61 protein-coding genes and 2 tRNA genes (1 of these 63 cut by a window edge) are annotated in these 54,247 nt (G+C 64.3%); 18 read left to right on the top strand and 45 right to left on the bottom strand.

Features of this window, described 5'->3' with window-relative positions:
• Together BM252_RS23790 and BM252_RS23795 are read left to right on the top strand one after the other, a co-directional pair.
• On the top strand, positions 1 to 192 hold a 192-nt coding region (locus BM252_RS23790), incomplete at its 5' end, for an ATP-binding protein (RefSeq protein ID WP_174900656.1).
• A 257-nt stretch (positions 193 to 449) separates the two neighbouring features.
• On the top strand, positions 450 to 782 hold the full coding sequence (locus BM252_RS23795) for a helix-turn-helix domain-containing protein (RefSeq protein WP_174900657.1): 333 nt from the start codon (positions 450 to 452) through the stop codon (positions 780 to 782).
• A gap of 247 nt (positions 783 to 1,029) precedes the next feature.
• Here the strand turns inward: BM252_RS23795 and BM252_RS23800 are convergent, their stop codons facing one another.
• On the bottom strand, positions 1,030 to 3,285 hold the full coding sequence (locus BM252_RS23800; RefSeq protein WP_093390167.1) for a carboxy terminal-processing peptidase: 2,256 nt from the start codon (positions 3,283 to 3,285) through the stop codon (positions 1,030 to 1,032).
• Positions 3,286 to 3,639: 354 nt separating this feature from the next.
• On the opposite strand from BM252_RS23800, the gene BM252_RS23805 reads away from it, so the two are divergent.
• Positions 3,640 to 5,520 (top strand): methyl-accepting chemotaxis protein, encoded by a 1,881-nt coding sequence (locus tag BM252_RS23805; protein WP_093390168.1) that lies wholly within the window; start codon positions 3,640 to 3,642, stop codon positions 5,518 to 5,520.
• On the opposite strand, the gene BM252_RS23810 is transcribed toward BM252_RS23805, so the two are convergent.
• Entirely contained in the window at positions 5,517 to 6,356 is an 840-nt protein-coding gene (locus tag BM252_RS23810) for an EcsC family protein (protein ID WP_093390169.1), read from the bottom strand. The two genes, BM252_RS23805 and BM252_RS23810, sit on opposite strands and share 4 nt — an antisense overlap.
• 262 nt (positions 6,357 to 6,618) lie before the next feature.
• Between BM252_RS23810 and BM252_RS23815 the strand changes: the two genes are divergently transcribed.
• From BM252_RS23815 to BM252_RS23825, 3 genes are read left to right on the top strand one after another with little or no spacing between them, the layout of a single operon-like run.
• Positions 6,619 to 7,737, top strand: a complete 1,119-nt coding sequence (locus tag BM252_RS23815) for a substrate-binding domain-containing protein (RefSeq protein WP_093390170.1) — start codon at positions 6,619 to 6,621, stop codon at positions 7,735 to 7,737.
• Positions 7,725 to 9,476: an ATP-binding protein gene (locus BM252_RS32045; protein WP_093390171.1), complete on the top strand. Its 1,752-nt coding sequence runs from the start codon at positions 7,725 to 7,727 to the stop codon at positions 9,474 to 9,476. Before BM252_RS23815 ends, BM252_RS32045 begins: the two co-directional genes overlap by 13 nt.
• Complete coding sequence (locus BM252_RS23825) at positions 9,473 to 10,321, top strand: substrate-binding periplasmic protein (RefSeq protein WP_093390172.1); 849 nt, start codon at positions 9,473 to 9,475, stop codon at positions 10,319 to 10,321. Before BM252_RS32045 ends, BM252_RS23825 begins: the two co-directional genes overlap by 4 nt.
• A gap of 86 nt (positions 10,322 to 10,407) precedes the next feature.
• Here the strand turns inward: BM252_RS23825 and BM252_RS23830 are convergent, their stop codons facing one another.
• Entirely contained in the window at positions 10,408 to 11,028 is a 621-nt protein-coding gene (locus tag BM252_RS23830) for a LysE family translocator (protein WP_093390173.1), read from the bottom strand.
• The gene (locus BM252_RS23835; protein WP_093390174.1) at positions 11,025 to 11,972 is read right to left on the bottom strand and encodes an NAD-dependent epimerase/dehydratase family protein; all 948 of its coding nucleotides are present in this window, start codon (positions 11,970 to 11,972) and stop codon (positions 11,025 to 11,027) included. Before BM252_RS23835 ends, BM252_RS23830 begins: the two co-directional genes overlap by 4 nt.
• Before the next feature lie 96 nt (positions 11,973 to 12,068).
• Between BM252_RS23835 and BM252_RS23840 the strand changes: the two genes are divergently transcribed.
• On the top strand, positions 12,069 to 13,025 hold the full coding sequence (locus BM252_RS23840; protein WP_093390175.1) for a LysR substrate-binding domain-containing protein: 957 nt from the start codon (positions 12,069 to 12,071) through the stop codon (positions 13,023 to 13,025).
• Positions 13,026 to 13,051: 26 nt separating this feature from the next.
• On the opposite strand, the gene BM252_RS23845 is transcribed toward BM252_RS23840, so the two are convergent.
• The 4 genes from BM252_RS23845 to BM252_RS23865 all read right to left on the bottom strand — a co-directional run bounded on the left by BM252_RS23845 (position 13,052) and on the right by BM252_RS23865 (position 16,630).
• Positions 13,052 to 13,543, bottom strand: a complete 492-nt coding sequence (locus tag BM252_RS23845) for a HipA domain-containing protein (RefSeq protein ID WP_425442367.1) — start codon at positions 13,541 to 13,543, stop codon at positions 13,052 to 13,054.
• Positions 13,544 to 14,136: 593 nt separating this feature from the next.
• Complete coding sequence (locus BM252_RS23855) at positions 14,137 to 14,547, bottom strand: hypothetical protein (RefSeq protein ID WP_245774414.1); 411 nt, start codon at positions 14,545 to 14,547, stop codon at positions 14,137 to 14,139.
• A gap of 14 nt (positions 14,548 to 14,561) precedes the next feature.
• The gene (locus BM252_RS23860) at positions 14,562 to 15,926 is read right to left on the bottom strand and encodes an EndoU domain-containing protein (RefSeq protein WP_093390177.1); all 1,365 of its coding nucleotides are present in this window, start codon (positions 15,924 to 15,926) and stop codon (positions 14,562 to 14,564) included.
• A gap of 149 nt (positions 15,927 to 16,075) precedes the next feature.
• Entirely contained in the window at positions 16,076 to 16,630 is a 555-nt protein-coding gene (locus BM252_RS23865) for a thymidine kinase (protein ID WP_093390178.1), read from the bottom strand.
• 257 nt (positions 16,631 to 16,887) lie between these two features.
• Here BM252_RS23865 and BM252_RS23870 point away from each other — a divergent pair, with 257 nt between their 5' ends.
• Both BM252_RS23870 and BM252_RS23875 read left to right on the top strand, forming a co-directional pair.
• Entirely contained in the window at positions 16,888 to 18,264 is a 1,377-nt protein-coding gene (locus BM252_RS23870) for a pyridoxal-phosphate dependent enzyme (protein WP_093390179.1), read from the top strand.
• Positions 18,261 to 19,448, top strand: coding sequence for a trans-sulfuration enzyme family protein (locus BM252_RS23875; protein WP_217429955.1), 1,188 nt, complete (start codon positions 18,261 to 18,263; stop codon positions 19,446 to 19,448). The genes BM252_RS23870 and BM252_RS23875 overlap by 4 nt, the downstream gene beginning before the upstream one ends.
• A gap of 130 nt (positions 19,449 to 19,578) precedes the next feature.
• Here BM252_RS23875 and BM252_RS23880 read toward each other — a convergent pair whose 3' ends face one another.
• Both BM252_RS23880 and BM252_RS23885 read right to left on the bottom strand, forming a co-directional pair.
• The gene (locus BM252_RS23880) at positions 19,579 to 21,852 is read right to left on the bottom strand and encodes an acylase (RefSeq protein WP_245774416.1); all 2,274 of its coding nucleotides are present in this window, start codon (positions 21,850 to 21,852) and stop codon (positions 19,579 to 19,581) included.
• Between the two features lie 13 nt (positions 21,853 to 21,865).
• Positions 21,866 to 22,684, bottom strand: a complete 819-nt coding sequence (locus BM252_RS23885; protein WP_093390181.1) for a hypothetical protein — start codon at positions 22,682 to 22,684, stop codon at positions 21,866 to 21,868.
• 169 nt (positions 22,685 to 22,853) lie between these two features.
• Here BM252_RS23885 and BM252_RS23890 point away from each other — a divergent pair, with 169 nt between their 5' ends.
• The 4 genes from BM252_RS23890 (at position 22,854) to BM252_RS23905 (ending at position 24,681) form a co-directional block, all read left to right on the top strand.
• Positions 22,854 to 23,180 (top strand): hypothetical protein, encoded by a 327-nt coding sequence (locus tag BM252_RS23890; protein WP_093390182.1) that lies wholly within the window; start codon positions 22,854 to 22,856, stop codon positions 23,178 to 23,180.
• 109 nt (positions 23,181 to 23,289) lie between these two features.
• Positions 23,290 to 23,703: a CCDC90 family protein gene (locus tag BM252_RS23895; RefSeq protein WP_093390183.1), complete on the top strand. Its 414-nt coding sequence runs from the start codon at positions 23,290 to 23,292 to the stop codon at positions 23,701 to 23,703.
• 165 nt (positions 23,704 to 23,868) lie between these two features.
• Positions 23,869 to 24,288 (top strand): hypothetical protein, encoded by a 420-nt coding sequence (locus BM252_RS23900; RefSeq protein WP_139236706.1) that lies wholly within the window; start codon positions 23,869 to 23,871, stop codon positions 24,286 to 24,288.
• A gap of 171 nt (positions 24,289 to 24,459) precedes the next feature.
• On the top strand, positions 24,460 to 24,681 hold the full coding sequence (locus tag BM252_RS23905) for a hypothetical protein (RefSeq protein ID WP_093390185.1): 222 nt from the start codon (positions 24,460 to 24,462) through the stop codon (positions 24,679 to 24,681).
• Positions 24,682 to 24,685: 4 nt separating this feature from the next.
• Here BM252_RS23905 and BM252_RS23910 read toward each other — a convergent pair whose 3' ends face one another.
• Positions 24,686 to 24,940 carry a hypothetical protein gene (locus BM252_RS23910; protein ID WP_093390186.1) on the bottom strand — a complete coding sequence of 85 codons (255 nt, stop codon included), beginning with the start codon at positions 24,938 to 24,940 and terminating at the stop codon, positions 24,686 to 24,688.
• A 136-nt stretch (positions 24,941 to 25,076) separates the two neighbouring features.
• Between BM252_RS23910 and BM252_RS23915 the strand changes: the two genes are divergently transcribed.
• The 3 genes from BM252_RS23915 to BM252_RS31460 all read left to right on the top strand — a co-directional run bounded on the left by BM252_RS23915 (position 25,077) and on the right by BM252_RS31460 (position 27,210).
• Positions 25,077 to 25,163, top strand: a tRNA-Leu gene (locus BM252_RS23915).
• A gap of 154 nt (positions 25,164 to 25,317) precedes the next feature.
• On the top strand, positions 25,318 to 26,364 hold the full coding sequence (locus BM252_RS23920) for a tyrosine-type recombinase/integrase (RefSeq protein WP_093390187.1): 1,047 nt from the start codon (positions 25,318 to 25,320) through the stop codon (positions 26,362 to 26,364).
• A gap of 411 nt (positions 26,365 to 26,775) precedes the next feature.
• Positions 26,776 to 27,210 (top strand): hypothetical protein, encoded by a 435-nt coding sequence (locus BM252_RS31460; RefSeq protein ID WP_217429956.1) that lies wholly within the window; start codon positions 26,776 to 26,778, stop codon positions 27,208 to 27,210.
• Here BM252_RS31460 and BM252_RS23930 read toward each other — a convergent pair.
• From BM252_RS23930 to BM252_RS24075, 34 genes are all read right to left on the bottom strand, one after another.
• Positions 27,207 to 27,461, bottom strand: a complete 255-nt coding sequence (locus BM252_RS23930) for a hypothetical protein (protein WP_245774417.1) — start codon at positions 27,459 to 27,461, stop codon at positions 27,207 to 27,209. The two genes, BM252_RS31460 and BM252_RS23930, sit on opposite strands and share 4 nt — an antisense overlap.
• 74 nt (positions 27,462 to 27,535) lie before the next feature.
• Complete coding sequence (locus BM252_RS23935) at positions 27,536 to 27,934, bottom strand: hypothetical protein (protein ID WP_093390189.1); 399 nt, start codon at positions 27,932 to 27,934, stop codon at positions 27,536 to 27,538.
• Positions 27,931 to 28,410, bottom strand: coding sequence for a lysozyme (locus tag BM252_RS23940; RefSeq protein ID WP_174900658.1), 480 nt, complete (start codon positions 28,408 to 28,410; stop codon positions 27,931 to 27,933). The genes BM252_RS23935 and BM252_RS23940 overlap by 4 nt, the downstream gene beginning before the upstream one ends.
• Positions 28,391 to 28,615: a DUF7940 domain-containing protein gene (locus BM252_RS31205; protein WP_174900659.1), complete on the bottom strand. Its 225-nt coding sequence runs from the start codon at positions 28,613 to 28,615 to the stop codon at positions 28,391 to 28,393. Before BM252_RS31205 ends, BM252_RS23940 begins: the two co-directional genes overlap by 20 nt.
• A 2-nt stretch (positions 28,616 to 28,617) precedes the next feature.
• The gene (locus BM252_RS23945) at positions 28,618 to 28,875 is read right to left on the bottom strand and encodes a hypothetical protein (protein ID WP_093390191.1); all 258 of its coding nucleotides are present in this window, start codon (positions 28,873 to 28,875) and stop codon (positions 28,618 to 28,620) included.
• 13 nt (positions 28,876 to 28,888) lie between these two features.
• Positions 28,889 to 29,296 (bottom strand): hypothetical protein, encoded by a 408-nt coding sequence (locus BM252_RS23950; RefSeq protein WP_093390192.1) that lies wholly within the window; start codon positions 29,294 to 29,296, stop codon positions 28,889 to 28,891.
• Positions 29,293 to 31,305: a hypothetical protein gene (locus tag BM252_RS23955; protein WP_093390193.1), complete on the bottom strand. Its 2,013-nt coding sequence runs from the start codon at positions 31,303 to 31,305 to the stop codon at positions 29,293 to 29,295. The genes BM252_RS23950 and BM252_RS23955 overlap by 4 nt, the downstream gene beginning before the upstream one ends.
• Entirely contained in the window at positions 31,302 to 32,360 is a 1,059-nt protein-coding gene (locus BM252_RS23960) for a hypothetical protein (protein ID WP_139236707.1), read from the bottom strand. The genes BM252_RS23955 and BM252_RS23960 overlap by 4 nt, the downstream gene beginning before the upstream one ends.
• Complete coding sequence (locus tag BM252_RS23965) at positions 32,357 to 37,936, bottom strand: phage tail length tape measure family protein (RefSeq protein WP_093390195.1); 5,580 nt, start codon at positions 37,934 to 37,936, stop codon at positions 32,357 to 32,359. Before BM252_RS23965 ends, BM252_RS23960 begins: the two co-directional genes overlap by 4 nt.
• Before the next feature lie 33 nt (positions 37,937 to 37,969).
• A complete protein-coding gene (locus BM252_RS23970) occupies positions 37,970 to 38,236 on the bottom strand; it encodes a DUF1799 domain-containing protein (protein WP_245774418.1) in 267 nt (88 codons plus the stop codon).
• Between the two features lie 47 nt (positions 38,237 to 38,283).
• The gene (locus BM252_RS23975; RefSeq protein ID WP_093390196.1) at positions 38,284 to 38,601 is read right to left on the bottom strand and encodes a phage tail assembly chaperone; all 318 of its coding nucleotides are present in this window, start codon (positions 38,599 to 38,601) and stop codon (positions 38,284 to 38,286) included.
• A 110-nt stretch (positions 38,602 to 38,711) separates the two neighbouring features.
• Positions 38,712 to 39,353, bottom strand: coding sequence for a phage tail protein (locus BM252_RS23980; RefSeq protein ID WP_093390197.1), 642 nt, complete (start codon positions 39,351 to 39,353; stop codon positions 38,712 to 38,714).
• Between the two features lie 134 nt (positions 39,354 to 39,487).
• A complete protein-coding gene (locus tag BM252_RS23985; RefSeq protein ID WP_139236708.1) occupies positions 39,488 to 39,922 on the bottom strand; it encodes a hypothetical protein in 435 nt (144 codons plus the stop codon).
• A gap of 4 nt (positions 39,923 to 39,926) precedes the next feature.
• Positions 39,927 to 40,277 carry a DUF3168 domain-containing protein gene (locus BM252_RS23990; RefSeq protein WP_093390199.1) on the bottom strand — a complete coding sequence of 117 codons (351 nt, stop codon included), beginning with the start codon at positions 40,275 to 40,277 and terminating at the stop codon, positions 39,927 to 39,929.
• The gene (locus BM252_RS23995) at positions 40,274 to 40,735 is read right to left on the bottom strand and encodes an HK97-gp10 family putative phage morphogenesis protein (protein WP_093390200.1); all 462 of its coding nucleotides are present in this window, start codon (positions 40,733 to 40,735) and stop codon (positions 40,274 to 40,276) included. The genes BM252_RS23990 and BM252_RS23995 overlap by 4 nt, the downstream gene beginning before the upstream one ends.
• On the bottom strand, positions 40,732 to 41,055 hold the full coding sequence (locus BM252_RS24000) for a phage head closure protein (protein WP_174900660.1): 324 nt from the start codon (positions 41,053 to 41,055) through the stop codon (positions 40,732 to 40,734). Before BM252_RS24000 ends, BM252_RS23995 begins: the two co-directional genes overlap by 4 nt.
• 8 nt (positions 41,056 to 41,063) lie before the next feature.
• Entirely contained in the window at positions 41,064 to 41,675 is a 612-nt protein-coding gene (locus tag BM252_RS24005) for a head-tail connector protein (RefSeq protein ID WP_139236709.1), read from the bottom strand.
• Positions 41,672 to 41,785, bottom strand: coding sequence for a DnaT-like ssDNA-binding protein (locus BM252_RS32150; RefSeq protein WP_342742543.1), 114 nt, complete (start codon positions 41,783 to 41,785; stop codon positions 41,672 to 41,674). Before BM252_RS32150 ends, BM252_RS24005 begins: the two co-directional genes overlap by 4 nt.
• Positions 41,782 to 42,471, bottom strand: coding sequence for an NUMOD3 domain-containing DNA-binding protein (locus BM252_RS24010; protein WP_139236710.1), 690 nt, complete (start codon positions 42,469 to 42,471; stop codon positions 41,782 to 41,784). The genes BM252_RS32150 and BM252_RS24010 overlap by 4 nt, the downstream gene beginning before the upstream one ends.
• Positions 42,472 to 42,583: 112 nt before the next feature.
• Complete coding sequence (locus tag BM252_RS32255; RefSeq protein ID WP_425442364.1) at positions 42,584 to 43,375, bottom strand: HNH endonuclease signature motif containing protein; 792 nt, start codon at positions 43,373 to 43,375, stop codon at positions 42,584 to 42,586.
• The gene (locus BM252_RS24020; protein ID WP_139236711.1) at positions 43,365 to 43,622 is read right to left on the bottom strand and encodes a hypothetical protein; all 258 of its coding nucleotides are present in this window, start codon (positions 43,620 to 43,622) and stop codon (positions 43,365 to 43,367) included. The genes BM252_RS32255 and BM252_RS24020 overlap by 11 nt, the downstream gene beginning before the upstream one ends.
• Entirely contained in the window at positions 43,619 to 45,589 is a 1,971-nt protein-coding gene (locus tag BM252_RS24025; protein ID WP_093390205.1) for an SGNH/GDSL hydrolase family protein, read from the bottom strand. The genes BM252_RS24020 and BM252_RS24025 overlap by 4 nt, the downstream gene beginning before the upstream one ends.
• A 1-nt stretch (position 45,590) precedes the next feature.
• Positions 45,591 to 45,776, bottom strand: coding sequence for a hypothetical protein (locus BM252_RS24030; RefSeq protein WP_093390206.1), 186 nt, complete (start codon positions 45,774 to 45,776; stop codon positions 45,591 to 45,593).
• Between the two features lie 63 nt (positions 45,777 to 45,839).
• Positions 45,840 to 47,060: a phage major capsid protein gene (locus BM252_RS24035; protein WP_093390207.1), complete on the bottom strand. Its 1,221-nt coding sequence runs from the start codon at positions 47,058 to 47,060 to the stop codon at positions 45,840 to 45,842.
• A gap of 66 nt (positions 47,061 to 47,126) precedes the next feature.
• Positions 47,127 to 47,822, bottom strand: coding sequence for a head maturation protease, ClpP-related (locus BM252_RS24040; protein WP_093390208.1), 696 nt, complete (start codon positions 47,820 to 47,822; stop codon positions 47,127 to 47,129).
• The gene (locus BM252_RS24045; protein WP_093390209.1) at positions 47,791 to 49,074 is read right to left on the bottom strand and encodes a phage portal protein; all 1,284 of its coding nucleotides are present in this window, start codon (positions 49,072 to 49,074) and stop codon (positions 47,791 to 47,793) included. Before BM252_RS24045 ends, BM252_RS24040 begins: the two co-directional genes overlap by 32 nt.
• Positions 49,075 to 49,077: 3 nt before the next feature.
• Entirely contained in the window at positions 49,078 to 50,781 is a 1,704-nt protein-coding gene (locus BM252_RS24050) for a terminase large subunit (protein WP_093390210.1), read from the bottom strand.
• Positions 50,774 to 51,259, bottom strand: a complete 486-nt coding sequence (locus tag BM252_RS24055; RefSeq protein ID WP_093390211.1) for a phage terminase small subunit P27 family — start codon at positions 51,257 to 51,259, stop codon at positions 50,774 to 50,776. The genes BM252_RS24050 and BM252_RS24055 overlap by 8 nt, the downstream gene beginning before the upstream one ends.
• A 162-nt stretch (positions 51,260 to 51,421) precedes the next feature.
• The gene (locus tag BM252_RS24060) at positions 51,422 to 51,808 is read right to left on the bottom strand and encodes an HNH endonuclease signature motif containing protein (protein ID WP_245774419.1); all 387 of its coding nucleotides are present in this window, start codon (positions 51,806 to 51,808) and stop codon (positions 51,422 to 51,424) included.
• Positions 51,809 to 51,855: 47 nt separating this feature from the next.
• The gene (locus BM252_RS30425; protein WP_139236712.1) at positions 51,856 to 52,035 is read right to left on the bottom strand and encodes a hypothetical protein; all 180 of its coding nucleotides are present in this window, start codon (positions 52,033 to 52,035) and stop codon (positions 51,856 to 51,858) included.
• Between the two features lie 134 nt (positions 52,036 to 52,169).
• Positions 52,170 to 52,544, bottom strand: coding sequence for a hypothetical protein (locus BM252_RS24065; RefSeq protein ID WP_093390213.1), 375 nt, complete (start codon positions 52,542 to 52,544; stop codon positions 52,170 to 52,172).
• Positions 52,545 to 52,555: 11 nt separating this feature from the next.
• A complete protein-coding gene (locus BM252_RS24070; RefSeq protein WP_093390214.1) occupies positions 52,556 to 52,750 on the bottom strand; it encodes a hypothetical protein in 195 nt (64 codons plus the stop codon).
• Positions 52,751 to 52,752: 2 nt separating this feature from the next.
• Positions 52,753 to 52,893, bottom strand: coding sequence for a hypothetical protein (locus tag BM252_RS31210; RefSeq protein ID WP_174900661.1), 141 nt, complete (start codon positions 52,891 to 52,893; stop codon positions 52,753 to 52,755).
• Positions 52,894 to 53,098: 205 nt separating this feature from the next.
• A tRNA-Gly gene (locus BM252_RS24075) sits at positions 53,099 to 53,172 on the bottom strand.
• 45 nt (positions 53,173 to 53,217) lie between these two features.
• Here BM252_RS24075 and BM252_RS30430 point away from each other — a divergent pair.
• Together BM252_RS30430 and BM252_RS24080 are read left to right on the top strand one after the other, a co-directional pair.
• A complete protein-coding gene (locus tag BM252_RS30430; RefSeq protein ID WP_139236713.1) occupies positions 53,218 to 53,406 on the top strand; it encodes a hypothetical protein in 189 nt (62 codons plus the stop codon).
• 240 nt (positions 53,407 to 53,646) lie between these two features.
• A protein-coding gene (locus BM252_RS24080; protein ID WP_139236714.1) for a hypothetical protein crosses the window boundary here: on the top strand, positions 53,647 to 54,247 show its 5' portion. 35 nt of this gene lie beyond the right edge of the window; 601 of the gene's 636 nt are visible here — the first part of the coding sequence; it begins with the start codon at positions 53,647 to 53,649; the stop codon falls past the right edge of the window.

Here is a 54,247-nt window from a genome sequence, read left to right on the forward strand (position 1 = left end):
CGCCACGGCAGCCGCTCCACCATCGTCACCAGCCAGCTTCCGATTGAGCATTGGCATGCCGCCATCGGCGACGCCACTCTGGCCGACGCCATCCTGGACCGCTTGGTCCACAACGCCCACCAGCTCAACTTGAAAGGCGATTCACTGCGGAAAAAGCGGGCTAATTTGACTAGTTCGCCCCGTCCGGAGTAAAACCACATCTCAACCCCGCGCCGTTGCGCCCAAGGTGTCCAGTTTGGCTTGGAACAGGTGTCCAGTTTGGTTTGGAACGGGTGTCCAGTTTGCGCTGGAACGACTGTCCAGTTTGCGGCGGAACAGGTGTCCAGTTTGCGTGGAATACGCACCCAAGGAGGAGGAAGCTGCAAAAGTAGTGGGTAAGGGCTTGCAGGCGGCCACTCTTGCAAAGCTTGAAACATTGAAGATTAACGGCGTTTTAACGGAGATTTGCCATGAGCAAGAAAACAAGTGCAGATAGTCGTGTTCTACGCGAACTGCTGGAGACAGCGGCAGACCTAAGCGCATATGGTCTTGTATCTAAGGCAGACATGGCGCGCATGAATGCACTCTGCGTAGCTCCGCCCGAGTATTCCCCGCAACGTGTAGTAGCAATTCGAACAGGTGTTGCGAGGATGAGTCAGCAAGTGTTCGCGTCGATACTCAATGTGAGCGTTTCCACTGTTCAGAAGTGGGAGTCACCCTCAGCGGGAAAGCACCCCAGTGGAGCCGCCGCAAAGCTGTTGTATATTGTCGAAACCAAGGGAATTGAAGCAATTATTGCCTAGTGCTGGGCGCACAAAAAAAAAGCCCGCTACGGGAGCGGGCTAAATCTATTTCCTTGGAGGGGAATAGAGGAGACGAGTTGATGATGCCGTATGGAAGTATATTCATCCAATTTATCTTTGTGATGACAGAAATCAACGTTGTGAATGACTTAGCGATTGCAAGCCGCCGGCGAAAAAAAACCCGCGCGGCGCACGGGTTCCTTGCGGCGGGCCGGCCGGCGGATCGCTCCGCCGGCCAACACCACTATCACTTGCCGACGTCGACCGCGTAGGGCAGCACGCGCGAGGCGAGCCGGGTGTCGGTTTTCAGCAGGCCGACCTCGTCGGCCAGGATGTGCACCGCCTCGTTGAGCAGCACGTCCTTGGCGTTCTTGGCGGCCTTTTCCGCGTCCAGCTCGGCGGCCAGGCCGCGCTCGTCGGCCTGCAGGCCGTCGTCGGTGCGCGCCGCGCCCTTCACCGCCGCCACCCGCGCCGCCACCTTGCCGCTGGCCGGCTTGGCGCTGAGGGCGTGGTTCAGGGCCTCCTTCGGATCGGCGATCTTCACCGGATCGTCGCCGCTCGGCACCGCGTTGGCCAGCAGGCGCGCCTCGCGCAGCTTGGAGCGGGCCTCCTGGGTGTCGCGCTCCTTGCGGCGCACCGTCTCGTTGAGCGAGATCAGGTTCTCCTTGCGGATCTTCTTGGCCAGGGCGATATCCTCCTGCAGGTACTGGAAGTCCTTGTCCTTGGCCACGCGCGCCTCGTGGCGCTTGTCGAGCATCGGCACGATCTCCTTGAGCTCGCCGGCGGTGATGTAGACGGCCGGTTTGATCGAGGTCCACGGCAGCGCGTTGTCGTAGCTGGACTCGCCGAAGCTGTCGCCGTCGGCCATGGCCGGCAGCTTGATGTCGGGCGTGACGCCGCGCAACTGGGTGGTGCCGCCGTTGATGCGGAAGAACTGGGCGACGGTCATCTTCAACTCGCCCAGGCGCGGCGCCTTGTCGCCTTGGGCGAAACGGTCGAGGTTGACCAGGGTTTGCACGGTGCCCTTGCCGAAGCTGGCCTCGCCGATGATCAGGCCGCGGCCGTAGTCCTGGATCGCGGCGGCGAAGATCTCCGAGGCGGAGGCCGAGCCACGGTTGATCAGCACGCCGACCGGGCCGTCCCAGGCCAGGCCGGCGTTGTTGTCGCTTTCGATCTCGACCTTGCCTTCGGCGTTGCGCTGCTGCACCACCGGCCCCTTGTCGATGAACAGGCCGGTCAGCTCGACGGCCTCGCTGAGCGAGCCGCCGCCGTTGTTGCGCAGGTCGATCAGCACGTTGTCGACCTTTTCCTTCTTCAGCTCGCCGAGCAGGCGGGCCACGTCGCGCGTGGCGCTCTTGAAATCGCGCTCGCCCTTGCGGCGCGCCTCGAAGTCCTGGTAGAAGGTGGGCAGCGAGATCACCCCGACGCGGCGCTTGGCCGTGCCGTCGCGCACCTCGAGGATGGATTTCTTGGCCGACTGCTCCTCCATGCTGATCTTTTTGCGCACCAGCGCGATCACGGTGTGCTTGCCGTCGACGCCGGCCTCGGCCGGCAACACGTCGAGCCGCACGGTGGAGTCCTTGGCGCCGCGGATCTGCGCGACGACGTCGTCGATGCGCCAACCGAGCACCTCGGTCAGCGCGCCGGACTCGCCCTGGCCGACGCCGACGATGCGGTCGCCCACCTTGATCTTGCCCGACAGGCCGGCCGGGCTGCCCGGCACCACCTCGCGCACCACGGTGTACTCGTCGCGCGTCTGCAGCACGCAGCCGATGCCCTCGAGCGAGAGGCGCATGGCGATGTCGAAGTTCTCCGAGGCGCGCGGCCCCAGGTAGTTGGTGTGCGGCTCGATCGACATGGTGTAGGCGTTCATGAAGATCTGGAACACGTCTTCATTGTTGAGCTTGCGCGAACGGCCCATGTAGTTGTCGTAGCGCTTGTCGAGGGTGTCGCGGATCGCCTTGTCGTCCTTGCCGGCCAGCTTCAGGCGCAGCCAGTCGTTCTTGATGCGCTTGCGCCACAGCTCGCGCATCTCGGCCTCGTTCTTCGGCCACTCGGCCTTTTCGCGGTCGTACTGGTAGCTCTCGTCGGCGGCGAAGTCGAACTTGGTCTTGAGCAGTTCGCGGGCGTAGCCGAAGCGCTCGTTGAAGCGCTGCTGGTACAGGTTGTAGATGGCGAAGGGAACGCTGAGGTTCTCGTTGTTGATGGCGTCGTCCAGGCGCGAGCGGGCCGCGCCGAACTGGTCGACGTCGGCCTGGACGAAGAACAGCTTCTCGCCGTCGAGCGATTTGAAGTAGCGGTCGAAGATCTTCTCCGACATGGCGTCGTCCAGCGGCACCGCCTTGTAGTGGTAGCGCGACAAGAAGCGCGAGGCCCAGATCGCCGCCTGGGTTTGCTGCGCCAACGGTTTCAAGGGGGTGTCTGCCACTTTTTCCGGCAGCGCCGCGCCGGCCTGCACTGACAGGGACAGCGCCAGCGTGACCAGCAACATTTGCTTCTTCATCGGCTTACTCCGAACGTGAATTGTCGATTTGCCGGCGGCGGCCGACCGTTCGGGTCGGCCGCCGCCAGCGTATTGGGGGTGAAACGGCTGCGCTTTATTCTACAGGATAGCAGCAGCGGCGCAGCCCGGGAAGACACAGTTTCCCTGTGAAAGCTTAAGACCGGCTGAAGCGCGCGGCGGCGCGGCGCGGGGCGGCAAGATTGTCGACAAGTCATTGTATTCATTAATATTTCCTTTCAACAAAATATATTCCCATACGGAAATATTATATGATCGCCGTCTTGATTCATTCACCGCCCCCGAAACGCCCTTGCGCGTAACACGTGGGCCGCCGCCCAGCGCACCACCGCGCGCATGCTCGAACAGCGCGCCGAGGCCAACGTGGCCAGCGCCCTGGCCGGCGTCAACAACACGCTGGAGGTGTTCAACCACACCATGGTGAGCGACGCCGGCAGCTTCGCCCGCCTGTTCGCCGGCCAGTTCGACGGCCCCTTCACGCTCGACGCCGAGCATCCGGTCGACGTCGCCGGCAAGCCGGCGCCGGCGCTCAACAGCGGCGGGCGCACCCTCAACATGGACTTCAGCATCGCCGACCGCTTCACCGCCCAGACCGGCGCCGTGGCCACCGTGTTCGCCGCCAGCGGCGACGAATTCGTCCGCGTCAGCACCTCCCTGAAGAAGGAGAACGGCGAGCGCGCCGTCGGCACCCAGCTCGACCATACCCACCCCAGCTACGCCCCGCTGCGCGGCGGCGCCCGCTACGTCGGCCTGGCCACGCTGTTCGGCAAGCCCTTCATCACCCAGTACGACCCGATCAAGGACGACGCCGGCCGCGTCATCGGCGTGCTGTTCATCGGTCTCGACATCAGCCAGAACCTGGCCATGTTGAAGGACCAGATCAAGCAGATCAAGATCGGCCAGAGCCGCTACGTCTACGTGCTCGACGCCGCGCCCGGCAAGGACTACGGCAAGCTGCTGGTGCATCCCAACCAGGAGGGCGCCAAGCTGCTGGCCACGCGCGGCAGCGACGGGCGCGCCTTCATCGCCGACATGCTGGCGGCCAAGAACGGCAGCATGCGCTACCAATGGAACGAGCGCGACTGCTGCGCCGCGCGCGAGAAGCTGGTGGTCTACAGCCACTTCAAGCCGTGGAACTGGGTCGTCGCCGGCGGCAGCTACACCGACGAGATCACCCACGACGCGGCGACGCTGCGCAACCGCGCCAGCCTGTTCGGCCTGCTCGCACTGCTGCTGTTCGCCGCCGCCCTGTTCCTGCTGGTGCGGCGCAACGTGTCGCGCCCGCTGGCGCGCGCCGAGGCCGCCGCCGGCCGCATCGCCGCCGGCGACCTGACGGTGGCGCTGCGGGTCGACAGCGGCGACGAGATCGGCCGCCTGCTGCTGGCCATGAACGGCATCAGCGGCAAGCTGGCCGGCGTGGTCGGCCAGGTGCGCCACGGCGCCGAGCAGATCGCCAGCGCCTCGGCCGAGATCAGCGACGGCAACGCCGACCTGTCGGCGCGCACCGAGCAGCAGGCCGCCAGCCTGGAGGAGACCGCCGCTTCGATGCAGGAGCTCAGCTCGACGGTGCGGCAGAACGCCGACCACGCCCGCCAGGCCAGCCAACTGGCGCAGGCCGCCTCCGGCGTCGCCGCCCAGGGCGGCGCGGCGGTGGCCCTGGTGGTGGGCACGATGGACTCGATCAACAGCGCCTCGAAGAAGGTCGTCGACATCATCGCGGTGATCGACGCCATCGCCTTCCAGACCAACATCCTGGCGCTCAACGCGGCCGTCGAGGCGGCGCGCGCCGGCGAGCAGGGCCGCGGCTTCGCCGTCGTCGCCGCCGAGGTGCGCAGCTTGGCGCAACGCTCGGCCGCCGCCGCCAAGGAGATCAAGGAGTTGATCGTCGACTCGGTCGGCAAAGTCGACGCCGGCAGCGCCCAGGTCGACCGGGCCGGCGCCACCATGCGCGAGCTGGTCGCCAGCGTCGACCGCGTCAGCGCCATCGTCGGCGAGATCAGCAACGCCAGCGAGGAGCAGCGCGCCGGCATCGAGCAGGCCAACCAGGCCATCGCCCAGATGGACCAGGTGACCCAGCAGAACGCCGCGCTGGTCGAGGAGGCCGCCGCCGCCGCCGAGGCGCTGCAGGGCCAGGCCGGCGCGCTGGCCCAGGTGGTGCGCCTGTTCCGGCTGGAGGAACAGGCCGGCGCGCCGCCGCGCCGCCTGGCGCTGCGCTAGCCGCCCGGCTGCAGCAGCCGCAACTCGCGGCCGTAGACGTCGACGATGTAGCCTTCGCCGTAGCGCCGCTCCAGACGGCGCAGGGCGAAGTGGCCCCTGGCCATGTCCTGGTAGTAGTCGGTGAACAGGGTGTTGACGGTGGCGCCGGCCAGCGCGCCGAGCACCGGCACGATCTGCGCCGCCATCTTCTCGGTGACCACCACGCCGAAGCGCGTCGCCACCGCGTCGATCAGGCGGGCCAGCAGGGCGGCGCCCTCGCGCGCGCCGATGCCGGCGGCGCCCTTCTCCGCCGCGATCGCCGCCAGCTCGGCGGCGGTCAGGTTGAGCAGACGGTTGAGCGCGGTGCGCGAGGCGTAGTAGCCGGAATCGCCGGCCGCCTCCGGCCCGGCGTTGCCGCCCAGCGCGAACACCTTGACGCACTCGAGCTTGACCTCCAGGCTGGACAGGGCGAAGCCCTCGGCGCGCGCCACGTCGGCCACCGCGCGCATCATGATGGTGGTCGACAGCGGCAGTTCGACCAGCAGCGCCGAGAAGCCGAAGAAGCCGCCCAGCGCGCCGCTGGCGGCCGCGCCCAGCTGGTGCAGGCGCGGCGAGGCGGCGGCGTGCGGCCGGTCGGCCATGCTCCACAGCGCCACGTCGGCGGCGCGCTGCAGCGCCGCGTTGACGCCCTGGTTGATCCTGCCGCGCAGCGGGCCGGACAGCTTGGCCAGGCCCCATTCCAGCGGCGCGCCGACCAGCTCGGCCAGCTTGATCGTCAGCGACGGCGTGTTCAGCAGGCGCACCGCCTGGCGCAGCGCCGCCAGGTCGGCGCGATTGTGTTCCGAATAGATGTCCATGCGTCCCGTGCGTCTCCCCTGTGGCAGTCCTGCGGCATCATAGCATCGCGCCGGCGGCCGGCGCTGCGGGCGCGCGCCGGGGCGCCGCCGATGCTTGCCACAAATCATTAACAATTCCCCAAAAACATTCTTTCCACCGCCGACGGGCCGGCCGGGGCGGCGCCGCGCTTCGGCCCGGCCGGCGGCGGCCCGCTGATATTGTTGATCGGCCTGCCAACACCTGCTAGCATGGCCGGCACTGCGTTCGCCATTGGCCCGACCTATGCTCCCTCCCGTTTCCCGGATCCGCGCGGCACTCCTGCTCGCCCTGCTAGGCGCCGCGGCCGCCGTGGCCGCCGCGGCCGACGACGAGGCGGCGCGGTTGGCGCGCATGCGCCTGGCCGTCGAGCGCGCCAGCGCCCACGGCGCGCCCTGGGGCGGGCCGCAGTCCGGCCCGCCGGCCTACGCCGGCGCCAGCATCGCCATCGTCAGCGAGGACCTGCGCAACGGCGGCGTGCTCGGCGTGGTGCAAGGCATCAAGGAGGCGGCCGCCGCGATCGGCTGGAACAGCAAGGTCTACGACGCCGCCGGCAGCGCCGCCGGCCGCGCCAGCACCTTGGCGGCGGTGCTGGCGGCGCGGCCCAGCGGCCTGCTGCTGGTCGGCGTCGACGCCGAGCAGGCCGCGCCGCTGCTGGCGCCGCTGGCCCGGCTCGGCGTGCCGATGCTCGGCTGGCACGTCGGCCCGCTGGCCGGCCCGGTGGCCGGCAGCCCGCTGGCGATGAACGTGTCGAGCGATCCGCTCGACGTGGCGCGTGTCACGGCGATGGCGGCGGTGGTGCAGTCGGGCGGCCGCGCCGGCGTGGTCATCTTCACCGACAGCAACTACGCGATCGCCGGCGCCAAGGCGGCGGCGATGGCCGAGGTGGTGCGCGCCTGCCGCCGCTGCCGCCTGCTCGGCGTCGAGGACGTCGCCCTGTCGCACAGCGCCGCGCGCATGCCGGCCGTCACCCGCGCCCTGCTGGCGCGCCACGGCGCCGCCTGGAGCCACGCGCTGGCCATCAACGACCTGTATTTCGACTACGCCGCGCCGGAGCTGACCAAGGCCGGCCGCAGCAGCGCCAGCCTGCAGATGCTGTCGGCCGGCGACGGCAGCGCGGCGGCGCTGCTGCGCATCCAGGCCGGCACCTTCCAGGTCGGCACCGTGGCCGAGCCGCTCAACCTGCACGGCTGGCAGCTGGTCGACGAGATGAACCGGCTGCTGGCGCGCCAGCCCGTCTCCGGCTACATCGTGCCGGTGCACCTGGTCACGCCGGACAACATCGGCTACGACGGCGGCGCCCGCCTGCGCTACGACCCGGACAACGGCTACCGCGACATCTACCGCCGCATATGGAAGCGCTGAACGGCGGCGGCGGCGGCGGCGGCGCGGCCTGGCGGCGCCTGCTGCCGCGCTCGCTGCGGCGCCAGTTCAGCCTGGTGGTGGCCGGCCTGACGCTGCTGATCCTGGCCGGCGGCGTCACCGCCGTCTACGCCCTGCGCGTCGGCAGCGACGCCACCGACCGCCTGGCCGAGGAGCGCATGCTGCGCATGCAGGACGCCCAGGACCTGGTGCGCCGCACCCTGCTGATCGAACGCGAGTCCGACCTGCTGGCCGGCGCCGCCAGCGCCGAGGCGGTGCGCGCCCGCTACGGCGGCATCGCCGCCCACCTCGAGTCGTTCGACCATCTGGCCGACCGCCTGGCCGCCGCCGGCGACGAGGGCGCCATCCTCGACCTGCGCCAGGCCAGCCAGCTGTTCCGCAACAGCGCCAACGTGGTGGCCCAGCTGCGCGAGGCCGAGCTGCAGGCCGCCGCCGCGCCGACCCCGGCCGCCGCCGCCGCCGCCGCCGCGCGCGCCCGGCCCTTCCAGGACCAGCTGCGCCACCAGGCCGCCGCGATGGCGGCGGCGGCCCAGCTGCAGTCCGAGCGCCACAGCCAGGACTTCCGCGACGCCGCCCAGGCGCTGCGCGGCGACTCGCTGCGCCACCAGCGCTGGGTCGCCGCGCTGCTGGCCGCCAGCCTGCTGCTGGCCTGGCTGGCCAGCTACCACTTCCTCGGCCGCCACGTGCTGTCGCGCCTGCAGCTGGTCAGCGACGGCCTGCGCCGGCGCGAGCCGGCCGAGGCCGAGGCCGGCGAGTCGGCGCCGGCGCTGGCCGTGGCGGTGGCCGGCGGCGACGAAATCGGCGAGATGGCCCGCGCCGTCGAACAGTTCCAGGCCGACCGCCGCCAGCTCAGCCTGGCCCACGCCGCCCTCGAGCGCGAGCGCGGCCGCCAGCAGCAGCTGATCGACCAGCTGGCCCAGGTGCACGGCCAGCTGCTGCAGTCGGAGAAGCTGGCCTCGGTCGGCCAGCTGGCCGCCGGCATGGCCCACGAGATCAACAACCCGGTCGGCTTCGTCAACGCCAACCTGGGCACCCTGCGCGCCTACGTCGCCGACCTGCTCGACGTGCTGGCCGCCTACGAGGCGGTCGAGGCCGAGCTGGGCGCCGACAGCCGCGCCGCCCTGGCCGAGCTGAAGCGGCGCATCGACCTGCCCTACCTGCGCGGCGACATCGCCAGCCTGCTCGGCGAGTCGCTCGACGGCCTGCGCCGCGTCAAGCGCATCGTCCAGGACCTGAAGGACTTCGCCCTGGTCGACGAGACCGAGCTGCAGTGGGCCAACCTGGAGGACGCGCTCGACAGCGCCGTCAACGTGGTCCACGGCCAGCTCAAGTTCAAGGGCGAGCTGCGCCGCGAGTACGCCGCCATCCCCGCCGTCGAGTGCCGCCCGTTGCGCCTCAACCAGGTCTTCCTCAACCTGCTGCGCAACGCCGCCGACGCCGCCGGCGAGCACGGCCGCATCACCCTGCGCACCGGCCGCGACGACGCCCAGGTCTGGGTCGAGGTCGAGGACAACGGCGACGGCATCCGGCAGGAGCACCTGGACCGCCTGTTCGACCCCTTCTTCACCACCAAGCCGGTGGGCAGCGGCACCGGGCTGGGCCTGTCGATGGCCTACGGCATCGTCAAGACCCACGGCGGCCGCATCGAGGTGCGCAGCGAGCCGGGCCGGGGCGCCGCCTTCCGCGTCGTGCTACCGCGCCAGGCCGGAGGCCAAACATGAGGCGCGCCGCCGCCCCGCCGCTGGCGCTGGCGCTGTGGCTGGCGCTGTGGCTGGCGCCGCCCGCCGCAGACGCGGCCGCCGGCGCCGCGCCGCTGGCGCCGGCGCAGGTGGTCCGCGTCTGCGGCCAGATCGCCGAGTGGCCGCCCTACCTCTACTTCCGCCGCGACGGCGGCGCCCGGACCGACGAGGTGGTCGGCTTCTCCGCCGAGTACCTGCGCCGCGCGCTGGCCGGCGCCGGCCTGCGCTACCGAATCGACATGCTGCCGTGGAGGCGCTGCCTGGAATCGGTCAGGCTGGGCGGCCACGACATGCTGACCGACGCCGCCAGCAACGCCGAGCGCGAGCGCGCCTACCTGGTGGCCAAGCCCTACTACGCCATGCACCTGGCCTACTTCTACGACAAGGCCAGGCCGCACCCGCCGGTGCGCGCGGCGGCCGACCTGAAGAAGCTGCGGCTGTGCGCCGTCAACGGCTACAACTACGCCGCCTTCGGCCTCGACGCCGAGCAAATGGAGGCCGGCTCGCAGAACCTGGCGCAGTCCTTCCTCAAGCTCAAAATGAACCGCTGCGACGCCCTGCCGGAACGCCTGGAGATCGCCCTCGGCTACCAGAGCCTGGGCATCGCCGACTTCGCCCGGCTCGACATCGGCTACGAGCTGCTGGCGGAGCTGCCGCCGTCGACCTTCCACATGATGGTGAGCCGGCGCGTGCCCTACGCCGAGGAGCTGCTGCGCGTGTTGAACGAGCAGATCGAGCTGCTCAACAGCGGCGACGGCGCCCGCGAGATCGCCGCCAAATACGCGGTCCAGCTGCCGGGGCAGGCCGCCAGGCCGGCGAAAAAATAGCCCGTCCGGCGACCGGGCGGCTGCCCGGGCGGCTGCCCGGGCCCGCCTGCCGGTTCCAGGAAAACACACTGCGACAAGCCCCGAAACTACAGCAAGCTGGCCACCGTCAGGCCACTGCACAACAGTAGCCCGACCGCGGCCACTCGGTTGAAGTTTCCCTTCAAGAAGCTCTGAAAGCCGCGCTGATTTCCAGCCACCGTCAGCAATGCCACCAAGGCTGCGAAGTAGGCAAGATTCAATAGTTCGAACACCAGACCCAGCGCGGCAAAACCTTGCAAGGGCGCGGTCGTGGGCTCGGGCATGAACTGCGGGAAGAAGGCGGCAAAGAACAGCACTGGCTTGGGATTGAAGACAGTCAGCAGCACGCCTTTGACAAAGCCGCGCGAACCGCCGGCCGCGCCCTGCGCCACCTGCCCCGCCGGGCTGGCGCCACCCCACAAACCCCAGGCCAGGTACAGCAGAAAGATCGCGCCCGCCAGCTTGACGGCAAGCAGCAGCAGCGGCCACCGCGTCACCAACGCGGCAAAGCCCAAGGCCGACGCCGTCATCAGCAGCACGTCCCCCAAGACAATGCCCAGCGTGGCGCTGGCCGCCCGGCGATGCGAGATGCGGGCCTGCCCCAAGACGAAGAAGGTAGCCGGGCCGGGCACGCCGATCACCAGGGCCGAGGCCAAAACGAAGGGCAACAGTTGTGTCAGGCTCATCATGGTTGCCGCTCCTGTTCGACGTCGTTGGCGCCATGCCGACGAATCAATCCATCCAAATAGGCGGCGTTGTCGGCAAAGCGGTAGCCCAAGGCCTGCGCCCGGCGGGTGTCCATGGCATGTGGACGGGTATAGTCGAAGGGACTCAGCTCGCAGACGGCATGCGCACCCGGCATGGCGATGGGGCGCGATGGTTTATCCAGCACCGCCGCCACGCGCTCGTACACGTCCAGCGCCGACATGTCCCCTCCGCAGGCCGCGTTCACCGGCCCCAGGAAGTCCTGCGCGCCGACCCAGCACAGAAATTCGGCAATACCCTCGGCGTCGACGAATGAGCTGGGCCCCGCGCCGACCGAATGCCGCATGGGTTCCTGCGCCAACACCCGCTGCACATAGAACTCCAGCCGCCGTGTGAAGTCCTCTGGCCCGCCCAGCACGTGGGCAATCCGGACGCTCACCACGGGCAAACGACCATCTTGGTATAGGAAAGCCTCGGCCTGGCGCTTGCCCTCGCCATAGTGATCATCGGACAGCTCAGCTGAATGCCAGGGAATTGTCATGTCCACCTGCACCTTGTTCAAATCCAGCTCGTCTTCACGATAGGACCCGCTTGCTTGCGCATGCAGAATCTCGTAGACCTCGATAGTGGACGCCATGACGTAGCGCCCCACCTTGCCTGCGAACACCTGGGCCGAGATGGCGGCGTCCAGCGGCGAATAGCATATCTGGTCGAACACGACATCAAAGAATGCGACGTCGGCGAAGGCCAGCTGCATGCAGGCCAGATCGCGCCGGTTCACCGTGATACGTTGCACTCGCTCGCCAAAGTCATCCCGGGCGACGCCGCGTGTGGCCAAGGTGACACGGTGGCCTTGCGCCAGCAGCCTGCCCACGAGCAGTTTTCCAAAGTAGCGGGTTCCGCCAATAATCAATACATTCTTACTCATAACCACCCTTTGATTTGGACATGAGCGTATTATCCCGAGTGCAGCACGCACCGACAAACCAGCAATTTCAACTCAACGCATTAGTATTTCTAAGTTATGAAGACCGAATCAACGCCCTTGCGCAGCCTCTCAGGGCTGATCGATTTCGAGGCCGCCGCGCGCTGGTCCAGCATCAAGCTTGCCGCATACGAGCTGCACAAAACCCCGGGCGCCGTCAGTCAACAAATCAAACAGTTGGAAATGAGCTTAGGCTTTGCCTTGTTCACGCGCCAGACCCGACAAATCAAGCTGACGGACAAGGGGCAAGAGTTGGCCCTCACCGTGCGCGGCCTGTTAGAGGTGCTGCACGGCAAGGTGGCGGCGCTGCGCGGCGGTGACGAAGAGTGGGTTCTGCGGATATCGGCCACCCATTCGTTCGCCACGAAGTGGCTGGTGCCGCGCCTGCACCGCTTCACCAAGTTGCAGCCGAAATATGACTTGCACGTGGAGTCCAGCGATCAGCTTACCCCCTTGGCCTCGTCGACGGACCAGGCTTGCGACATCGCCATCCACTACAGCCGTGGCGCCTTGGATGCTGCGCCGCGCCTTGCGGAGCAATGGGTGGTGGTCTACAGCCCGGCTGTTCTGCCCTACACGCCCAGCAAACAGGCCGTCCCGGTGTCGATTGATACGCTGGACAAGTTTCCCTTGCTGTACGAGGGCACGACCGAAAACTGGTTGCTGCTTCTCAAGAAATACAAGGCCGTGGCCACGTTGAAGGGCAAGCACAACTTCTCACGCGCGTTCAGCCATTCCGGCACCTTGGTGCAAGCCGCCGTCGCCGCTCAAGGCGTGGCGCTGGCGCCGTATTCGATTGCGCATGAGGACATTGTGCGCGGCAACCTACGCGTCATCCCCGAGCTCTTCTTGCCGTCGCCCTACGCCTACCACCTGCGCGTTGGCGCAGGCAAACATGCGCTGCAAAAGGTTGGCCATTTCAGCGCCTGGATGCAGCAGGAGTGGCAGGGTATGGCCGCAACGCACGAAGGCATGGCGCTTGCTCACGGCGTCTGAAGGCCCCGCTCTCAGCGGGGATGGCGTTATGCGCGCCGGAAGGGACTTGACCGCTTCCGCTTGGCCGGCCCCGACTGAAATCGGGCCTGGTCGAAGCCGATGCGCTGGGTCAAGAGCTCGTCGTCGTCGATACGCTCGGCCAGACTCACGATGTCGCACGCTGACACGCCGGCGTGCGCGAAGTGTTCCTGCCAAGTGTTCACGACATCAATGACGGCGACAACTTCGGCTGCGGCCTCCCCGGGCGGCAGGCCGAACGCATCGCACTGCGACATCGCGTTTTCGAGCGTCGATTCTCGGCCATGGGCGCCGCAGATGAACTCCTGGAACCCCAGCCCTGAGTTCGAAGGAAGGACGTCGTAAGCCGGCGCCAGCTTCAGGCGGCCATTTCCGCGCGGGTTCACGACCAGCAAGGAGTGGTTCTTCTCATGGTCATCGGTGTTGTCGACCAGGATGTTGAAGACCATGCGACGAAAGAGCTCGCGTACATCTCTTTGGTTGATGTCGTCCTGCGTGATGCCGACACGGCGGAGCCCAAGTCTTCAATGACTCCTTCCGGCGCAAGCGGGCTACCGCCAGGTCGGCGCTAAGCTTTTCGATGGCGGCAGCAGTTGCTGGCGGGAGTTGCAGTAGGGCACGGGAGTTTTTTTGGCATACCTATAGAATATGGTGGCACCGGCCCCTCCATCAATATCTATGTGTATGCATGCTGATGAACGAGCTAATCTAAGCGAGCATCCTCGGCCGCTCACCAGCTTTGGGCCATCTCCCCTACTTTTTCCGCAGTTGCTTCTTCGAACGCGAACTGCACCCGGTGAGTCACCAGCTTCAACCCCGGAATGGCTTTGGCCGCCCACCGCACCGGTTCCGCGAATCCGCTTGCGACCAAAATGGCTCGTGGCGGCTTGCCTTCCTTCTCGCCGTACCAGCCCAGGTAGCGCGCAATTTGGCCGATGGAGGAGTCCTTCGCTTCGCCTGCTCGGGCGCGCCGCAGATGTCGCCAATTGTCTAAGGTCTGTCGGGATAGGCGAAGCGCCGCCTACGCTGAGAGCCCGTCTACTCGGAGTAGAAGCAGCCCCCGCATCGATGTGAGCGGCCGACCAGAAATTATCTATAAGTCGACCTCTACAAAGGACTCCAAGGATTGAGGCATTTGTAGAAATTGGCGCCAGCCCGTCAAAGCGGCCTTCCATTCGCGCAAGTCAAAATGCCCATCTGGCTGACCTACCCAATCCTCATTGACCTCAATATCGACTTGTACTCCAGTAGGCCTCAGCGTTAGGGTGACGTCATTCCCACCCGTTTCGATCTCAACCCGGCCACCATTTTCAACCTCATTGATATCGTGTAAGAGTCGATCGCAATCATCGGTTCCTTGGGCAACTGAGCTCAGTACTTCGCAGAGATATTGCTTATACCGCTGCGCGTTCTCACCACCTATTGCTTCTTGCTGCCAATGAAATACTTGGCCGAGTTTTTGGTGAAATCCACCTGCAACATAAGAAAATCTAAGTTTCATCATTACTCACTTTGGTTTTAAGGTTGATGCACTGGGTACACAGTCGTCCGTGGAGAAACATATCCTTCAACTTTTACCCCTGACGGGGTGAAAGAACTCCATTTATTTCCACTTACAACCCTATTCGGAGAATTCCACGCGGCATCTACTTCGGACTGAATTCTCGAGGCATCCCAATTTTTGGGAAACATAGAATTCATCGAAGCATTACTGGTTTTTGTAAGCCATTGCCCGGGATTTTGAGGATCTGGAACTTGAATAGTTGCTTTATAGACACCAGAGGCATCGGGAACTGACTCCGTACCGGGCAAAATTCTTACATCTCCATTGAGCAAACTATGTCCGCCCGTTGGTCTGCCGGCCTTGGTATAGTCAGCACCAATAGCATGAGCGATGTCGACAGGCGACCCAAGAACGTTTTTCCCTCCAAGTGAAACCTTGCGTTCGGCTTCGCCAACGGCCAGGGTGCTATCACGCGGAGCGGCTCCTGTTGTCGTTTGATTGCCCGTGCGTGGACCGGATGCGGACGCGCCGACTTCCGCGCCGCCACCGATGGCGCCGCCGCCATTCCCCCGCGCACGCTCATTCAGCAATGGATGACTAAGCAGTTTACCTTCATTCTGCTCCAGCCAACTCGTCATTTTCGGCCCCAGCCGCGCGCTTTGCCGCACCTCCGCCAACAGCGCCGACAACTGGCCCTTGCCTCTGGTCAGATAGGCCACCACGCCAGCCAATAGGGCCAGGATAAGAATCTCGTGGCCGCGCGCGAAGGCGCGCGCGGCCAGATAGGTGCTGTCGGCCAGGCGATCGACGCCGTAATGGGGCGCGTCCAGTGAATGGGCGCCCAGGTCGGGCATCCCGCCCCACGCTTCGAAGAAACCTTGCCGGTAGGCGCGTGTGGCGCGCGGCAGGCTGTCGAGCATGAACACCACCACCGATTTCAGGCCGAAAAAGCCCAGCAGCAGATTGCCCGCCTGCGTCCCCAGCGCGGCACCCGCAGCGGCGCCCGGCAAGGCACCGGCGCCAAACGCAAACACACCCAAGCCGCCACCGATGGCGCCGCCAACTATTGCGCCACCACCGACGTACAAGGCGACATCGTGGCAGATTTCCCGCAAAATCGGCCAGACATCGGCCAGGCCAATACCGCCCAATTTGGCCTGCAATTCGCGCAGCGCGAACGATTGGGATTCGGCAACGGCTTCGCGCACGCGGCGCACGCGGGCGCCAATGTACAAATACCCGTCTAGACCAAGTCGGTGCTCGAACGGGCCGTGCGGACAGTCCGCCAGGCGCCGCCGGGCAATGGCCTCGTCCAGCAGCGTGTCCTGCTGCCGCAGGCATTCGTAATACTCGAAGCGATCAAAGCGATTGCTGCTCATGATGGGCGCGCTGTGGGTTCATGTCCGCACAGCATGCGCTCCCATCAATGGCAGGAGTTGACGCAACGCAAATGATGGCAAGGGACAACTAGCGGCGAACGTCGCGAGCAAAATAGTATCCCGCCCGCCCTCCGCCGATGCTCCACCGCCTACTCCGCGTAGAAACAGCGCCCGCAGGCCTGGCGGTAGCTCTCGTTGCCGCCGATGCTGATCTGCTCGCCCTCCTTCATGCGCTTGCCGTCTTGGTCGACGCGGATGTTCATGGTCGCCTTTTTGCCGCAGCTGCAAATATTCTTCAGCTCCTCGATGTCGTCGGCCAGCGCCAGCAGGTAGGCCGAGCCGGCGAAGGGCTGGCCGCGGAAGTCGGTGCGCAGGCCGTAGCTGATCACCGGCACGCCGCCCACCTGGGCCAGCTGGTGCAGCTGCTGCACCTGGGCGGTGCTGAGGAACTGCGCCTCGTCGATCAACAGGCAGGCGATCTTCTCGTCGACCTCGCGCAGGAAGTCGGTGTCGGCGTGGAACACCTCGACCTGGCGGCTCGGCCCCAGCCGCGAGGTCACCTGGCCGACGCCGTAGCGGTCGTCGATGGCGGCGGTGAACAGGCGCACGCGCTGGCCCTGCTCCTCGTAGTTGTGCGCCACCTGCAACATCGCGGTGGATTTGCCTGCGTTCATCGCAGAATAACGGAAATAAAGTTTTGCCACTGCTGCCTTGTGCCCTGTGAAGTCGTCGAACGCGGCGACGCCGGGCGCCGTTCGCGAGGCGCGATTATAAACCGGCCGTTTGCGAAAAAGCGCATACTTGCTTTTCAGGCAGCACAGTGGCATTGACACTAATCGCATAAGCTAGCACGGAAACATTCCTTCCCAGCATGAATTTGGCGGCCTAAGATCCGCTTCTTTTCAGGAAAAAGCACGGCCGGACACAATCCGCTGGCGCCGCTTCCCAGCCAGGAGAACCTATGGACACCACAGCGCAACCCGCACTCTTCGACCTGATCGGCAACACCCCGCTGGTCCAGGTGACCCGCCTCGACACGGGGCCATGCCAACTTTTCCTCAAGCTCGAATCGCAGAACCCCGGCGGCTCGATCAAGGACCGCATCGGTCGCTCCATCATCGAGGCGGCCGAGGCCGACGGCCGGCTCCAGCCGGGCGGCACCATCATCGAGGCGACCGCCGGCAACACCGGCCTGGGCCTGGCCCTGGTCGGCCGCATCAAGGGCTACCGCGTGCTGCTCGTCGTGCCCGACAAGATGTCGACCGAGAAGGTGCTGCACCTGAAGGCGCTCGGCGCCGAGGTGCGCACCACCCGCTCCGACGTCGCCAAGGGCCACCCCGAGTACTACCAGGACTACGCCGCCCGCCTGGCGCGCGAAACGCCCGGCGCCTTCTTCGCCGACCAGTTCAACAACCCGGCCAACCCGCTGGCCCACGAGACCAGCACCGGCCCGGAGATTTGGCAGCAGAGCGGCCACAATGTCGACGCCATCGTCGTCGGCGTCGGCTCGGGCGGCACGCTGAGCGGCCTGACGCGCTACTTCGGCCGGGTCCAACCCAAGCTCGAATTCGTGCTGGCCGACCCCAAGGGCTCTATCCTGGCCGAGTACATCGACACCGGCAGGGTCAACCCGGTCAGCGGCTCCTGGGCCGTCGAGGGCATCGGCGAGGACTTCATTCCCGCCATCGCCGACACCAGCGGCGTGCGCCAGGCCTACACCATCAGCGACCAGGAGAGCTTCGACAGCGCCCGCGAACTGCTGCGCGCCGAGGGCATCCTGGGCGGCTCGTCGACCGGTACGCTGCTGGCCGCCGCGCTAAAATACTGCCGCGCCCAGAGCACGCCCAAGCGCGTCGTCACCTTCGTCTGCGACACCGGCACGCGCTACCTGTCGAAGGTCTACAACGACGGCTGGATGCACGACCAGGGCCTGATCCAGCGCGCCGCCAGCGGCGACCTGCGCGACCTGATCGGCCGCCGCCACGACGCCGGCGAGGTGGTCAGCGTGGCGCCGTCCGACACCCTGCTGACCGCCTTCAACCGCATGCGCAGCAGCGACCTGGCGCAACTGCCGGTGCTCGACGGCGGCCGCCTGGTCGGCATCGTCGACGAGTCCGACCTGCTGCTCAAGCTCGACGACCACGCCGTGCAGTTTTCCAGCCTGGTCGGCACCACCATGACTAGCCGGCTCGAAACGCTGCACCCGAAGGCCAGCCTGCAGGCGCTGCGCAGCACGCTCGACCGGGGACTAACCGCCGTCGTCGCCGACGACAACGTGTTCTACGGCCTGATCACCCGCTTCGACCTCCTCAACCATCTTCGCAGGACACAATCTTGAGCCACTCAAACGACAGCAACAAGCGGCAGCACCTGGCCACCCGCGTCATCCACGCCGGCCAGTCGCCCGACCCCAGCACCGGCGCCATCATGCCGCCGATCTACGCCACCTCGACCTTCGTCCAGCAAAGCCCGGGCGTGCACAAGGGCCTCGACTACGGCCGCTCGCACAACCCGACCCGCTGGGCGCTGGAGCGCTGCGTCGCCGACCTGGAGGGCGGCGCCGAGGGCTACGCCTTCGCCTCCGGCTTGGCCGCCATCTCGACGGTGTTGGAACTGGCCGACGCCGGCTCGCACATCATCGCCGGCGACGACATGTACGGCGGCACCTACCGCCTGTTCGAGCGGGTGCGCCGGCGCAGCGCCGGCCACGACTTCACTTACGTCGACCTGACCGATCCGGCCAAGCTGCTGGCGGCGATCCGCCCGGAGACGCGCATGGTGTGGGTGGAAACGCCGACCAACCCGATGCTCAAGCTGGCCGACCTGCGCGCCATCGCCGCGATCTGCCGCCAGCACGGCATCATCGCCGTGGCCGACAACACCTTCGCCAGCCCGCTGGTGCAGCGCCCGCTGGAGCACGGCTTCGACATCGTGGTGCACTCGACCACCAAGTATTTGAACGGCCACTCCGACATCATCGGCGGCATCGCCATCGTCGGCGGCGAGGCGCGCCAGCAGGCTTGGCGCGAGCAGCTGGGCTTTTTGCAGAACTCGGTGGGCGCCATCGCCGGTCCGTTCGACAGCTTCCTCGCCCTGCGCGGCGTGAAGACGCTGGCCATCCGCATGGAGCGCCACTGCGCCAGCGCGCTGGAGCTGGCCCGCTGGCTGGAGGCGCAGGCGCTGGTGAGGAAGGTCTACTACCCGGGCCTGACTTCGCACCCGCAGCACGAGCTGGCGCGGCGGCAGATGGACGGCTTCGGCGGCATCATCTCGATCGACCTGAACACCGACCTGGCCGGCGCCCGCCGCTTCCTTGAGCGTTGCGAGGTGTTCGCGCTGGCCGAGAGCCTGGGCGGAGTGGAAAGCCTGATCGAGCATCCGGCGCTGATGACCCATGCCAGCATTCCGGCTGAGCAGCGCGCCAGGCTGGGCATTGGCGACGGTTTGATCCGGCTGTCGGTCGGTATCGAGCATATCGACGACTTGCGCCAGGACCTGGCCAACGCGCTGGCCGCGATCTAGGCCCGCGCCGAACCCCGACAGGCCCTGTCGCCGGCAGGCCCGCGCCTCGTCAGAGGGTCAGACCCCTGGCGGGGTCTGACCCTTTATGCGGCGCCGTCCGCGCAGCCGCGCAATGCGGCGGGGGTTGTCCTTACTGCCCCGGGTGGTACTTGCGCTCCAGGTTGCGCTCGACGTCCTCGGGGTAGAACAACACCTCCTTGAATTCGCCGCGCGCGTACATCTCCGCCTGGTCGGCGAAGTGCGGCGAGGCGGGGTCGCCGCTCTGCCCGCCGGCCAGGATACTGCGCGCCTTCAGGCGCGGGCCGAACTCCACCGCCGCCACGAAGCTATTCCCCCGCTCGCCGTAGATGCGCTTGGTCTTGGCCGGCGTGGTCATGCCGTAGGCCGCCAGCGAACCCCAGTTGGCCGAGGCGAAGGCCACCGGCAAACTCGGCTTGCTGTCGTCGAAGGGCTGCACCACGTCGCCGGTCAGGCGCTGGAAGCGGTTGATCTCGCCCCACGGCGTTTGCCACTGGCCGAAGTCGGCCGCCAGCTTGTCCGAGGCGCGTTGCAGCGCCAGCAGGCGCTCGCGCGCCGTCAAGCGCGTCTCCATATAGTCGAGCACCAGCATCTTGGCGCCCTTGGCGGACGGGCCGAAGCTGGCCGCCATGTCCTGCGCCCAGAAGACCGCCAGCGAGGTCGCCACCGACTCAAGGGCGTAGCGCGTGTCCCAGCCGCGCAGCGCGGCCACCTGCGCCGCCAGCGCCGGCTTGAGCGGGTCGCCCTCGGCCAGCTCGTCCCAGGCGGCGAACAGCTTGGGCAGCAGCGGCTCGAAGGCCGGCAGCGCGTTGTCGTAGGCGCTGGCGATCAGGCTGTCGATGGTGAAGTCGCGCTGGTCCTGCAGCACGCGCACGGCGTGGATGCCGCGCGGGTTCTCCGGGTTCATCGACATGTAGGCCGGGTAGTCCCGCGCGCGCGGGCTGTACTTGCCGGCCGCCGAAAACGGCCAGTTGTTGGTGTTCTGGATCCAGCCGTTGGGCGGATTGAACAGGGTGATGGTGTCTTTGACGGCGTGCAGGCCGCGCCACTCGGTGGCCGGGTCGCTGCCGTCGACCGGCTGGCGCCAGTCGAAGCGGCTGTCGCGCACGGGGATGAAATTGCCGTGGAAGTAGGCGATGTTGCCGTCCGCGTCGGCGTAGACGGTGTTGTTGGACGAGTTGGTGCGCAGCTCCATCGCCTTGTGGAAGGCGGCGTAGTTGCGCGCCTTGGTGCGGATGAAGGACTGCGTCAGCGCCTTGCGCGGCTGGTTCATCAGCCGCACGGCGAGCCACTTGCCGTCCGCCTCGCGCACGATGGGGCCGTGGTGGCTGTAGTAGACCCTGACCACCTTGCTGGCCATGCCGCCGTCCGCTCCCTTGTAGGGCAGCGTGATGTCGACCGCCTTCAGCGCGCGCTCGCCGGCGCCGTAGCGGTAGAAGAAGCGGCCGTCGCGCTCGACCACGGTTTCGGCGTATTCGTCGATGACGTCGCCGCCGCCGGAGGTGTGCATCCAGCCGATGCGCTCGTTGAAGCCCTGGTAGACGAAGAACTGGCCCCAGGTGACGGCACCGTAGGCGTTCAGGCCCTCGCCGCTGCTGACCTGCACCTCGGGACGGAAGTAGAAGGAGGTGTGCGGGTTGATCAGCAACAGCGCGTGGCCGTTGCGCGTCAGCGCGGGCGCGATGGCGAAGCCGTTCGAGCCGCGCGGCTCCTCGTCCAGGTCGCTGCCGCGCAGCTGGGCCAGCGTCTGCGCCGGTCCGGCCAGCGGCGCGCGGCGGCCGTACAACTGCTCCAGCTGCGCCAGGTTGACCGACTCGATGTCGCCGCCGATGCTGCCCTCGCTGAAGCTGAGCGCCATCCACGGCTCGAAGCGGGCGATCAGCTGCGGCTTGACCTGCGGGTGCGTGGCCAGGTAGAAGTTGAGGCCGTCGGCGAAGGCCGTCATCAGCTTCTTCAGCCAGGCCGGGCTGGCGGCGTACTGCGCCTTGAGCTGGGCCGGACTGATGAACAGCTTCATGCGCAGGTCGCGGTACAGCTCGGCCTCGCCCTGCACCTCGGCCAGGCGGCCCATGGCGTTGATGTAGTTTAGCTCGACGCGTTTGAAGTCGTCCTCGGCCTGGGCGTACATCAGACCGAAGACGGCGTCGGCGTCGCTCTTGCCGTGGACGTGGGGGATGCCCCATTTGTCGCGCCGGATGGTGACGCGCTGGGCCTGGGCGCGCCAGCGCGCCGCCTCTGCCGCGCCGGCCTTGGCGCGCGCGCCGCTCGCCTGGTCGGCGGTGTCGGCGTGGTTGGCGTGGTTGGCGTGGCCAACGGCGGCGGCATTGCCCACCGCGCCCAGCGGCAGCAAGCACATCATGGCCAGCGCGGGACGCATGGTCGACATGGTCGCCGCCGGCCTAGGAAGCGTCGACCAGGGCGGAGATGCGCTCGTGCAGCGCGGCGTTCTCCGCCTTCAGCGCGGCGTTGCGCGCCTTGAGCGTGGCGATCTCGGCGCGCAGTTGGTCTACCTCGCTCAGCGGTTCGTCGCCCTCCTTCGGTTCGCGCGGCGTGCGCGCGGCGGCGCGCAGCTCGCGCACCTCCTTGGCGGCCTGCTGCATCTGTTTCTTGCCGCCGGCCACGGCGGCGACCTGCTCGGCCTCCGGCAGCGAGGCGACGGTGGCGGCCGCGTTGATCGAAATGGTGCCGGAGCGCACCGCCTCGACCAGCTCGGGCGCGGCGGTCTTCTGGATCTTCTCGATCTGGCTGATGGTGTTGCTGCTCAGGCGCGCGGCGCGGGCGATGTCCTCGCGCGAGCTGAGCGGCATGGCGGCCGGCCGCGCGGCGGCCTCGCCGTCCTCGGGCGGCGCCACGGCGGCGTCCTCGGCCAGCGCCAGCGCGGCCAGCTCGGCCGACTTGGCGGCCATGATGTCCTTCTTGCGCAGCGCCAGCACGCCGCGCTGGAAGTCCGACACGCTGCGCCGGCCCAGGTGGTTGTCGATCATCCACAGCTTGACGTCGTCCAGGCTCTTGAAGCTGGTGTTCTCCGTCACCTTGAACGGCACGCCGTGCTGCTGGCAGATTTGATAGCGGTTGTGGCCGTCGACCAGCACGTCCTGCCACAGCACCAGCGCGTCGCGGCAGCCCTCGACCAGGATGCTGCGCTCGAGCGCGGTGTACTCGGCCTCGGTCAACGGGTCGATGTAGGCGCGCAGGGTGTCGTTAATTTTGATTTGCATACTGTTATTCCTTCCAATACCGGCGCGGCGGCGCGGCTGTGCGCCTGCCAAATCGCCGAACAGCATGCTACACCATCTGGCCGGCCGGCCATAGGCGCATCGCAGTTGATTGCCAAAACGACATCTCGCGCGGCGCGAGCCCAGCCGCGCCGCCGGGTACAATGCCGGCATGTCAGACAAACCACCCAAATTCCCCGGCCCGCTGACGGCGCGCGGCGCCGTGCTCGCCGTGCTGCTGTCGGACGCCGACCAGACCGGCGCCGAGCCGCTGCAGGGCCGCGTCGCGCTGGCCACCATCGTCAAGATCCTCAAGCGCAAGTACCACTGGCCCATCGAGGCCGACAGCTTCCCCGGCAACACGGCCGACGGCCGCGCCAGCTGGGCCACCGTCTACAGCCTGGCGCCGGCGGTGATCGCCGCCGCGCTCGAGGCCGGCGGGCGCGACTGGCTCGACAGCAGGCGCGCCAGCAAGACCGGCGCGCGCGCAGGCCGCTGAGGGCACTGCGGCCCGTCGCGAAACGGCAGAGGAATTTGTCTTTGGCGCAGCGCAATTACCGTTTGCGCGCCGGATTGACACGACCGGCCACGCGGTTCAACATAGTGCAATGAACGCTTCCGACAAAGAGTACATTGATGCCCGGCTAGATGCCCAAGATGCCCGCGTTGACAGAAGGCTTGCGTCCCTCGAAGCACTCGTTATGACTAAATTTACCGGAGTTGATGCTCAGTTTGCCGCTATCGGCATTAAGTTTGCCGAAGTGGACGTCCAGTTTGCTCGCATGGACGCCAAACTCGCCGAGCTTAGAACCGAGATGCATGCGCGTTTCAACGAGCTGATTAAATGGCTAGTGGGCACGGCAATCGCCATGTCGGCGCTGGGCATCACGATCATCGCGCTTTTGTTCAACTTCGCCACCTCCAAGCCGCTAGCACCGTCGCCGCCGTCGGTTCCCGCCGTCGTTGCGCCGGCGCCGGTGGCCGCGCCGACCAGCGCGCCCGTCGCAGGCCAGCGACGCTGAATCGAGCTACGTTGCGGAAACGGAAAGCCCTCCGGCTTGTCCGGCCCGGCCGCGCCGGTCACTATCACAAATATTTATTTATTGACAACATTAATCCCACTCCTCTAACTTGGATGGCGCAGCAACACCGATTTCGTCGTCATCTCACTTAATCAGGAGACAATTATGGATTCAGTCACATTTCAGTTGGTCTTGCACAACCCCACCGGCCGCAGCGTGCCGGGCACCTTGACCTACCACTTCCGCGACCTCAAGCGCAGCGGCCACGACGCCCTGACCGAGCTGGCGGCCGCAGCTGTGGACCGGGGCACGGCGGAGTTCACCACCTTCGTGGTGGAGGGCACCTTCTCCGCCCCCGCGCTGACCGGCCCGCTGCCGATCAAGATCAAGGGCGTCTCCTACGTCAGCATGATGGGGCCGACGCTGGCGACCATCTTCAACGGCAACTCGACCATCGCCTCGCTGGGCCTGGAGTTCAATTTGATCGACTCGGGCGGCAGATACATCGGCGGCGGCCTCAGCTGGCAGCCCGAAGGCCCCGGCAGCATGCAGCCCTGGTGCTTCATCGGCACCCAGCTCGACTGACAGCCCGCCCGGCCGGCGAGGCCCTGCCTCGATTTCCGCGCCGTCGTGGCAGCGGCCATGCCGCCGCGTCGCGCGCGCTGGCGGCGTCGGCGCGACGGCCCCGCACGATTGCAAAAACCTGCACAATCTGGTCGAACATGCTATCTTTCACCGATTCAGAAGCGAGATATCATGTACGAAATCAATCAATCGTCCCGGCCCAACAACGAGATGTCGAAAGTCGTCGAGCAAGGCCTAGCCCTCCTGCAAACCCACGACCGCGCGCTGGCCTCCGCGTTTCTGGTGCGTCGCGGCATTCCGTTCAGCGTGATCGTGCGCGTGCTGTCCGACCCGCCCGAGCGCCGCCGCACCGCGCGCGCTCGGTCCCTCGAGCGGCCTGAATGGAAGGCCTGAGCCCTTAGGAGATGGCGTTCATCTCGCTTTCGTCTTCGGTGTAACGGACCGAACCGAGGCCGCCATTCTTGATGAGTTCGGCCAACGACGGTCGCTGGCGATCGGCTTGATCGCCACGCGCCCGGTCGGCAACCAGCTGCTCGGCCGTCCCCTCGTGCTGCAACACCATCAGCACAATCTCCTCCTCGCTGCATCGACCGATGGAGCTAAACTGCAACGGCTCATCAACATTCTTGTACCAGACTTTGTACAGCGGCATGGCGACCTCCGGGATGGTAGAACAGCCATTATGGACCAGACGCGACGGGACAGCGCGCGCCAAGGCGCGATAGCCCCTTGCGGCGGCCACGGAACTAGCGATGTCGACTACTGGTGTGCTAAAATCCGCGCTCGCTGCCCGGATGGTGAAACTGGTAGACACTGGAGACTTAAAATCTCCCGCCTGTAAGGGCGTGCCGGTTCGATTCCGGCTCCGGGCACCACGATACAGTTTATAGAACCAACACAAAAGGCCATTTTCTCTTGAAAATCAAGAGCTTATAGCCTTTTTCACGTCCGCCGCAAACATTCAAACCAACACTAAAAACCACTATTTTCTGGTACTCTTTACGAACAAATTACGAAGGTATTACGAAAATGGCGTCTTTTAAGAAAACCCAAACCAAGGCAGGGATTGTTTGGCGCGTCCAGGTGGCCATTCAAGGAAGTCGCGAGTCCAACTCGTTTTCGACAAAGGCTGAGGCGGTGGCGTGGGCGGCCGAGCGGGAGACGGAGATTCGTCGCGGTCAGAACTTGAGCACCCCACCACGGAAGACATTTGAACAAGCGTCCACCAGGTATGTCGACGAAGTGTCAATCCACAAGAAAGGTCATCGCTGGGAAAAAATCCGGCTTGGCGCCATGTGCGAACACGCCATAACGAACTTGGAGCTAAAAATCAAGGACACCAAGCTCGGCGCCATGTACCTCGACGAGATCACCCCCGCCGTGCTGGGCGCGTACAGAGACAGCAGGATGACCGGCCTGGAAAAAGTCACTGGGGCAACAGTCAACCGGGAATTCAACTTGCTGTCCCACGTCTTCAATACCGCGCGCCGAGAGTGGAAATGGATCGCCACCAGCCCCACCACCGACGTACGCAGACCAAAGGCGGCCGCTGCCCGAGACCGGATTCCAACCGAGGATGAAATCGGCAGGATAGAAACAGCACTGGGGTTTGATGGTGACCCCATAAGCACAAAAAGCCAGGCCGTTGCTGTAGCGCACCGTTTCGCTATCGAAACAGCAATGCGCGCCGGCGAGATCTGCGCCCTGAAGAAAGACTGGATTGTCGGCTGCGTTGCGCACCTGCCTGCCGACATTACAAAGAACGGGATGAAGCGAGACGTGCCGCTGTCGAAGCGCGCAATTGAGCTGCTGGGCCTACTCCCAACACCGGAGAAACCTGCTGCGCCGCTTTTCGGTATCTCCACCGCCTCGCTCGACGCCCTATTCCGCAAGGCGCGTGAGCGGGCCTGCGTCGAGGGCCTTACCTTCCATGACAGCCGGCATGCCGCCATCACCCGGCTGGCGAAGAAGTTGAGTGTTTTGGACCTGGCGCGAATGGTGGGTCACAAGGATCTGCGCATGCTGCAGGTGTACTATAACGAGAGCGCCGCCGACATGGCGCCGAGGCTGGACTGAGATCGCCGGCAAGCGGCTAAATGCTGTCTTCGCCGAACTGTGTATCTACGACCAAGTGGCTGCCACTGGACGAGAACCAGAAATTCACATGGGGGCGCCATGGGCGAATTGAATAGGCAACAAATCTGCGCGGAGCTGGGTGTGAGCGAATCGACGATTCGGCGCCTGGAGCAACTCGGTCTTCCTCACACTCCGGTCGGCGCTCGCTCAAAGCGCTATGACCTGGCTGAATGCAAGGCCTGGCTGAAGGAAAATCCGCCTGGGACATGCGCCAGAGCGATGAGCATGTCACCATCATGGTCCCCGGGAAAAGAGTTCACTGAATATTGCCGCAAGGTGCCGCTCCGGGTGATACCAAGCGAAAAGTGAATCTCGGTAGAGCGCGCTGCGCGAGGATGAATACCGATGGGAGTGGAAGAGAAGCTGAAGGTGGCGCACGGGGCGCTGCGCAACATCGCCGACATGGACAGTGGCGAGTTGGCGAAGCATGGCCGTAGGATAGCCCTGAGAGCCTTGGCATTCACCGATGCGGACACGCCGGGCGCCCCCGGACGCCAAGAAGAAATTGAGAGCCGCGCGATAACGCAATTGATTGGCCGTGTCGAGCTAGTCGTGCGCGAAGCTGTAACGAAGGGCGCCGTCGACCGCTACCCGATGACCTGGGTGAAGCTCGACCGATACGTGGAGATTTCTGGCGATTCTGTCGATTCCGTCCAGTCACGCCGCAAGGCCGGGAAATGGCTCGATGGAAACCAATGCAAAATTGTAGACGGCCGGCTCTGGATCAACCTGCAGGCGGTAGACGAATGGATTGAAAGGTGGGGGAAGAGGTATCTGGCGCGCTAGAGGCAGCCGGCCAGCACCGCCTCCAGCTCCCCCTCGTACCGCCGCGCGCGCGGCCAGTCCCGCGCCAGCGCCAGAACCTTGTCGCCGGCGGCGGCGTCCAACGACAGCTTGCCAAACTCGTAGTCCGGTTTGATCGGCACGTAGCCAACGCAGGGGCGGTACACCGGTACCTCGACGATCTGCGTCGCCGGCGGCGCGCCGGCGCAGCCCGCCACCAGCAGGCCGGGAAGAATTGCCAGCAGGCCGACCAAGAGTGAGCATCCATGCGGCATTGCGGCGGTTTTATGCCGCCCAGGTGGCCGGGCCATGCTTGCATTTTTCGCCCTCATCGCACGCTCTCCAGCAGCTGGTTGACGGCAGGCATGGCCTCGTCACAGGTCGTCGCTCGTCGGCCGGCCAGCTGCGCCAGCGCGCCGTCGAAGCGCCGGCCGTTTGCCGCGGCGAGCTGCTGGGCGGCCTGGCCGCGCGCGTCGGCAGCGATCTTGGCGCTGGCCAGCGCCTCCACGGCCCGGTTCTGTTCGCGGATGCCGGCCGTCAGCGCGTCGGCGCGCATGCGCTCGGTGACCAGGTCGGCCAGCGCGCGGTCGCGGTCGTGCGCGGCCAGCCACCAGCCCGCACCGGCGCCGCCACCGACCAGCGACAGCGCGGCCAGCAGCGCGATGGCGGCCGCCTTCCAGACGCCGCCGACGACGGCGCCGCCGGCCAGCTCGCCCAGGGCGCTCAATTCAGCCCCCGCAGGCAGATTTCGCGCTCAGCGGCGCGCCGGCGCGTCAGGCCGCGAACCGCCGTACCGCCGATCTTGTCCCACATCAGCAGCGCATCACAGCCGCCGGCGGCGTCGCCGGCGTTCGTGCGGCGCGCCATGCTCGATCCGCAGAACGCCGCGACCCCGATGTTGTAGGTGACGTCGGTGTAGGCGATCTTCTGGCCGTCGGCCATGGGGGCGTGGATGCATGCCATCATTCCCTCGGCGTGGCGCGCGAGGTCACGGTCCAGCTGGGCCTTGCACTGCTCTGGCGTGTAGGTGCGGCCCCACTGTGCATCCTCGGTGGCGCCGGTGCAGTACGTCAGCACGCCGCCCTGGTCGCGGTAGGTGGTCAGCACGGTGCCCTCGAATGCTGGCGTCAGCGCCAAGACGCCGGCGGCGGCGATGCTGCCGATGATGGCGGCCAGGCCGCGTTTACTTGGCCGGGGCATCATGGATCTCCTGTTGCGCCAGCAGGCGCGCCGCGAACGCGCCGATCGATACCGCCATTGCGACGCCGGCAAAGATGCCATTGGGGATGCCGGCCGGCTGGATCTGGCCGACGACCACCTCAAGGCCGCCGAAGATCGCTGCGGCGGCCGTGAATTTCAGGCTCCAAGCCTTCTTTAGGACCAGGTCCCAGTTTTCCACGAGTTGCATGTTTAACCTTTCGGTGCGTGATTGAGGAGCCAGGTCAGCCCGGCCCCGATGGATGATGCTGCGCCGCCGACCAGCATCAGGGTCTTCCAGCCGCCCTTGGCCTCCGACAATTGCGCCAGGACGGCGTCCAGCTTTGCGCCCATCGCGGCCTGGCTGGCCTTGAGGTCGACCATGCTGGCGGTGAGATGGCCCACCTCGGCCTCCAGGGTCGCAATGCTGATACGGGCTTCGGTGAGTGCGTCTTGGTGCGGATCTGCCATGGTGCCCTTTCGATTACTGGAATGCGGCTGCGGCGATGAACAGCGCGTCGGCCTCGGCGTCGGTCAGCGGCAGCGCCGCCATCAGGCGCAGCGTCAGCGGGTCATGTCGCTGGACGCTGAGCGCCGCGCCCCACGTGATGCGCGCCAAGTCGCCCTCCTCGCCCTCCAGAGCAGCGATGATGGCCTCGACGGCGGCCAGCTTGCCGGCCTGGTAGAGCGCGCGCCGAGCGTTGAGCATGGGCACCGTCTCCGGTACCGCCGGCAGCACGGCCGGCGCCGGCGGCGCACTGCTGGAGATCTCATAGGCGCCGATGACGCCGAGCGGGTACTCGACGCCGTCGCAGACGAGGCGGTCGGTCTTGGTGACGACAGAGCGGAACGGGCCGAAGGTGGCGCCGCTGGACAGGATGAGTGTATTCATGCGGCGGCCTCGATGCGGTGGATGGTGGAGCCAAGGCCCGGCATATTGGATAGTCCCCAAAGCTCGTTGGCGGCGCCGTTGATGCCGGCGAGCAGGCTGATGTTGAGGGGCTTAGCCAGGCGGCAGGAATTGGCGCTGAAGCAGCCATCCCAACCACGGCCGGCGTCGCCAACGCCGTAGACCTGATCGCTGGCGGTCAGCCGGTGACCATCTTCCGGCAGCGAGACGTCGCGATTGGTCGACGTCGTAGCGACAATCGACGGCGAGGCGCCGGAGCAGTCGTAGCCGACCTGCACTACCGCCGCAGCCGAGCGGACTGCGATGCGCGCGATGCTGCCAGCCAGGGCTACCTTGGCGATGGTCGTCGGCGAAGGCGAGGAGACAACCGGCGTGCCGGCGGTCGCGGTGCCGGCGGCATCGGTCAGGATGTTGGCGGTGTAGGAGCCGAGACCGTCCGAGACCGCGACAAAGGTTTTGGATGCGCTGAGCGGGAAAACGTCGCCGACGAAGGGGGTCGTCAACCAAGAGCCGCCCAGCCCGACAAGGGACCCCGCCTCGACGGTCCCCGTCAATTTGAACACCGAGGCGTAGGGGCCGCCTTCGGCCGTGACGCAGATAATATTGCCGTTGCTGCTTTGATGTGATTTTCGGTACGAGCGGCCAGCCCCTGAGGTAAGAGACATGGTAACCGCCGAGGTACCTGGGGTTAGCGTCGAGCCGGACACCGTGAAGGGGTAGCAGGTCAGGTTGACCCCGCTACCTGGGGCGATGGCGAGCGCGCGGACGATCGAGCCGGAAGCGTACAGCTCAGGGGTGATGCCGTTCGCGCCGGAATTGAGGGCCGATGCCGCGCCAATCGTCGGCGTCGTCCCGCTTACCGAGATCGCACGCAGGAAAGCCCCTGTCGCGGGGGAGCCTTGACCATACCCGATAACCCAAGAGGAGCCGACCGCGATAAGCCCGCAGCCGTCGTCCTGCAGGGCAGACCCCAGCGTAGCTGTAGCCTTGCTGCCCGAGTTGACCGTGAGGCCGACGCCGGACGCGGTAATGGTGACCGCCTCAAGGGCAACCCCGTCGACACTGGTTACAAGCACCTGGTTGGCTGCGGAGAGCAGCGCCTTTGCCCCGAGGATGCCGGATGCAGTGGCGCGAATCAGGACGGGCGCGCCCCAAGTCAACGACGAGGAGTCGTAGACGACGCCGTAAATTCCGCCGGTCGCGCCGTAGTAGCCGAACAAGATAAACGTACGTGTAGCATCCAGCGCCACGCGCGCATAGTTGTTTGCATTGGAGCGGATGCCCGGCGCGTTCAGCGTGGCCGTTACACCGGTCTTTTCCAGGCCCGCGCTGACCCAGATGCCGCCGGCCGTGGTGTTGTCGACGAGGCCGATAGTCGCCCCGCTGCCGGCGCGAATCCAGCCGATCTGCTTGCCCGAGTAGTCCTTGACCCCGTAGTCGTAGTCACCGGCGTTGTAGATCGCGAAGCGGCCAGCGCTGGCCACGCAGCTGGTCGCATCGGGCAGGATCGCGTACAGGCCCGGCTGCGATGGCGTCACCGAGATGGCGCCGGGCGACGTGGAGGTGAGCGCCACATTGCCGGTCAGCGACACGCCGCCCAGGCCGATGCCGAGCAGCTGGATTGCCCACTGCGCGCCATTCGAGGCCGGGTCGGCGCCGCCGCTGCCCGCGCCGATGCGTCGGTACGGCAGGCGGTTAGTCGGACTCCAGACGGGGGCGCCGTCGGCGTAGATAGTGACGGCATCCCACTTGGTGGCGGCACTGGCAGATGCGGCGGCGGCGGCGCTCGAGGCGGCGTCACTGGCGCGCAAGGTCGCCAGTGCAGCGCTGGCTGCCGTTGCGGCCGCTGCCGCGCTGACCTCCGCGTTGGCGAGGTTCTGCTGCGTGACCATGGTGGGCAGGGCCGCGAGCAGTGCATCGCCCGCGGGGTCGAAATTGTCCGGGTCGTCGGTGCTTGGCGCCGGCGGCAGTGCGTCAATAACAGTTGTCATAATTCCTCTACTTGCAAGCTGATGATCCCGTAGTCGTGCTGGGCCAAGTTCACGCTGAACTCCTTGTGGATTCCAAACAAAAACAGTGGGTCGAAATAGTCGTGGGTGAAATCGTCGAGGCCGGAGTAGATCGCCGGCCTTCCGTTGAGCGCCTCGCGCAGCTCGAGTATCGTGCTGGTCAATTTCTTATCGAACCAGATCTGCTCGCTGACCGTTGGAACTGAGCGCCTCGGGTTCAGGTCGATGTTGCCAAACTTGTCGCGCTCCACCCCCGAGAAATTCAGGTGGTTTGACTCGGGGTTGTACTGCGTGTCGCCGATGTAGATGGCGTTGCCGACGAGGATGCCGCCGACGCCGCGCTGGCCGGTTGGCTTGCTGACGGTCACGGTGATGTCGGCATTGCGGTACGGTGGCAGGTTGAAAAACTGGACGCTGGTACGCATCGGGAAGCCGCCGAAGAAATACTGAGTCAAGGTTCGGCTCTTACGCTTGCTCAGGTTGACGGTGACTTTGTACTTGAGTGCGCCGGCGACCCTGACCTCGATCGTCACGGATCGCGCGTCCAGGCCGATCACTGCAATCGAATTGACGCGCACGCCAGGCGACACCGTCTGCACGATGTCGACCGGCGCCACGGTCTGCGTGTTGCGAAGTTGGTCGAATGCGTTCCACTTGTTGGTCATCCCGCGCAACTTGAGCCAGGCCGTGCCGGTCGCGAGAGGCTGGCCGACGTTACCGGCAATCTGCGACTCGTAGACCAGGTGGTTGACCGGGTCGATCACGGTGTCGCCGAGGGCGTAGGTGACGCCGGCCGAGTAGACCGAATAGGTGGTGCCGATGTTCTGCCACCACGTCGGACTGGTCGCCGGAGTGTTGCCGATGTTGCTGGCCGCCAGTGATTTGTAGACCGTGAGCGTGCCGCCGACGACGCCGGTGCAGGACGTCACGCCGGCGCCGTAGGTGGTGCCCGCCGCATAGAAAGCCGGCGGCGTCTCCACCACCGAGCTGCCCGTGAGCATGGCCTCGGTGATGGTGATAGGCGGTATTACTCTCATGCTGGCACCGCCTTCGTCATCAAATAATCACCGCCCTGGGTGGAGCGGACCAGCACATTGGTGCTCTTCTTGGTGTTGTCTGCAGTCGACTGAGCTGACTCCTGCAGCTTCACCACCTCAACCTTCAGGGCGCGAATCTCCGCGACCAGCTCGGAGTTGTCGCCCCCGAGGATGGTTTTGGTCTGGCTTGCATTGAAGATGCGCGAAGGCCCGGTTGCCTCTAGCTCCATCCCCTCCTCACCAACAACGCGGAACCCGCCCAGGTGATCGCCGCCGGCAGCAAAGCCCGGCGGGTGAAGGCGCTTATACTCATCGCTCGACACGATGTCTCGGCGCACCTCGTCGAAGCCATAACCCTTGGCCAGTACGCCCTTGTAGAACGCCAGACCACTCTCGTCCGGCGCGCGGCCGAGCAGCGAGCCGTACAGGTCGGCGATGCCGTAGGACGCAGCGACTGGCGCGTTGCCCTTTGCGACATTGACCGCCGAGGCGAAGTTCGCCAGGGCCTGCGGGAGCGTCATCAACGACGTGTGGATGCCGTTGAGCAGGTCCGTTTGGATCTTGGCTTGGGTCAGGGTCGCGTCGAGCGCGGCGATGTCCTGCTTGTGCTGCGCCTCGGTCGCCTTCTTGGCGTCCTGCAGCGTTTTTAGCATCTGCTCGTCGACCTTCAGCTTGCTGTCCGTGATGGTGGACAGTCCGCCCACGTTGTTCCGGGCGCGGTACAGGTCACGCTGGTAGTCCTCGTAGCTTGAGAACTGGCTCGATGCGTCCTTGCCGACGATGCTCAACGACTTCTTGAACGTGTCGGCGTCGGGCAGCGGGCCGCCGGCCTTGGCCACCGCAAGCGCCGCCTCGATCTGGGCCTGGGCCAACTGGCGATCATCCTTAGTGGACGTCGCGACGGTCAAGTTGTCCAGGGTTGTGTGCAGCTCCTGCGACAGACTTTTGAGCTTGTTTACCGATTCGGTCACCCGATCAATGCCGCCCTGAATGCCGTCAACGCTCGTCTGGTACACCTTGTTGAGCGCTTCCTTCTCGTTGCCGACGACGGCCTGCAGTTTCGAGTAGGCGGCGTCCACTCCGCTCAGCACCAGCTGCGTGGCCGCCTTCTCGTCGTTGAGCGCGTTGATGCGCTTTTGCAGAGCTGCGTCTGTCGCCGTCATCGCGGCCAGCTCAAGCTGACGTTGGCGCGCCAGCGCTTCGGCGGCCGTGTGGGTCAGGTCGTAGATCTGACCGTTCAGCGCGGCTGCCGCCTTTTCATCGGTCAGAGCGTAGATTCGCTTCTGCAGCTCCTTATCGGTCGCCGTCATGGCATCCAGCTCAAGCTGACGTTGGCGCGCCAGCGCTTCGGCGGCCGTGTGGGTCAGGTCGTAGATCTGACCGTTCAGGCCTGCCGTCACCTTGGCCGCGTCGGCCGCCGTCTTGAACGCCGGCGCCAGGTCCAGCAGCTGGGCGTAGAGCTCGCCGCCGGCCTTGGTCGATGGATTGATGCTCAGCACCAGGGCCTTGAACTGGTCGGCCGTGGTCACGCTGGAGTAGCCCAGCGCGGCCATCTCGGCAGCCGCGTACTTGATGGCCGGCGCCGCCTTCTCGGCGTCGGACAGGAAGTTATCAACGAAATACGAGTTCTTCTCGGCCAGCTTATCCAGGCCGCCGGCCAGCGAGATCAGGCGCTCCCGCGCCTCGATGCTGGCGACGCCGACGGCGCCGAACGTCTTGCCGGTCGCCTCCATGATCGAGTCGACGGTGGCGTAGTCCGTCGCGATGCGTGTCAGCGTTTGCAAGTAGCCCTCGCCGACCTTCTGGAAGCTCACCAATTCCGGCGCCGCTACCTTGGCGATTTCGTCGCCGACCTTGCTGAATACCGCCTCCAGCTCTTTCTGGATCTCGGCGCCGGTCAGGCCCTTGAAGCTGATTTCGCTCACACCCAGCGCCATGGAGTTGATCTTGTCGACAACGCCGGCTGAGCTCATACCGAGCAGGTCGATTGCGGACAGCGCACCGTCGCGCATAGATGCCAGGACCAGGCCGAACTGCTTCTTGATCGAGTCGTCGAGCGCGACGTCGTCCCGGCGGTTGCTGGTGCTCGCACCAATCCCCCACAGGCCGCTGTTTTTCTTCTGGATGTCGACGTAGCCTTTCGCGTCGATGCCGCTGATGGCGCTGCCGATGCTCTGGCTGCCGTTGAGCTTGATGCCCGAGTCCTGGATGGTGGTGCTACTGGCGCCGATGCCCAAGACGCCGGACGAGCTGCCCACCCCGAATTTCTTCTCATCGATCGCCGTCGCGCGCAGGCCGGCCGTTTGGGTGGCCATGGCCGCGACAACGCCGATGGTGTCGCGGATGGTCAGCAGCGCGCTGAGCATGCCGCGCGTGTGGCTGAGCTCGATGTTTGAATACTTCTCCAAGTTCTCGATGGATTTGGCGATCGACTCCGACTTCGACGACTCGTCGCCGAGCACGGAGCCGGTGCCGGCTGCGGCTTGGCGCTGCTTGGCGACGTCGATACTGCCGCCCCCGCCGCCAAATCCCCCCAGGCCGATTGCCGCCAACATGGCGGCGACGATGCCGAACGCGACGACGTTACCTGGGAATGGGACGGCCACGGCGCCCGCCATCGCGGTGGTCGCCAGGGCCGTTTGCTTAACCCCCTCCGCGGCCACCGTGACCGGGACGGTCGCTACGGTAGCGGCCATCTCGGTTGCTTTGGATGCCGCAAACAAGCCGGTGAATGCGACAAGCAGCCCGCTCTTCTCGATCATGGCCTTGACCGCCATCGCCATCTCGACGGCGCGGTAGGCCTTCTCGGCACCCTCCAGCGCACGATAGCCGGCCGTGCTTTCTTTGAAGAATCCCTTCGCCGCGCCGGCCATGTCTGCATACGATTTGACCTTGGCCGTCGCTGATGCCTTCGTCGCCGCCAGTTCGGCCTGCGCGATTTTGTCGGCGCCGCTATTCTTATCAACCTTGACGGCGGCCAACTGCGCGGCGATCGCTTGCTGCTGCACCGCGTAGCCACTCAGCGCCGTGGTCAGGCCGCCAATGGCCGAGCCGACGCGGCCGAAGGAATCGGTCATGCCTTGCGCGGCCTGCTTGGCCGCGTTGTCGACCGCGACGAGGATGTCGAGGAGTTCTTTGGCCTTGGTGGCGTCCAAGTTAGCCGTCAGGCTCACTCCCTTCGCCTTCTCAACTCCCAACTCGCGCATGGCGACCGCGCTCGCGCGCAGCGACGCCGCCTCGGATTCGCGCCCGATGATCGTGTCAAGGATTCCGGCCTCGATCTCCTTGCGCGTAGCCGCTTCCTCGACCAAGCTCTGGTTGAGCTTACTTGCCTCGACCGCACTGATGCCTATCACGGCATTTGCATCCTTCTGCGCTTGCAACTGACTTTGGATCGCCTGCACGTCGGTGGTGCGCTTGTCCGCCAGGTCGGCGAGGCTGGCCGCCGCCTGCCTGGTGTCCTTGATGTCGAGCGCGGCGATGTCCTTTTTCAGTTGCAGCGTGCGTGTCAGCACCTGCGCATCTGTCTCAGCGATTGCGCCACTCAGGCCAGCCTGTTCCTTTTTGCTATTCGGCTTGGCGGCCGTAAGGGCGAGCTCGGTGACCAACAACGCCCTCTTGCGCGCCAGAGCTTCCTGATCAAGTTTCGCAACGTCGTCGGCGTACTTGAACTCGGCTAGCAGGCTTGTGGCGAGGCCGGCCGCGCGATCTGCCACCAGCGCCACCATGGACCGCTTGGCGGATTCTTCCTCGACCGAGGCGCGACGACGCACCGCCTCAATCTGCTCATCGATACCTGCACTGAAAATGTCGCTGTATTTTTTGCGAATTTCCAGCGCTCGCTTACTGATTTCGACATCTGACGCGCCTGCCGCCAATCCCATATTTCGGCTGGTCTCGATGTCGCGCTCAAGCTGAAGTTGCCGGGTCAGGTACTTGTCGCCCTCTTTTGCCCAGACGATGCCCGCCTCATCAAGGCGAACTCCCTCCGCTTTCACTTTCGCATTCCACTCTGAGGCGTCTTTTTCCTGCCGCAGCGACGCAACCTTGGCTTCGGCGGCGGCGACGGCAGCCCTACCATCCTCACCGCCACCGGCGAAGGTATACCGATTTGTTTTTGCCTTTTCCAGCGCGGCCTCGGCGGCGGCTAGCTTTTCGCTGAGCGTGTCTGGCCGCCCAATGTCAAGCATGTAATCCCATGCCTTCTTCGCAGCCCCGCCGACGGCGCCCCAAGCCCTCTCCAGCCCACCAAGGGATGCTGCGGTGCTTTTTGCGCGGGACTCGATCGCATCGGCATATGCCTTTTGAGCGACAGTCGCCGCATCCTGCATACGCCCCTGGTCCTGGAGCGCGTTGATCTGCTCGTACGTCGACAGGGTCAGGAAGTGGTATTTTTCGTTTAGGGATTCGACGGCCTCAAGCGGCGCCTTACCTAAATCGGCGAAGTCCTTTGCCATACTGGCCGCGCTCATTCCGAGGGACTTCTGGGCCTGCACAGAAACCGACGCGAACCGGCTCAAGTTCTCCGCGCCCACCTTCCCGGTGGATACCAGCGCCGTGAGCGCCTCGGCGGCCGCGCCTTGAGTGATGCCATTCTGTCGCATACCGCGCGCCGCGTCGGCCAACTGATCCGACGTTGTCCCGGCAGAGTTGCCGGTCAGGATGAGCGCATTGGTATATGCGGTCGCCTCTTTGCTGCCTTGGTAGTAGGCGACGGCAAGGGCTGCGACGGCAGAGGTGGCCGCGACCACTGCCGCGACCACGCCAGCCGCAGGAACTGCCACGCCAGCTAGGGCAGTGCGCGTATTTGCGACAGCTTCCGTTGCCGAGCTTGCGTTGTCAGCCAGGTCGCCCAGGCTCTCTCCTGCCTGCCCGAGGCTGTCGCTGACGGCGCCCTGCGCGGCAGCAACGTCGCTCAGGGCGCCGCCCAATGCTGCAACGGACGAGGCGGCGCTACTGGCGCTCGCAGTCGACGAAAAGAAGGACGCAACTTCGCCGCCCAACACCCTGAATGTGTTCCCGATACCGCCGAAGGAATCCTTGATCTGCCCGCCCTGCTGGATCAGCACCAGCAGCGGATTCTGCCCACCAGCCAAACTCGTGAATATGTCCGTCAGCTGCGCGGGCATCTGCTGCAGCGCCGCAGTGGTCTGCCCGGATGAAACACCGAACTGCTTCATGACTGGATCGGTGTCGCGAATGGCTGCCGCTGCCGCTTTTTGCTTTGCCGCAACCGCGTCGAGTTGCAGCAAATACGGCCGCAGCGCTTCGACGTTAACGCCGCGCTGGCTCGCCAGCACCTCGTAATACGCGGCGCTCGTTCTCGATCCGGATTCCATAGCCGCAGTGGTGCGCTGAATCGAGCCGATCATGTTCCGGGTGGCGGAATCAACCTTTTTTGATGCTTCGACCCCATCGGCGCCGATGCCGCCGAGCGCGCCACCGCCTTGGGTGCGCAGGCTGTCGAGCGTGCGGCCGGTGCGCCTGACGGCACCGTCGACACGGTCGAGGCCGGACTCGACGCCGCTGGAGTCAACCGCCAGTTCAATGGTCGCGCCGCCAATCGAGTTTGTCATAGAATCCCAAATGAAGAAACCGCCCGGAGGCGGCTAGGTTTTTTTCTGATGCATGTACGCGAGAGCCGCGCTTTCCATGATCTGGATGTCACGCTCGAGCTCGTCGTAATCGCCGGGCGACAGCGCAAGGCGATCCATCTTTCGATACATCACGTTGTAGTCGAGCCCGGTCGCGCCGCTCATGCCGACGCGCCATTGCGTGCCGAGGAAGGAGAAGATCTGAAAGGCGTTGAGGTTGTCCGGCCAAATATCTATGGGATCCGCCGCCACATCCTCGGCCGTCAGGCCAAACGCGGCCAACTCCTCCGCGTTCGGCTCTTCCTCGTACAGCGCTGTGGCGGCGGCTTTTAGTTTTTTACCTTGGCCGCGGTCAGCTCAGCGATGTAGGTTTGGATGATGGCCAGGCCGGAGCCAATATGGTTCTCGACCAGCTCTTCCAGCGACTCGGCGTCGAAGGAGTCTTCCAGATCCCAGCCACTGGCGATGTCCAGGATGACGTCCGCGTCCTCGCGGTCGGTCAGGCTCTCGATGAACTTCTTGAACGCTTCGCGGGTGCGGTGCTTAAAGGTGAACTCGACGTCGACGGGCTTGCCACCGGCGACCGGGATGGTGACCTTGGCTTTGAAGGTTGGGGATGCGGTCAGACTGAATTTTGGCTTTGCCATTTTGTACTTTCTAATAGAAAAAAAAGACCCGGCAAGGTGCGACCAAGCGGGCATAAAAGACCCGCCGAAATTGGCGGGCCGGGCAAACGGTTACGGGGTAATGCGGTGGATCAGTAGCGGACCGGGCGGCCTTGCAGGCTGAAGGTGGATTTGACGGCCATGATCGAGTTCTTGGTCAGCGACGGCGTTTCGTCCAGCGAGACGATGCCGTTGTAGAGGATCACGGAACTGTTCGGCAGGGTGACGACCAGCGCGCGCGGGGTGCGCGTTTCGGCGGCGGCCTTGACCGCGATGAAGCCGGCCAGGGTCGGATCATCAGCAATCGAAATAGCGATCGACTGCGCGCTGGCCTGGGTTGGCAGCTGGGTCGAGAAATCGTTTTCCAGCAGCGATACTTCGGTGAAGCCCATCTCGCCGCCGGAGCTGGTGGTTTCCAGAATCTGCGTGATTTGCGTCAGCGTGGTGATCTTGCGCACCGAGCCGACGCCGCCGCCCGGCGTGTAGGTCACGGTGTTGGACGAGTCCAGCCCCTCCAGCGCAAAAGTGCCTGCGGCGGACAGGCTGACGCGGAAGATGCGGTTGTTGATGCGCGACCAGCCGGAGGTAGCCTCGACCAGGTCGCCATTGGCCAGGCCGTGGGCTGCGGCAGTGAGCACTGCCGGGTTGGCATTGCTTGCCGCCGTGATGGGAATGGCCGAGCCGTAGACGGTGGCCAGTTTCAGCGTTGCGCCGTTAGGCAGGGAGATCGACATATTTAGAGCCTTTCCGGTCGCTTGACCGAGAGTAGTAACCCTCGCGGGCGTAAAAAAACCGCCCGAGTTTCCTGGGGCGGCTCAAATGGAAAAGGCCAGCGGGTTCGGCTGACCTCTGTGAATTCTGCGGTTGCTTAGTCGACCTCAATGACCTTGCTGAGAACGGCCATGTTGCATTTCTGTTCGGCGATCGATCTCGGGGTGAATCCGCCGTTCATCAGCGCATTGACCTGGGCGGTGAAATAGATCATCGATCCGTCGGGCCGAGTCGCGCGGTAGCTGCATGCTGAATCGAGGCCGACCACGGCGCGCAGCATGTCCTGGCCGGCGTCGGCGATCCGGATCAGTTCGACTTGCAGCGACAGTTCAGCCAAGCCGGACATCGCTTGATATGGCCGGGCCAGGCCGATGTAATTGCGCGTGGTCGTGGCGTACTGTGTGCCGAGCTCGCCGATGACCTTGACGCCCTTGATCTGCGCGTAGTTCAGCGCGGCGAATCCGCCCGCCGTCGCGTCGGCGGGCGTTGCTCGCGACATGGCGAGCGTGCTGCCGGCAAGTGAAGTTGGCATATCGTCAGATCCAGAGGGAAAAATACTGCAGCGTGCCGCGCAGCTTGGTTTCGTCGTCGTAGGTAGCAATCGCGGCGCCCAAGACGGTCGGCTGCAGCGCAATCAGGGTGCGCAGCACATCCTCGACTGCGCCGCCCATGGCAGTGGCTTGAAGGCGCGTGTCAGCCCACACGTTGATCTGCATGCGCGCGTTTTTCTTCGATGGTATGGTGCTCTCGACGAAATTGACGGCATCGCCGCCCGTCTGTTGGTAGGTGATGTACGGGCGAGACGTATTCTCGGGCGCGACGTCAGGAAAAACTCGGTCCGAAACCAAGCCGCGCAGAGCGGCAAATAGTTCAGTTTCAATGCTCATTGTTGGCCTTGTATTTCGTCCAATTTCTTCGCCATCCGCACCTTTCCGGCGGCGATAGCGTCATCCAAGCGCGACAGCGACGGGCCCATGAACGGCTTGGCCGCCGCGCGCGAGGTGCCGAACTCGGCCATAAATCCGTGTGGCGCCTTGGTGTGGTTCCAGCTGACGCGATACATTTTCAGCGTCCCGCTCGACTTTTCCGGTGAGAAGACGCGATAGATCGCATCGCGCAGGGTTCCGGGCTGGATTAAGTATTTGACCCCATTTTTCTTGGAGTTGCGGCCGTAGAAATAATGCGGCTTGCTCGATACCGGCGCCCTGGACCGCGCCTCCAGGTAAATGACCAGCCCCATGCCGGCAGCACCCTCGATGGCGACCTCATCTTTCACCAGCTCGCCGTAGGCGCGCAGCTTCGTCCGCAAATCGTCGAGCCCGGCGAGATTGATATTGAAGCTCATGCCACACCACGCGAACACATTAGTGCGAGCGTGCGCTGATCCTGCCCCAGCACCGCCTCGACGCCGTAGACGTCCGCTCCGTGCAGCACCCGCATCTTCGCCGCAACACCGGCGCGGTACCGGATGGTGATCGTCGTCAGCACCAGGTTCTGCGTCGCGCCGGCGGCGACGAACTCGCGCCCGGTCACGTCGCGGACCTCGGCCCACAGCTTGCCGTCGCCGTTGGCGATGAAGTTCGTCCAATCGGCTGGCAGCGGCTGGCCAGCCTCATCCTGATTGGGTCCAAGCACCTGCAACGTGACGCGCTTGTTCAGGCGCATGGGGAGGCTCATGCGTAGCACCGGCAGGCGTCGAGCAGGCCATCCAGGTAAGACGACTGCACGGTGTCGCGCTCCAGGCGGGTGGCTGGGTCGAACTGCTCGACCAGCTTGGCCAGCAAGTAGAGCCGGACGTTTTCCGGTGTCGCCGCCGGGTCGGCGCCGTGGCCGCAGACGACGGTGACGACGACCGAGTCGAGCTCGCCGGCGGTAGCCGGCCAGCTGGCGCCGCGCGCCGGCACCAGGAAGCTCTCGTAGGCGCGGCGGACCGGCTTGTAGCTGGCCGGGGCCAGGGTCTGCTCGATGCCGTCCAGGTCCAGGTACTTGACCGAGGTCACGCTGATGACCGGGTGCGGCAGGCCGAGCGCCGTCGGGATGATGCTGGCGCAGGTATCGCCGAGGCGGTAGCAGGAGGCGCCGGGGAACTCGTCCAGGCGGACCTGCCAGGTCTGCTCCATCAAGCACTGGCCGATGTCGTGCTCGGCCGTGGCGACCACGCCCTTGATCCACGATGTGATCAGGTCGTCCATGTCGGTCATGTCGGCGTCGACGCGCAGGCTGGTCTTGGCGTCGGCCAGCTCGACGGCCAGGACGGTCGGGGCGACGGTGCGGATCTTGGTCATGGGGCTTCCTTCGTCAGGCCCAGGCTGGCGCAGCGTGCATCGGCTGCGGCCAGGCTGGCGTAGCTGTCTGCTATGGCGCGGCCAATGCCGTCCTCGACTATTAGAGTCATGCTTCACCTTCCTTGGGGTCTGTGCCGATTGATTCCGTCCGCCGCTTCTTGCCTCTTTTATTTGTATTCCCCATTCCGGCCGCTGACAATTTAGCCCTGGTCTCAGGAGACGTTGGCGCGCGAGGCCCGCGCTTTTTCCCCAGCATGCTTGCCGAGATAGCCGCTCTGTGGGCTGGGCTGAACCCCCGGGCCCGCATGTTGGCCCGAGCTTCATCGGTATGCTTGTAACCGATCAAACGATGGTGCCCAACTTGAGATGCGGCGAGCTTAGCGATATGCTCGGCCGAGAACGGGGCGCGCTTGACGCCCACCTTCTTGGCGCCAATTTTGGCCCTGGTCTCTGGGCTGTGTCGAACGCCCAGGCGATTACCGGCGGTCGGCAGCATGTTGTATCCGTCGACGGCTGCGAGATGAGCATCGATAGCGCGCTGTTCATACATCAGCAAATCATCAACGCTGCACAGCAAAAGCACTTGGAATGAAAATGCTGGCTCCCCATGTTTAGCAAAGGAGCTTTGCAGCTTCGCGGAATGATGCGCGCCTTTTCGCAATAGCGAAAAATGCGAATTACGACGCTTGCGCAAGTCGACTGCTGAGCCAATGTAAAACTTCCCGGTGACCGCGTTGGTGATTGAGTAAATGCCAGAAGCATTCGGTAGGCCTGTGCCTGGTTCAATGATCGACATGTCTTCCTTGGGGCGTAAAAAAGCCCGCTCGGGGCGGGCTTGGTGATGCGGTAGCGCAAGTTCAGCTGTCGGCGTCAGGCAGGCCGGCGCCCACCTCAATAATCAACATAGATCACCTTTCATTTTTCTTCTTTCTATTGATCGCAGCCTTCAGCGCAGAGCCGTGTGCCGCGCGGGCCGCAGGATCGGAGAATCTTCGCTTCCCGCCCGCGGACAAGGCCAGTCTATGTGCCTCAGTTATTGGGGTATGCCTGCCGGTTTCCCCTCTCCGGATATTCTCCCCTTGCGTCACAGGCTCAAGGTGCGACGGGTTAATGCACGATCTGTTTCTGCAAAGATGGTCGATAACCAGCCCTTCTGGTATAGGGCCAATATGGAACTCATAGCTGGCACGGTGCGCTTCTTGCGTCACAGATCCATTGAATTTGACTCGACCGTATCCATCGCGAAGCGCCCCGGTCCAAAGCCAGCAGCCCGACTCAACAACACGAGATCGACGCCTCAGAGTAGCGCCAATATCAACATTGGAAAACGCCAGCTTCAGGCACTCCGGCGAACAGTATTTCCGCCGCTTCATTTCCGAAGGTAGCCCACTCATCGTCGCAGAACAAACCGCGCAGGGCTTTTCAGCGAGAACCGAGGCGCCTTTATTGTGCGGCACCTTTCCTCTCAAACTCTCTGCGTAACAGGCCCTACTGCAATACGCCTTGCCACCGATCTGAGAAGGCCACTGCAAAAAATGGGCGCCGCATGAATCGCATGAAAACTGTACCTTGGCATTCATATTTATCCCCTTTGGTTTAAGGGTACTAGTATTCAGCTTTAAGCACACCGATGCAAGCGGAGCGTGCGCCAGATTCGCACAGGGGAGGCGCCGGTTTCGGTGGTGAGGGTCATGGGGCATCCTTGGTGCTGATCGTCACCATGTAGGTGATGTCGAGGTTTTCGCCGCGCTGGAGGATAAACTCGCTGCCGGTGTCCTGACAGCGCACATCGAAATAGCGCTCGGCGACCTCGCATACCTCGGCGCGGCTTTCGCCTTGCGACAGCCGGTACTCCACGACGTCACGCTGGATTTCCATGTCGGTGAGTGGATCGGCCGCCGCGAGCGGCGCCGCGATCAAGGCGGCGAGTATCAACCGCGTTTTCATGCGGCCGATGGATCAACCGCCCAGAGCATCGGGTGCGCGATGTCGAGCGTTACGTGCCCTGCTGCCCCGGTGCCGTAGATGACAACCTCGTGGCGCATAAAAGCCAGTGCGCCGTGAATGGCCGAACCGCCTTTTTTGAACTGATACGGAGGGGTATCAAGAGTCAGCGAGTACGCCTCGTTGATTGGCGTTACCACATCTAGACAACGGCACGAATAGGACTTGTCAGCGCCAGTGGTTGCCGTGCTTACCGTTACTGCCAGTTCGGGTGGCGTCACGTTGAGTGGCGCTCCCGAACCAGGCGTGTTTCCGCTGGAGATGCGAACACGGGCCAAGCCTTCCACCACGTCGCCGAAGGCGTAGTTGGATGCCGACACGGCGATGCGCACGGTAACCACCGACCCTGCCGCCAAGCCGCTGATGACCAGCCGTTGATTGTTGCCCAGTGGATCGCCATCAACCGCCTCGGTGCGCGGTACGATAGAGCAAACTACAGCCTGCGACCCCGCCGAGTTGATGACGACAAGGCCTGTAGCGATAGTCCCGGTAATCGTTCCCGAGCCGACCGAAGTAGTGCCTGCAGTTCCTTGCAGCAGAGCGTTGTCAAAATAGATCTTCCCGCTCGCCACTACGTCGCATGCCATCGGGTAGGTTGCGCGGCTGGCCGGGAAGTAGTTCAACAGTGCCTGTGCGATACGCTTTGCGCCAGCCCATGCCCCAAGCCGGGCGTCATGAGCGTTGTCCGCAAGCATGCCGGTCGAAGGCAGGCCAACAACGCTTGCGGGATCAGCATACAGCAGGCCGTTGGCGCTGCCCATCCATGTGTTGACGTAGCGACCGCCGATCTGCGGCAAGTACGACTGCGCCCAGCGATTAACAGGAGCCAACTTGGCGGACAGCGCGCCGGTGCCGCCAGTATTCGGAGGGATGGAGGTGAGTACCGGTTTCACGCCGAGTTGGACGCATCGGTCCATTAGAGGCTTGATACTGGCGATTGAGTAATCGGCAGTAAAACCCCGTGCATAGACGTTGTTGGTGCCTACTTTGAAGAGCGCAACGGAAGCGCCTGTACCCATCGCGGATTCAATCACAGATTGCAGGCCATCGCTGTCAGCACCGCCCGCGCTGTAGTTTCCGACGATCTTGAAAGTTGCCCCGCACATCGCTTTTGCCCAGATCACCGAGCCATAACCAGCCTCCTGCCATGCCAGATACATGATTGGGGCGAAGCCGCCGGAGACTGGAATATATGGGCCGGTCGTCGCGTAGGTCACGCTCGTGACTAACGCGCCCGAAAGCGTGTGGGACAGAATCAGTGCGTTTATCTGGTTAAGCTTCGAATCGACCATGCCGGCGAATGTAACACGGTCTCCCGTATAGGCGTTTTGGCCTGTCTGAGGCGACGTAATCGTTGCCGTTGCCGTGCCGTTTCCGTTATCCACGATGGTGACTGGCACCTCCACGGAATGCTTCTGAGCGGTGGAGTCGCCCAGAATTACAACGCCGTCCCGTGGACGTGGGGCCGGGATATTAAGCACCGCCGCCCCCACCAGCACATCAACGCTGCCGGCCGAGCATGAGATCAGGAACTGCTGCGTGCCGGCGTAGGCCGGCGTGGTGAAGCTGCCGGCGCCAATTGCCCACGACCGCAGCGAGTTCGTCCCGCCCAGCACCGGGTCCAGCAGGTAGGCGACGCCGGTGGTATTGGCCGCGCCGGTGATGGTCAAGGCCTGGCCCTCGGGAAGCGAGATCGGCACCTGCTCGCCGGCCTTGATCGAGGCACGGCCGCCGCCGACCAGCGGCTGGGCCTGCTGCACCGGCTGCACCGGCACGAAATAGGTGTCGCCGCCAGTCAGGGTAGCCGTCGCCTGCTTCGCCGCGATCAAACCGGCTTCGGTGCCGGCGTCCAGCGCCACAATGGCGTTCGCCGGGTATTTGTCGTATGCGCAAAGCAGGCGAATGGTCATATCAGTCCTTCGTGAGGGTTTCGGCGTAGGCCACGGCGGCCGGATCGGTGTCGACGACGCCGGCCAGGCTGTCGACCAGCTCGGCGTCGATCTCGATCACGTCATTGCATGTGCCGTAATCGCAGACCACGAGCACGCGCGCCTTGACGGTGCTAGGCGCTTTTGCCTTGCTATCTTTTTCTGCCATGTTTTTCTCCAGGTGGTGATACGCGGCAGGCCGAAGCCCGCCGCAGATTGGGGCAGCGTTCGGTTAGGTCGCCGACTGCTGGTACAACTTGATGCCGTTGACGTCGAGCAGGTTGCCGCCGGCGCGGGACCAGGCCAGGAAGCCGACCTGTCCTTTGCTCGCGAACGCCGAGTCTTCGAAGCGGAACAGGATGAAATCCAGCACGTCGCGGATCATGTACTTGGAGAAATCGCCGAAGCCGATTGTCTTGGCGTTGGCGGCTGGCTGGGCCATGTCGTTGTTGATCGCCACGTCCGAACCCAGCAGTTGCGCCGGCGTGCCGGTCTTGATGCCAGCCTCGTAGGACTCTGCCCAGATCGGGCGACCCGAGCCGTCCTTGATCTTGCGGACGACCTTGCGGGTTTGTTGGTGCATCATGAAACGGCAGGTGCCTGCATCCTGATAGGCTTGGTCGATCGATTCCTGCAGGTCGACCAGGTCGTCATACAGTACGGTCACCGTCTGGCCGGTGGCGCCGATCTTGCCAACCGATGCGGCGGGAACATAACCCAGGGGCTGGCCGGTACCGCTGCCGACAGTGAAGCCCTTGTTCATGGTGCGGCCGAGGCGATCGCGGATGCGCTTGTTGACCATGGCGATGATGTCGATCGAGCTGTCCATCAGCAGCTCGATCGGAATCGTGATGATCTTCGAGCTGGCCTTGAATGTGTTCAGGCCGACGGTGCCGAACGAGGCGTCACCGGAAGTTGCTCCTGTGTTTTCCGGAACCCACTCGCCTTCCTCGGCCGTACCGTCCGATGTCGGGTATCCCAGCGGATTGCCTTGCGAGGTCGTGATGCTGCTAGCCAGGCCGCGCATGCCGCCGTAAGCCTTCAACGCGTCGATCAGTTCCTTGGCGACGTCGGTCTGGACGGTGTAACCACCCTGGCTCGGCGCCGTGGTGGACATGGTGTTGCGAATGTCAGCCATCTCTTCGCGCGTCATATTCGCCGGACCTTCGCGCAGCAGTTTGGCGAACAGCGCGCGCGGCTTGTTGCTCTCGGCGTTCGCGCCGGGGTTGCGGCGGAATGTTTCGACGTCGCGGTTGTGGTCTTCAATTTCCAGCGCCATCACCTTCTCGACGGCGGTGATTTCGTTCTCGATGCCGTCGATCTTGTCGGCGCGCTCGTCGAAGGTTGTCTGGTCTTCCTTCGTCCAGGCGCGGTCGCCTTTCTGCTCCATCTGGTTGCGCGCTTCCTTCGCGAGTTGCTGACGCTGCTCGCGCAATGCTTGAATCGATTTCATATGGGTTCCTTGGTTGGACGTAAAAAATGCCGCGCGAGGCGGCCGGTATCGGGGTGCGCGAGCGCGTTATCCGAATTCGTGCAGGCGCAGGCGGTTGGCGTTGCGCTGGCGGACGGCTTCCCAATGCGTCGGGTCGTCTTCTTTGGCGGTGATCTTCGGCGCGTTGTTGTAAGCCGTGAGATCCCATTTGTTTTCGACCTTGGCCGTCTCGCTAATCGAATCGACGAAGCCGTTGGCGAGCGCCTCGTCGGCGGTGAACCAGGTTTCAGCCTTCATCCAGGCGACGATCTCGTCGTTGGACTTGCCGGTCTTGCGCGCGTAGTCGGCGACGATCGATTGGTCGATCTTGCCCAGCAGCGCGGCGGTCTGGATCAAGTCGTCATCGTTGCCGTATGCCATGGTCCACGCCTTGTGGATCATGTAGAAGCTGCCCCGTGCGATGTCCACCGACGCGCAGGCGGCGGTGACGTAGGTCGCGGCGCTGGCCGCCAGGCCTTCGATGACCGCGTGCACGTTGCCGTGAGCGGCGATCGCTGCGGCCATGGCGCGCCCGTCGAAGACGTCCCCGCCGGGCGAGTTGACGCGCAGCGTGACCTTCTTGCCGCTCATGCCTGCCAGCTCCTTGTTGAATTCGGCGGCGCCAACGCCCCAATACGGGTCGATGACGTCGTACAGGAACAGAGTTTCCGGCTCGGCCTCGGATCGAATCTTCGCCGGCGCCCGGTCTGCGTTATTGCGAATCAGCTGTACTAATTTCTTCATTTTTATCCTTGGTTGCGGAGGCGGGCGCCGCCGGCTTATCCGGGCGGTACAACACATCGCCGCCGTCGACCGGCGGGAGGTTCTTGATACGGCGTGCTTCATTGATCGTCATCCAGCCCGGCCCTTGGGATCCGCCAACGCACTGGCGCATATAGTCGCCCTCGGCCTTCGAATCCCCGGACATCAGCGATTCCATCTTGTGCTCGACAAACGGCGACGCCCGGCGGAACAGCTTGCGGTTCAATTCCTGCCGCACGACATCCAAGTGCGCCTGCATTGAAAACTTGATGAACCCCAGGGTTTGCGCTTGCACGCCAGATCCCCAGGAGCTGGTTGTTTCCTGTGCTCCGATCATGTGGGCCGGCACGCCGAAGGCGCGCGCAATGTCGATCACTTGATACTTACGCGATTCCAGCAACTGGGCGTCGCCGGCGGTCATGGACATTTCTTTCAGGTCCACGTCCTTTGGCAGCACCATCGGCGCGCCGGCGTTGCGGACGCCGGCATATTTCCTTGTGTACTCGGTGCGCAACAACTCGACTTGCTCCGGATCGAGCTTTGCAACGGTGGTCAAAACATGCTTCGGCGCGGCGCCGTTCGCGAAAAAGCTACCCGAGAACGTGTCGGCCGCCAAAGCCACGCCGATGCATTGAAACGCGCCCCATTGGATGGCGGACATGCTGCGGATGCCGTTAAATCCAAAGCCTGTGAAATGCAGCATGTCGTCCTGGTGCACCGGGCGGGTACGGCCGTCATCGCCAGTAACGCTATAAATCAGAAAGTCGCCGACCTTTCGCCCGGTCACCAGGTCGGGATTGTGCGGACGGAGGGCGCTGATCTTGGCGCCGGAGCGGACAATCTCGACATACCCGTCGCCGCGCATCATCCGGGACTGCATGACCCAACTCCACATCGCGGCGGCGGTCCAGTTGGCGATCGGCTCCTCGTTGAGCAGCCACCACAAATCGGGTTGGATGCTTTCGCGTTCGCCGTCGACCTCGCGATATATCGAGACGGGAATGGACCCCAGGGTGCCGCCGAGCAGGCGCACCGCAGCGAACACCGCGGACACGCGCATCGCCGTCTCCGCCGTAACGGGATAGCCGGATGCGGATGGCACGCCGCCCAGCATCGCAATGATTTGCGGATCGCTCGAGTGGACCACTGTGGCGGCGTTCTGGATTGCTCCAGTTGCGGTCGCGGGGGCACCGGCGCCGAACATGGCCGCCAGTTTTTTAAGAGGATTGATCATCGGTTATAGGCTAATAATTTGCACTTCTTCTTCGGGATCGGCATGCAAAATTCGGCCGATAGCCATAATCAGCGCGACCGCGCCATCGATTTTGTTGTCCTCGCCCTGCTTGATCGGGCGCACCACATCGTCGTTGCCCGGCAAGTATTTGCCGATGACGTTCGATATGCACCAGGTCATGATCGGATTGCCATCGTGGTGGAACCGTCCCGACGCGATTGCCGACTCCAGTTCCTTCATCGGGTCGCTCATGTTCGTGTAGTTCTGGGTGACCACGATGGGGTTGAGCCCTTCGTCGTCCAGCTGGTGCGATAAGCCGGTCGCGCCGTGCGGATCAATCGGGCATTCGTCAACTGGTGAAACCTTGTTGACCTCAATGGCCGACGCCAGTATTTCGCGATAGTCGACCTCGGCGCCCTCCGTCTCATCGAGCAAGCCGGCGTTGACCCATGCCTGGAACCGCTCGGCCATCCGCTTGTTGTCGGTGTCGCGCACCGTTTCCTCTGGCACCCAGAACTTGGGCCCGACGCTGTAGTAGTGCCGCCGACCGTCGATATCCCGGTGGTACACCTTGGCCATGCTGTTCATGTCCAACTTGCGCGCCAGGTCGAATCCCAGCACGCAGGATTGGCCTTCGAACTGTTCTTGCGTCAGCGTCTTGTCCTCGCAGCCGCGCCACTTTTCCAGGTTGTAGAAGCCGGTCTTTGCCGACGTCCACACATTAAGGTGCTTGGTCTTGAACGTGTTGGTGAAGCGCGCGCTGCGGATCGCCTTTTGCTGCTGGCTTTCCAGGTAGGTGAGGAACACCGACACGCCCATGTTCGGGTTGGCCTTGGCCAGCACCCTTGGATCGGTCCAGTCGTCGCCCTCGTCGATGGTGAAAATCCAGCCGAACAACTCGTCGTCCGGCACCGTGCCGTCCAGCATCTCCATTACCTGGCGCCGCTTGTCGTAGCACGGCCCTTCGATGTTCGCGCCTGCGGTCGTGATGATCAGGATCAGCGGCTGCCGGCGCGCCCCCATGCCGGTCAGCATGGTCTCGTAGAGGGCCGCGCTGCCGTGCTCGTGGTACTCATCGATGATCGCGCACGACGGCGATGCGCCATCGCCCGGGTTGCCGATCAGCGGTTCGAAGCGGCTGCCGTCATCCGGGCGGTTCATGTTCGACGCGTTCACTTCGATGCCGGCCGCCTCGATCAGCAGCGGCGTGCGCTTGACCATCAGGCGAGCGGGACGGAAGACTTCCAACGCCTGCTTTTCCGTGGTGGCGCCCGAGTAGACCTCGGCGCCGAACTCGTTGTCAGCGATGAACATCGCGATCGCCACGCCGGCGCCGATGACGGACTTGCCATTCTTGCGGCAGACTTCCCAATAGCTTTCGCGGAAACGGCGGAAGCCGGTCTTCTTGACCTTCCAGCCAAAGGTGCAGGCCAGGCCAAATTTCTGCCACGGCTCCAGCGTCACTAGTTGGCGTTTGAACCCCCACTCACCCTTTGTGTGCGGCAGCAACTCGATTAGGTTCAGCTTCTTCTCGGCCTCGGCAGCGTCGAACTTGTACGCGTAAGCGCGCTTGCGGCTGGCGGCCAGGTCATCCAGGTGCCGCTGGCATGCGAGTTTGACCCATCGGCATGCCGGTAGCCGGCCGGCCACGATATCGCGCGCGTACTTGTTTGCCTGCTCGACGCACGGGTATTTTTTATCAGCCATTAATGAGTTTGCCGAACGGGTTGTCCTTCTTCTTGTTCCCGCCGCCGACCAGACGCTGCCGGCTTGCCGGGTCAAGGCCCAGCATCGCGCCGAACGTGACCATCTGCTTGGCTGCCTCGGCGAGCGCGGTCAAGGCTGGGTTCTTGATCGGCCCGCCGGTGGCGCCTTCCACCACGATGCCGTTCTCGGCGATGTGGGCAGCTGACGCGCGCCAGTTACCGTAGGCCATACAGAACGCCTCGACGTTGTGCAGGTCGGTTACCTGCAGCACCTTTTGCATGAGCAGCGGCGGCGCCACGCGCATCCACATGTCACGCGCTTCGCCGACGATCCACTCGGGCGGATCAATATTGGTGACCAGCCCAAAGTCCGGCTCGTCATTGTTGATAGCGCGCTTACCTGGATTGCCTGCGGCTTTCTTGCGGGCGGTTGGCTTCGGTTTTCGGCCCCGGCCGGCGATTGTTGCGATCCCGCCCATCGGCTACCTTTTGACTTTTAATTTCGCGGGCGTGAAAAAAAGGGGGACTGGACGGTCTAGCCGGAAAAGCCCCTGCACTTTTGACCACCCCCGCCTTTGCGCCCTGGTCGAGACGCTTCGCCGATGCCCTTGCTGCCGCACCACACGCCATCAGGGCGTCGATCACGCGCGCGTTGGGTCTGCACTGCGTCGGCCAAAGCCACCGTCCTCGGTCGCAGTCTTGCGATCATGATGTGGCTTGCACAGCGACTGCCAGTTTCCATCGCTGTCCCAGAACAGTGCCTTGGCCTTGGTGATGGCACGCTCGTCACCACTGTCCAGCGCGGCCTTGAGCTTATGCGGGGTGATGTGGTCAACCACGTTGGCCGGTACCGCTGGACGTCCTTCCTTTGCGCATGCCACGCAGAGCGGGTGCGCTCGGAGGTAAGCGGCCCTGGCCTTGCTCCATGCGCTGGTGTAACCGCGCTCGTGGGCGGTGCCACGCTGCTCGGCATCAGCTGCCTGGTTGGCCTTCTTGTGTTTGTCACAGTGGCCGGGCTTGTCGATCAAGGCGCCGCAGCCAGCTTGCCGGCAGATGGACTTGGCGCGGCGAGGCATCAGCGGGCGACGCGCCAGGCTGCAGCGAACGAGGCGCTCACGCCCATGTGCTGGCGCCACAATCGATAGCTATTGATAAGGCGAACGGGCCAACGGCGGCGCTTGACGTCAATCCGCATGTGCCATTCTGCCGGCGCGCCGAGGACGTGGTTGTTGGATGGGTGTTGCACTTTGTTCATGCTCTGCTTTCGTGTGTCACAGCCCGGTCCGACAAAGCACCGCGATGCTCTGCGTAGGAGGCAATCGGCTCTTGTACGTCTGTGACGGCGCTGATATTGGATGCCGCCTCTGGAGCGCGCTGGCGGCTGCCGCGTTAAATGTTCAGTTCCAGGCCGCCGCCCTCGCCCACCAGGCGGTGGACGTTGGGGACCATGCCGCCCGTGGCGTACTTCTTGGCCGACGTGCGCGCCATGAACTCCGCATGCGCCCGCTCGGTGCGCTCGCGCATCCAGGCATCGAAGCCCATCAGCACGGCCGGATGTTCCGGTGGCGCGGCGGGCGGCTCGCGGCGCTCCAGCGTGTAGCTGGAGAACGCACGCTCCATGCTGGCGAGGTCGTCCGGGTAATACTCACAGTCGACCGTGACGAACTGCCCGGCGCGACAGTGCAGGCTGAACGAAGCCGTATGCCTGGGCAGACCTAGCGCGTCGAGCAGCTCCCGGCTGATCTGGTGTCCGAGAATCGGCATATCAACTTCCTTCAGTATGGTTTAGCCGGCGGCACCATGGCGGCCGTGGCGCTGGCCGAGGTACCGGTGGCGCCGTAGCCCTTGGCGCGCAGGATTTCGCGGGCGCGCTCGGCGTCTTGCAGTTGGGCGGCGAGCTGGTCGAGCTGCTTGCCGTCGCGCTCGCGGACGGCGCGCAGGATCAGCTCTCGGTAGTGGCGCGGCTTCATGGTCAGGCTGTTGCCGCGTGCAGCAGCGGCTTGAGCAACGACCAGAGCCACGGCAGGCCGAAGATGGCAGCGGTCGCCACGGTGGCACCGATCACGATCCCGGCAACGCACAGGCCGATGATGGCCGATCCGATAGCATCCATGCAACACCTCAAATAAAAAAGCCGCCAGGCGCGTGTGCGGCCGGCGGCGAAGGCCCGGCGCGGTGACGCGGGGCAGGAGACTCTGGTGGAAGATAAGGGATTCGAACCCTTGGCTGAGGAGCTATTGCATTGCAGATGCAGCGACCCAGTCTATCTGCGTCACCCTTAGTCCAGATCGGCAAGCCGACATCTCGGGCAATCTTCCTGGAGCGGGTGAAGGGAATCGAACCCTCGTCTTTTACTTGGAAGGCAGCGGCTCTGCCATTGAGCTACACCCGCGCATCAAGTGCTATTATTGCAACTCCAAAACTAAGGAGGGCTAAAATGGCTGTATCGGATCTGGAGGCTGCAAAACTTGCAGCAGGAATAATTCAGGCAGGGCTTTCATCCAACGCTATAAAACTGTACGGAATGACCGGAAACATCGCTGATCCTGAGCAAAACGCGACCGATGATGGGGTTTATCTCGCCAGCGTCTACCAAGCCGTCTTTACTGTGATTCGCGACTCGTAACAATAGAGACAAGAAAAAAGCCCGCGACTATGAAGTGGCGGGCTTTTCTTTGGGCGTAACAGGACATCAACGTCTCGGCTTCAGGTTGGCCGCTGCCCTGCACGGCGCGCTGGGCGCCTTGCGTAAATTATGCGCGCCGGGTGATGCTCAAGGCGCGCAGTGCATCAATTATATACCTGTGTTTACGAACAGTGGCAAAACTTTGTTTCCTGAATCAAAATATGGCTTTGGGGAAACACATTGGATTTCGATCAAGGTTTGAAAATTGCAACATGGATTGTGCTCACCGTCCTCGGACTCGTCGGAGTATGGTTCTCGACACGACAATTTACGTTAGGAGCGAAGGCAGCGAATCGGGAGGAATACAAGTTCGCCAAAAGCTTTTTCGAAGATATCAAACAGAACGCTGACATGCACCCTTTCGCTCGGCAGAAGGGATATCAAGCCATCGCGGGCAGCCAATCGCTCCCAGCGCCTGTGATCGAACACTTGATGTCGCTGACAGATCCGGTGGTGGCCTTGCAAGATTATGTGATCTCGAAGAGCTACTTAAAACATGTGCCCGGAACGTCTAAGCGCCAACTTGATTTTTCAGGATCGCCATTTGCCACCCATGAACGGCGCCAAGCATGGAGCTTGGTCTACGCTGCAGGCTTTGTCGTAGCGTACCTCGTTGCCGTCACACCGATTATCTTCTGGATGATCGACAAAATCTCGTCATCGGTCGCGATCGCCTTGATGACAACAATTTTTCCAGTAAGTATGTACGTTGCGATCACGCTCGCCCGTGAAGTAAGACAAATACGAGCCGGCATGCGGCTGATACAAGCCCAAAATGAAC

The organism is Rugamonas rubra, from assembly GCF_900114705.1.
Lineage (GTDB): Bacteria > Pseudomonadota > Gammaproteobacteria > Burkholderiales > Burkholderiaceae_D > Rugamonas > Rugamonas rubra.

Bases quoted from the DNA above. Each gene is read 5' to 3' on its own strand.
- BM252_RS23795 (WP_174900657.1), top strand. From the start codon at position 450: ATGAGCAAGAAAACAAGTGCAGATAGTCGTGTTCTACGCGAACTGCTG.
- BM252_RS23800 (WP_093390167.1), bottom strand. From the start codon at position 3,285: ATGAAGAAGCAAATGTTGCTGGTCACGCTGGCGCTGTCCCTGTCAGTG.
- BM252_RS23805 (WP_093390168.1), top strand. From the start codon at position 3,640: ATGCTCGAACAGCGCGCCGAGGCCAACGTGGCCAGCGCCCTGGCCGGC.
- BM252_RS23810 (WP_093390169.1), bottom strand. From the start codon at position 6,356: ATGGACATCTATTCGGAACACAATCGCGCCGACCTGGCGGCGCTGCGC.
- BM252_RS23815 (WP_093390170.1), top strand. From the start codon at position 6,619: ATGCTCCCTCCCGTTTCCCGGATCCGCGCGGCACTCCTGCTCGCCCTG.
- BM252_RS32045 (WP_093390171.1), top strand. From the start codon at position 7,725: ATGGAAGCGCTGAACGGCGGCGGCGGCGGCGGCGGCGCGGCCTGGCGG.
- BM252_RS23825 (WP_093390172.1), top strand. From the start codon at position 9,473: ATGAGGCGCGCCGCCGCCCCGCCGCTGGCGCTGGCGCTGTGGCTGGCG.
- BM252_RS23830 (WP_093390173.1), bottom strand. From the start codon at position 11,028: ATGATGAGCCTGACACAACTGTTGCCCTTCGTTTTGGCCTCGGCCCTG.
- BM252_RS23835 (WP_093390174.1), bottom strand. From the start codon at position 11,972: ATGAGTAAGAATGTATTGATTATTGGCGGAACCCGCTACTTTGGAAAA.
- BM252_RS23840 (WP_093390175.1), top strand. From the start codon at position 12,069: ATGAAGACCGAATCAACGCCCTTGCGCAGCCTCTCAGGGCTGATCGAT.
- BM252_RS23855 (WP_245774414.1), bottom strand. From the start codon at position 14,547: ATGATGAAACTTAGATTTTCTTATGTTGCAGGTGGATTTCACCAAAAA.
- BM252_RS23860 (WP_093390177.1), bottom strand. From the start codon at position 15,926: ATGAGCAGCAATCGCTTTGATCGCTTCGAGTATTACGAATGCCTGCGG.
- BM252_RS23870 (WP_093390179.1), top strand. From the start codon at position 16,888: ATGGACACCACAGCGCAACCCGCACTCTTCGACCTGATCGGCAACACC.
- BM252_RS23880 (WP_245774416.1), bottom strand. From the start codon at position 21,852: ATGTCGACCATGCGTCCCGCGCTGGCCATGATGTGCTTGCTGCCGCTG.
- BM252_RS23885 (WP_093390181.1), bottom strand. From the start codon at position 22,684: ATGCAAATCAAAATTAACGACACCCTGCGCGCCTACATCGACCCGTTG.
- BM252_RS23890 (WP_093390182.1), top strand. From the start codon at position 22,854: ATGTCAGACAAACCACCCAAATTCCCCGGCCCGCTGACGGCGCGCGGC.
- BM252_RS23895 (WP_093390183.1), top strand. From the start codon at position 23,290: ATGAACGCTTCCGACAAAGAGTACATTGATGCCCGGCTAGATGCCCAA.
- BM252_RS23900 (WP_139236706.1), top strand. From the start codon at position 23,869: ATGGATTCAGTCACATTTCAGTTGGTCTTGCACAACCCCACCGGCCGC.
- BM252_RS23905 (WP_093390185.1), top strand. From the start codon at position 24,460: ATGTACGAAATCAATCAATCGTCCCGGCCCAACAACGAGATGTCGAAA.
- BM252_RS23910 (WP_093390186.1), bottom strand. From the start codon at position 24,940: ATGCCGCTGTACAAAGTCTGGTACAAGAATGTTGATGAGCCGTTGCAG.
- BM252_RS23920 (WP_093390187.1), top strand. From the start codon at position 25,318: ATGGCGTCTTTTAAGAAAACCCAAACCAAGGCAGGGATTGTTTGGCGC.
- BM252_RS23940 (WP_174900658.1), bottom strand. From the start codon at position 28,410: ATGATGCCCCGGCCAAGTAAACGCGGCCTGGCCGCCATCATCGGCAGC.
- BM252_RS31205 (WP_174900659.1), bottom strand. From the start codon at position 28,615: ATGCAACTCGTGGAAAACTGGGACCTGGTCCTAAAGAAGGCTTGGAGC.
- BM252_RS23945 (WP_093390191.1), bottom strand. From the start codon at position 28,875: ATGGCAGATCCGCACCAAGACGCACTCACCGAAGCCCGTATCAGCATT.
- BM252_RS23950 (WP_093390192.1), bottom strand. From the start codon at position 29,296: ATGAATACACTCATCCTGTCCAGCGGCGCCACCTTCGGCCCGTTCCGC.
- BM252_RS23955 (WP_093390193.1), bottom strand. From the start codon at position 31,305: ATGACAACTGTTATTGACGCACTGCCGCCGGCGCCAAGCACCGACGAC.
- BM252_RS23960 (WP_139236707.1), bottom strand. From the start codon at position 32,360: ATGAGAGTAATACCGCCTATCACCATCACCGAGGCCATGCTCACGGGC.
- BM252_RS23965 (WP_093390195.1), bottom strand. From the start codon at position 37,936: ATGACAAACTCGATTGGCGGCGCGACCATTGAACTGGCGGTTGACTCC.
- BM252_RS23975 (WP_093390196.1), bottom strand. From the start codon at position 38,601: ATGGCAAAGCCAAAATTCAGTCTGACCGCATCCCCAACCTTCAAAGCC.
- BM252_RS23980 (WP_093390197.1), bottom strand. From the start codon at position 39,353: ATGTCGATCTCCCTGCCTAACGGCGCAACGCTGAAACTGGCCACCGTC.
- BM252_RS23985 (WP_139236708.1), bottom strand. From the start codon at position 39,922: ATGCCAACTTCACTTGCCGGCAGCACGCTCGCCATGTCGCGAGCAACG.
- BM252_RS23990 (WP_093390199.1), bottom strand. From the start codon at position 40,277: ATGAGCATTGAAACTGAACTATTTGCCGCTCTGCGCGGCTTGGTTTCG.
- BM252_RS23995 (WP_093390200.1), bottom strand. From the start codon at position 40,735: ATGAGCTTCAATATCAATCTCGCCGGGCTCGACGATTTGCGGACGAAG.
- BM252_RS24000 (WP_174900660.1), bottom strand. From the start codon at position 41,055: ATGCGCCTGAACAAGCGCGTCACGTTGCAGGTGCTTGGACCCAATCAG.
- BM252_RS24005 (WP_139236709.1), bottom strand. From the start codon at position 41,675: ATGACCAAGATCCGCACCGTCGCCCCGACCGTCCTGGCCGTCGAGCTG.
- BM252_RS32150 (WP_342742543.1), bottom strand. From the start codon at position 41,785: ATGACTCTAATAGTCGAGGACGGCATTGGCCGCGCCATAGCAGACAGC.
- BM252_RS24010 (WP_139236710.1), bottom strand. From the start codon at position 42,471: ATGTCGATCATTGAACCAGGCACAGGCCTACCGAATGCTTCTGGCATT.
- BM252_RS32255 (WP_425442364.1), bottom strand. From the start codon at position 43,375: ATGCCCCATGACCCTCACCACCGAAACCGGCGCCTCCCCTGTGCGAAT.
- BM252_RS24020 (WP_139236711.1), bottom strand. From the start codon at position 43,622: ATGAAAACGCGGTTGATACTCGCCGCCTTGATCGCGGCGCCGCTCGCG.
- BM252_RS24025 (WP_093390205.1), bottom strand. From the start codon at position 45,589: ATGACCATTCGCCTGCTTTGCGCATACGACAAATACCCGGCGAACGCC.
- BM252_RS24030 (WP_093390206.1), bottom strand. From the start codon at position 45,776: ATGGCAGAAAAAGATAGCAAGGCAAAAGCGCCTAGCACCGTCAAGGCG.
- BM252_RS24035 (WP_093390207.1), bottom strand. From the start codon at position 47,060: ATGAAATCGATTCAAGCATTGCGCGAGCAGCGTCAGCAACTCGCGAAG.
- BM252_RS24040 (WP_093390208.1), bottom strand. From the start codon at position 47,822: ATGAAGAAATTAGTACAGCTGATTCGCAATAACGCAGACCGGGCGCCG.
- BM252_RS24045 (WP_093390209.1), bottom strand. From the start codon at position 49,074: ATGATCAATCCTCTTAAAAAACTGGCGGCCATGTTCGGCGCCGGTGCC.
- BM252_RS24050 (WP_093390210.1), bottom strand. From the start codon at position 50,781: ATGGCTGATAAAAAATACCCGTGCGTCGAGCAGGCAAACAAGTACGCG.
- BM252_RS24055 (WP_093390211.1), bottom strand. From the start codon at position 51,259: ATGGGCGGGATCGCAACAATCGCCGGCCGGGGCCGAAAACCGAAGCCA.
- BM252_RS30425 (WP_139236712.1), bottom strand. From the start codon at position 52,035: ATGAACAAAGTGCAACACCCATCCAACAACCACGTCCTCGGCGCGCCG.
- BM252_RS24065 (WP_093390213.1), bottom strand. From the start codon at position 52,544: ATGCCGATTCTCGGACACCAGATCAGCCGGGAGCTGCTCGACGCGCTA.
- BM252_RS24070 (WP_093390214.1), bottom strand. From the start codon at position 52,750: ATGAAGCCGCGCCACTACCGAGAGCTGATCCTGCGCGCCGTCCGCGAG.
- BM252_RS31210 (WP_174900661.1), bottom strand. From the start codon at position 52,893: ATGGATGCTATCGGATCGGCCATCATCGGCCTGTGCGTTGCCGGGATC.
- BM252_RS30430 (WP_139236713.1), top strand. From the start codon at position 53,218: ATGGCTGTATCGGATCTGGAGGCTGCAAAACTTGCAGCAGGAATAATT.